The sequence below is a fragment of the Proteus sp. PR00224 genome, from assembly GCF_016238105.1.
Classification (GTDB): Bacteria; Pseudomonadota; Gammaproteobacteria; order Enterobacterales; family Enterobacteriaceae; genus Proteus.
This window is the reverse complement of record NZ_JAEHQU010000012.1, coordinates 1-57,671: the sequence shown is the minus strand read 5'-3', so window position 1 is coordinate 57,671 and position 57,671 is coordinate 1. Positions and strand designations below refer to the sequence as shown.

Sequence of the window (57,671 nt, the reverse complement as noted above, 5' to 3'; positions counted from 1 at the left end):
ACGACAAACTAACAACTCAGATCCTCGATAAATACACGCCAAAGTTTAAGCCTCTAAATCACACAAAGTACAATACCAAAGATGTTATGTGCCAATACATCAGAAATCTGCAAAAGGAAGAGAAGAATGGAAGATGACTGCATGACATTGAAAGAGTTTGCAGGGAAGCTAAAACTCTCACCATCAACTATCTATAAAAACCCACCAAAATATTACATGTTTAAGGTGGGCGGTTCATGGCGAGCTAACAAGGAAAGCCTGAAAAAGTTTGAACAGGCGCAGTTTAATGACAATAATGTTTACCGGCTGGCTATGGTCGGTGGCAGGAGAAATTCAAAATGCCGATCTACAAAAGAGGGAATACGTTCTGGATTGATGTCACATCTCCAAGTGGAGAAAGAATTAGGAGATCTACTGGCACCACGAACAAGGTGAAAGCTCAGGAGTATCACGATAAATTAAAGTACGACCTATGGCAGATAGATAAACTAGATAAATCGCCAGAACGAACATTCGATGAGATGATGATTTTGGCGCTAAGAAATGCTGAGGGTCATCGAAGTTTTGCAAATGCACAAACCAATGCAAGGTATTTCCTAGCTATTTTCAAAGGCAGAAAACTATCCACTATTACCAGTGATGAGATCACGAACTCACTGCCTGTGTATAGCACGAAAACAAAGAGAAAACTCTCTAACGCATCCAAAAACAGGTATCGTTCATTTATTATGAGGGCATTTTCATTAGCCCACAAAAGCGGATGGATAAAAGAAAAACCGCATGTTCCATCGTTTAGAGAACCGGTTGTCAGGGTTAGATGGATCGAAAAGGAAGTGGCAATTGAGCTTATTGATAATCTAAAGCTAAAGTGGATGAAAGACTTAGTTAGCTTGGCGTTATTAACTGGAGCAAGACGAGGTGAGTTGCTATCCCTTACTTGGAGCAATGTTGACTTAGATAGAGGGGTTGCAATAGTAACACCTGAAAACTCAAAATCTAACCGAGGTCGCCCTCTTCCCTTAAATGAAGATGCTGTAAATATTTTACGCAATATTCCAAAAGACTTTGAGTATGTATTTACGAGAACTGGGAAAAGAAAACGATCTATCGGTATTGAAGATTTTGAACGGGCAGTTAGATTGACTGGGTTAACAGATTTTAGATTTCATGACCTGCGCCACACATGGGCCAGTTGGCATGTGCAGAGCGGAACACCATTAATGGTGTTAAAAGAAATGGGAGGATGGGAAACATTAGAAATGGTTAAGAGGTATGCCCACTTAAGTGGTGAACATTTAACCAAATATAGTGAGCGCGTCACAATTTCGACACAATCGAAGAATGAAGCCAGCAAAAAGCCACATCTAACACTTTTAACTGGCTGATTAATATAGATTAATATTACCCATCATCTAGTGCAAAACACAATCCTGAATAGATTTAATATCAGAATCTGAATTAGAACCGTTTTTAGCTTGAACAGTTAACTCACGAATACGCTGTAAGTTATTATTAATTTCATTTAATGCCCCTTCTGTGGTTTGGGCAATTGAAATACCGTCGTTCGCATTACGAGAAGCTTGAGTCAAACCATTAATATTTGAGGTAAAACGGTTAGCAATCGCTTGACCCGCAGCATCATCCTTGGCGCTATTAATACGTAAACCTGAAGAGAGACGTTGGATTGCAGTATTTAATACACTTTGAGAGCGATTTAAATTATTTTGAGCAATCAGTGATGTTGGATTAGTCATAATAACTTGTGGCATATAATATTCCTTCAACTTGATTTTAAAACATTTAATGAATAGGTGGGTTATTACGTCACTGTAATAACGTTGCCTAAACACTATCGTCATCAATTTTGAAGGATTTACGATTTTTGGCGTCGCGAAAATAGTAATAAAAGCCAGTCAGTTAATTTGCAAGGAATAATTTATTGTAGAAAAAAGCGAAATAGATCGGAAGAAAAAATAAAACTAAAAAAAGTAGGGCTAAATATAAAATACTGGGAGCCTGTATTCTAAATCTCGTGCAATAATTTCGCCTGAATGTGAAATTTTAAATTGTCTCATTAATGATAATCCTCATAGTGTAGAATATAGGCATCGCCGTTAATAAATTGAAAAGCAATACACCAATTAGCTCTTACTGTAATCGACCAATATCCTTCTCGATCACCTTTTAATTTATGAAGTTTATATATTTGCCGATTTAATTCGCCAATATCTTTAGCTATATCAATAAATTGTAGTCTATCATTAATTCTTTCTACATCATTAGCAAGAACTTCTGATGTAACGCCTTTTTCAAAAAGTTGCTTCAATCCTTTATATTTAAATGATTTTATCATCTTTAAATCCGTATTATACGAGATGTAACACACACTAATGTGTCGTTATAATCACCACAACATAAAATGATTTTTATCGTTTTCTTTAGGAAAAATGCTATATGGACATAATTTTTAAAAATAGATGAAGGAAAAATATAAATACTTTTCAACACAAATGACAAAAAAAGGCCCTCTTACGAGGACCTTTTGAATATAGAAAGGTATCTTTTGTGTCAGAGTACGAATTAACGTAACAGAGACAGAACAGTTTGTGGTACTTGGTTTGCTTGAGCAAGTACAGAAGTACCAGCTTGTTGCAGGATTTGACCACGGCTCATGTTAGAAACTTCTGTTGCATAGTCAGCATCTAAGATACGGCTACGTGAAGCAGATAAGTTGTTAACAGTGTTATTCAGGTTGTTGATAGTAGATTCAAAACGGTTTTGAATCGCACCTAATTTAGAACGGCTTTCATCAATTTTGTTGATAGCTGAGTCTAAAGTTGCTAAAGCGTCATCTTTAACGTCTAAAGTTTTAACGTCTTTACCTGCAACTGCAGTAAATTCATTACCAACAACAGCTGAACCTGCTTTTAAGTTAATTTGAGTAGCAGTAGTACCATCAGCTTCAAAATCTGAAGCAGAAACTAAATAGTTTTTACCGCCTTCACTTGCAACGAATTTACCAGCAACAACTTTGCCATCTTCTTCGTATTTTTTAACTGTCAAGCCACCTTTTAATGTAGTACCACCAGCAACACCTAAATCAGCAATAACAGCATCATCAGCACTTGCTTTCTTCGCGCCTTTAGTAACTGTAGCTTCAGTGAACAGTTTGTCAGTTGCAACGCCTAAAGTATCATTATCAACTTTATCTAAGTTGAATTTGATAGTTTCGTTATCGTTAGTACCAACTTGGATAACCATCTCAGCTTTTTCGCCGCTCAGTACTTTAACACCGTTAAACTGAGTTTGTTCAGAAATACGGTTAATTTCACCAAGACGCTCTTTAACTTCTTCTTGGATTGAAGTGATGTCTGAGTTAGAGTTAGTACCGTTTTTAGCTTGAACTGTTAACTCACGGATACGTTGTAAGTTGTTGTTAATTTCGTTCAGAGCGCCTTCAGTAGTTTGAGCGATAGAGATACCATCGTTCGCATTACGTGAAGCTTGAGTTAAACCATTTACGTTAGAAGTGAAACGGTTAGCAATCGCTTGACCTGCTGCATCGTCTTTAGCGCTGTTGATACGTAAACCAGAAGACAGACGCTCGATTGCACTTCCTAAAGCTCCCTGAGATTTATTCAGGTTGTTTTGAGTTACCAGAGACAGATAGTTGGTATTAATGACTTGTGCCATAGCTAGATTCCTTTAAAATCAAGTCGATAAAATAAAAGTTTGCCTATTCATTTTCGGTGTTAATCACCGGCAACAAGTTTATCGGCACTCCACATACAACCTTTAACTTTTCCTACAAAAATTTCTGCGATTTTTTATAGAATCCATATCAAGTCAATGATAAATAAAGAAATTAAATTATCATTTTTTTATTTATTTTTTATCAATTTTCGTCTCAACGTTTTTTTAACCCATCTAAATTCGACTTTGGTCATCAATGGCAATAAAAGGCTTCTATATGGCAGCCTGTTTCACTCATCAAAAATACTAAATAGACGTAAACTTTTCGCCGATTCTACCGATAACGGTTTTTGAGGATTATTTTACGAACACAGAAAGGAGACCGGTATGGCTGGTATTGCTTCACTAGGCGTGGGCTCAGGGATGCCTCTTAGCCAAACATTGGCACAATTAGAGGCGGCGGAAAATAAACGCCTTGAACCCCTTGATAAACAGATGAAAAGCTACGAAGCCCAAATTACCGCTTACGGTAAGATCCGTAGCCAACTTGATAAGTTACAAAAAGCGTCAGAAAATTTAAAGAAATTTGACGAAATTGTTGCAACAAAAGTAGACGATGAGTTTGATGCCTTTAAAGTGACTACAGATGGTAAAGCCAGCATTGGTAACTATACCGTCTCGATAGATAAACTTGCTCACGCACAAACACTGAAATCAAAAGCGGTAAGCGATGTAAAAGTACCTATTGGAAAAACATTAGGTGATGGTAATAAACGTACCTTAGTGATTACCCAGCCTGGTGAAGAAAAACCATTACGTATTGAGTTAACTGACGATCAAACCTCTATGATTGAATTGCGTGATGCAATCAATAAAAAAGAGGGTAATGTTTCTGCCACTATCGTTAAAGCAAAAGATGGTGTTAACCACTTAGTACTAACTTCACGTAAAGAAGGTACTGATTCACAAATGGAAATCACTGTTGAGGGTGATGATGAACTAAATAATTTTATTAGTTATTCATCTAAATCTAACAGTGGGGCAATGCAAGAAATCGTTAAAGCAAACAATGCTAAATTAACGATTAATGGTATTGAAATTGAACGTCAAACGAATGAAATTAAAGATGCACCAGAAGGGATCACTTTAAATCTTAAGAAAACAACGTTTGATAATAAAGACAAAACAGATAAGCCTGAAATAGTCACTGTTGCTCGTGATATTGAGCCAATGAAAAAAGCGATTCAAGCTTGGACGGATGCTTATAACGAGTTAAACAGTACCTACAAATCTCTCACTAAATACACTCAAGTAGAGAAAGGCGAAGCTTCATCGAAAGATAATGGTGTATTACTCGGTGATACCACCAGCCGTATGATTATGTCTGAACTAAAGAGTTTTGTTACAAGCTCACAAAATACATCAGATATGGATACCCTAAATAAAATGGGTATTAAATTTAAGGTTGATGGCTCTTTAGATATTGATAGCAAAAAACTTGATGAGGCGTTAAAAGAAAAGCCAGCTAACGTCAAAGAGTTTTTTATGGGTGATGGTAAAGAGACAGGATTTGGTACTCAAACTTATAATTTCCTGAAGAAAACACTGCAATCTACAGATGGCACCTTAGATATTGCCACTGATGGTGTAAAAAAACGGAAAAAAACGTTAGATAACCAAATTAAAAATACGGAACGTAATATTGCTGCCACGATGGAACGTTATAAAAACCAGTTCCAACAGTTAGATAAAATGGTGAACTCCATGACTAACTCTAGTGCATCAATCGGCCGTTTATTAATGTAATTTTTAAAAGTAGGATAATATGTATCAACAATCAGCCAGTAAAATGTATGCTCAAATCGACGTTGAAAGCGAGATTTTAAATGCCACGCCTTACCAGCTGATCCAGATCCTATTTAATGGGGCGCTTAGCGCCCTTCGCCGTGCCTTAATATTAATGGAGCAAGGAAATATCGCAGGTAAAGGCGAAAACATTTCTAAAGCCATTAATATTATTGGTAACGGGTTAAAGCAAGGTTTGGATAAAGAAAAAGGTGGCGAGCTTGCAGAAAATCTGGAGCTCCTTTATGACTATATGGTTAATCAGCTACTCGATGCTAACTTAAAAAATAATCCAGAAAAAATTCATGAAGTCATCAAGCTCTTAACTGAAATTTCTGATGCTTGGCAACAAATCGGCACACAGATTAATTCTTATTAAATTAGAGTGGATAACAATATGGATATTATGGCGGCTTACGAGCATGTTTTAAAATCAAGTGAGCAAATGTTAACGCTTGCCAAAGATCAGCAATGGGATAAGCTGATAGAAATGGAAATGGATTATTTAAAAAGCGTAGAAAGTATCACTAAGATGATAAAACCTGCTGACGGTGAGCTGAGACTACAACAACGCCTCACAGATATGCTAAAGAAAATCTTAGAAAACGAAAATGAGACGCGAAATTTATTACGGGCTCGTCTAGATGAGCTTGGCATATTAATAAGACAGACTGAACAAGAGCAGAGGGTACAAAATAGCTATGGTCAGTTTACAGAACATAGTTATTATCCTGATCTCAACCTGAAATAACTCTCCTCTGCGCCAAAAGCGGTTTTATTAGCTAATGGCGTCTTTTTATCTAAGCAATTAGAGACTTTTATTCAGCTAAATTTGTTATCGGTAACGTACTCTTTTCTGGTTTATCTGTAAGTTATTTTATTTATTAGACTGCATGAATACCATATCGATATGAGGAATATTATCTTCAAGATAACTTTCTGAGTCGATAACAAAACCATGAGATTGATAAAAATCGACTAAATAAGTTTGAGCCATTATTTTTACACTATTGGTTTTAAACTGTTTAAAAGATACTGAAATAGCTTCTTTTAATAATAGATGAGCAACGCCACCACCACGATACTCTTTAGCAACAATCACCCGCCCTATTGATGCCTGTGGAAATACCATACCCTGAGGTAATAAACGCGCATAAGCGATTAACTGCGAAGTTATTTTATCATTAGCAAATAGATGTAATGATTGTTGATCAATACCATCCAAATCTTGATAAGCACATTGCTGTTCACAAATAAAAACCTGATTTCTTAAGGCTAAAATAGCGTAAAGCTCATCGGTAGTGAGTTGTGAAAATGATTTTAAAACCCAATTCATGCACTTTATCCCATGGTTTAAAAGTGATAACAAAACAATCAATGATAATGCAATATCATCGACAAAATTTGTGTTTACTATAAATAATGAAATGATAATGTTGATGGTGCGTTTTGCTAGTGAAAAATGCAGAAGAATAAATACTCAATGCAGAAAGATAGGCGATAAAACCGTTAATCTCAATACGTTCAGACTCCCCCACGAGCCTTGATGACTTTTATTACTTTGCTTATCTATTTATAAAGATAATCTCAAAGTCGCTCTAGCCCTTTCCACGCTCTATTTTTTACTTCTGTCACTAAAATGGCAGGATTTAAGGTTATTTTTTCTGCAATTGAAAAAGCCAACTCGATAACTTCTTTGTGATCTTTAGTTTCAGTATGATAATTAAACTCTGCATGAGGCAGAACATATTTACCTTTCAAACCATTAATCTCTTTTTTAAACCCTTCTTTTACCATCTTCTGTGTTAATAACACATAGTCTGCATTTTCGGGATCGGATAACTCTACTCTAACAGTAAACTCAGGCATAGAAACCTCCTACAGTCTATCTATGTCTATTGAAATTCTGTTAGCTCTCAAAAGGCAGTATATTAAATCAACAATCATTTTCCTAGTCAAAAACTGTGATAAATAATGTGATAATGATTGAAATTAGAATCGCCCACTTCACTATGGGCGATTTATTAGCTCATAATAATCTGATAAATAATAATTTATTTAATCACATCATAGAGTTGTTGATTAGATAAGTAATCTGCGGTTAAACCTACTGATGGATTATATTGTCCACCGTGGATCTCAGAGAATGCTTTACCCTCTTTACCTAATGAGACTTTACGTTCATCTTTACCCGTACTTTCATGGATAGAATAGGTTTTACGACGCATTGCTACATATTTATCTGCATCATTAGCAATATCACTGTGATAGCCTGTAATTTGTGCATCCGTTAAGGCTAATTTATTTGCTAAATCACAGCCCCAGCGCGTTAAACAGACCTCTGCAAAATGACGGACTAATAAACCTGGAGCATATAAGCCATTTTCACCATTAGCGCCATCTAAAGAAGCATTACCCACTAATGTGGCATGACGTCCAGAAATAGGGAAAATATGCATTTTAGTTTCAGATTCAATTGTTGGAATAACACAAGTAAATCCTTTAGAGCGTTCATCTCTTGCATAAAATCCGACATATTCTTTGACGTTTTTACCAAGCGTGACTTTTTCAGGTTGGAAATTCAGTGGACCTGGGACAGGATCAATAGCAAAAATATTCACGGGAATATCTTTTAATTGAGGATCTGCCAACATCGCATTCGCTAACATATGGCAAGTAATACCACCACGACTCCAACCCACTAAGTTAACTTGTGTTGGAATAATGCCATCTTTACGGAAGATTCGAATAATTTGCTGTTGAAGTTGTTGCTGAGTGACTTGACGATCGCCATAGTCATATTTACGCCATAAAAAAGAGCCTGTTACTTTGACATCTTCAATGGGAATGCCCGCTTTTTTCAGTTGGTTATACTGCTCTTCGGTTAACTTTTCACGTTGCCAATCAAAGTTACCTTTCATTAAGCAAAGTGCATGCTTCACGTTTTCTTCCCAACCACTACCAAATAGCGAACCCTTGATATCAGAGTAATTAGGACTTTCAACCCATAAATCATCTTCTTGCAGATTACCACTACCCGGGCCATCAACAATAAACCACTGTGCAAACTCTCTTCCTTGGTTATTTTGCGCTAAAGTGGAGACTAATTCGCCTTGCCAGAAGGTCGGATTATTATTATCAAATGAGTTAGACCCAGTACCACATAAATAAACGGTTAATACTGTCATAATTAAATTTCCTTTTATTAATAACTAAAAAATCAAAATAATGATTTTTATTTCCTTGTATTGAGCTATTCCTTAGCCCACCAGCACATTAACCATAAGCCTTTTTTTATTCAATGCGTAAAAGTAAATTAGTAGAGCTGAGATCACATAATTGAATTTTAATTAAGTAAAACAAATAAAAAATCGCTATCAGATCAATGTAATTAAATTATATTAATGAACACCTTATTTTTTTATTATTTCTATTAGTAAATCGATCTATACATAAAGCGCATTAAATAACCAATCCTTAAATTTAGATAAAAAAAATCCCACATTAATAAATGTAGGATTTTCTATTAGGTAGAATGTCTTATAAACGATTAAAAGCAACTACTCTCACCGCAGGAATATCGGCTTGTGCTCCTTCAGCAACTTCCTGACATGCTTTTTCTAACGCAATATGGGGTGTGATCCCACTCTCTGTTTCTACAATTTTATGTCCGGCGTAGGTATCACCATTTCTGGAACGCACTTTATACGCAATAAACCAATATTCCATATCATCACCGTTTACGTTATTAATCATGTAATTACCATAGCCGTTTATGACCTGCTTTAATGTGATAATAATCAATAATTTTTAGTTTAATAAAATCGTTTTATAAAAAGATGAACTTTATCGTAGGAAAATTAAGCGTGATTTTCCATTTCTGATTGTATTATTTTTTTATTTTTACTGCTTTTTCAAAGTGATCAAATTTATGTGTCATTATCCACCACGTTGCAACTTCCATAAGTAATTCAGGATTGTTATTTTTTGTTGTAGTGATTTTCTCATATTCTCTCTATCTTTATTTTTTAGCGTGAGAATAAATAGGTAAGAGTAAATACTCTATCCATGAAATTTATTCCATAACAGAATAAGCAACCAAGCCGCGATAATCCAGCAAATAACCGCCGTAGCCAATGCTGTAAATAATTTTACATAGTTGATCATCACATAGAGTGAAATTAGGTAAATTATATAAGGAATAACAGCCCATAAACTAAAAATAATTGTGGTTCGTAACGCTTCAATAGAACGTTCAGAGCCAACAATATAATGTGCAATAAGTGCAAAAGTTGGAAATAACGGAACCAATCCCGCAATATAGTAATGACGAGATTTCGATAAAACGGCAATTAATACCACTACAAACGCACCTATCAGTGCTTTAATCAGTAATCCCATTATTTTTTCATCAAGTTATAAAAACCTTACTACTATCATACTTATTCATATTGATATGTGAGCTGGTTTTATTTTTAGTTATTTAAAATATAATTAAATATTTAGAAAATAAAATAGAAAAAATTGAGAAGAAAGATGATAACTATGCTTTATACAAAACTAATCCAACATAGGTTAATTAACTTATTTAACAATTACTTTTGATCTTTTTTGAAAGATAAGAAGAGATAAAAAAATGAGTTGCTTTGATATAGATGTGCAAAAGCGCACATCAATAAAATGATGTGTCTATCCCATCTGCAAAAATCGGGGCGCTCATTATCATAAATAACAAACAATAGTATAAGTATTCGAATGTTTAATCACATTCGAAAGCTTATATCATCTATTCAATGACATTGAGCAAGATGCCCCATCTCTATTTTGATTAGGTGTTTTTTATCTCGTTATAGAAAAGAAAAGTCACCTTTATCAAATAAATAAGGTACTACACCTGCATGCTCATAATTTCTTGATAAGCAGCGACTAACTTATTACGCACTTGTACGCCCATTTGTAATGAAATACTGGATTTTTGCATATCCACCATCACATCGTTTAATTCAACACCTGGAGTACCTAAGGTAAACGCTTGAACTTTGTTGGTTGCATTCACTCGAGTTTCATTAATTTTACCCACGGCTTGAACAAGCTGAGTTGCAAATCCTGCTTGTACTGGCTGGGGTTTCGCAATATTGGATGCTTGCAAAGTCTGGATTTGCATTTTATCCAGAACACTTTCAATAGCTGGAATTGACATATAAACCTCTGCGTTAATCATCTAATTCAATTACTGAATCAATGTCATAGTAAGGAAGTGAACCAACACGCTTACCGAGTTATACCCTAACACAGGGGCTTCATTCCAAAGCGAGTAATTAACGCAAAAGTTAAGGGCTAATTACGCCATTAAATGAAACGCAAAAGGCCAATAATGAGACACCTGAGAGTAGGTTTATTTATTTGCGTAAGGGGAGTCTGTTTTGTTACGCCACGCTTTTAGTATTCATCCCGAACTACAAGGCAAGGATTGTCTATGAATGCCGAAAAAACCGACGTTGTGAACCAGAATAAGGGTTTTAACGCCATTATTAACCGGATAAAAGCCGATCCGAAAATTCCGCTCATTATTGCGGGTTCGGCGGCTATTGCCATTTTTGTTGCTGCATTTTTATGGTTACAAAGCCCTGATTATAAGGTGCTTTATAGTAATCTTAGCGATAAAGACGGTGGCGAAATTGTCACACAGTTAACACAGATGAATGTACCTTATCGCTTGTCACAAAATGGCGCAGCGATTATGGTGCCTGACAATCAGGTTCATGAATTACGCCTGAAACTCGCGCAAGCGGGGCTTCCAAAAGGCGGTGCTGCCGGTTTTGAACTGTTAGATAAAGAAAAGTTCGGGATCAGCCAATTTAGTGAACAGATTAACTATCAACGTGCACTTGAAGGTGAGCTTGCTCGCACTATCGAGACATTAGGTCCTGTACAAAATGCCCGAGTTCATTTAGCACTACCAAAACCATCTCTTTTTGTTCGTGAACAGAAATCCCCTTCTGCATCCGTTACGGTGGGTCTTTTACAGGGTAGAGCGCTGGATGAAGGTCAAATTAATGCCATCGTGCATATCGTTGCGAGCAGTGTTGCAGGTATGCCTGATAGCAGTGTGACCATCGTCGACCAAAGCGGCAAATTATTGACACAACCTGATGCATTAGGTCGTGATCTTAATTCTATCCAACTGAAATATGTTCAAGAGCTAGAAAGCCGTTATCAGCAACGTATTGAAACGTTATTAGGCCCAATTGTGGGTCGTGGAAACGTTCATGCACAGGTGACTGCTCAAGTTGATTTCTCTCATACAGAAGAGACTGCTGAAGAGTACAAACCAAACCAGCCACCAAATCAAGCCGCAGTGCGTTCAAAACAATTGAGCCAAAGTGAGCAGAATGGTGGCATGTTAGCTGGCGGCGTTCCTGGTGCATTATCTAATCAACCTGTTGCTCCACCACAAGCACCTATTGAAGCGCCAAAAGCGCAAGAAGGTGAGAAAGCAGATGACGCCAATGCAACGGGTACAAATCGCACATTAACGCGTAATCCAAACAGTAATAGCCGTTTAGATGAAACAACCAACTATGAAGTTGATCGCCGAATTCGCCATATCAAGCGTCCAGTAGGTAATGTCGAGCGTCTTTCTGTCGCTGTTATTGTGAACTACAAAACAGTTGAAGATAAGAAAGAAGCCGCTGAAGGCGAAGAGCCTGTTGTTGAAACTAAACTTGTTCCGCTAACTGATGAGCAAATTCAGCAAATTGAAGGACTTGTTCGTGAAGCGATGGGCTATTCCCAAGAGCGTGGTGACTCTTTAAGTGTCGTGAACTCCCAGTTTAACGATATTGAAGAGAAAGTGATCACCGTTCCTGTATGGGAAAACCCAGATATTCTTGCGAAAGCATTAGATTTAGGTCGCTGGTTATTACTTGTCATCATCGCATGGATCTTATGGCGCAAACTGGTGAAACCACAGCTTGAAAAACGCCGTGAAGCTGAAATTGCTGCACAGAAAGCCGTGCTGAAAACCAAGCTACAAGTTAAAGATGATGTTGATGAAGCAGAATTAGATGACGAAGCAAGACGTAAACAAGCACGTAAACGTGTGAGTGCCGAATTGCAGAGCCAACGTATCCGTGAAATGGCAGAGAAAGATCCTCGTGTCGTCGCAATGGTAATTCGTCAATGGATGAGTAAAGAGCAATGAGTAATAACTTAACTGGAACCGAAAAAAGCGCCGTTATGTTACTAACTCTCGGTGAAGACCGAGCGGCGGAAGTATTTAAACATCTAAGTACACGAGAAGTTCAGCAACTCAGTATTGCAATGTCATCAATGCGCCATATCTCAAATCAGCAATTAATTGATGTTATGGCAAGCTTTGAAGAAGATGCGGTTCAATATGCCGCATTGAACGTGAATGCAAATGACTACTTGCGCTCTGTTCTTGTTAAAGCCTTGGGTGAAGAACGCGCTAATAACCTGTTAGATGAGATCTCTGAAACACGAGAAACTTCAACAGGGATTGAAACGCTTAACTTTATGGAACCACAAATGGCTGCCGATATTATCCGCGACGAACATCCGCAGATTATCGCAACCATCTTGGTTCACCTTAAACGAGGTCAAGCGGCAGATATTCTGGCACTGTTCGATGAGAAACTGCGTAATGACGTAATGCTTCGTATCGCGACATTTGGGGGTGTTCAGCCGTCAGCATTAGCAGAGTTAACTGAAGTACTGAATAACCTGCTTGATGGTCAAAACCTCAAACGCAGTAAAATGGGTGGTGTTCGTACTGCTGCTGAAATCATCAACTTGATGAAGAGCCAGCAAGAAGAGAATGTCATTACTGCAGTTCGCGATTACGACGGTGAATTGGCACAAAAAATTATCGACGAAATGTTCCTGTTCGAAAACCTTATCGATATCGACAACCGTTCAATTCAGCGCATTCTACAGGAAGTGGAATCCGACTCCTTGGTTGTGGCATTGAAAGGGTGCGATCAAGAGCTGCGCGATCACTTCCTTGCCAATATGTCGCAACGTGCTGCTGAGATCATGCGTGATGACTTGAGTTCTCGCGGCCCTGTTCGTATGTCTCAAGTGGAAGCAGAGCAGAAAGCAATTCTGCTTGTGGTACGCAAATTAGCAGAGACTGGTGAGGTTGTTCTTCATGGAGGAGACGATACCTATGTCTGATAAACATACTGATACTAACTGGAAGCCTTGGGTTCCCAAAGAACTCACTGATTGGGCATTAAATGTCGAGGACACGACAGAAGACGAAAAGGAAGTCGAAAAACAGGAAAAAGAAGTCGTTCAGCAACAGAAAGTCCTTGAGCAAATTAATATGCTTGATGACATGAAAGAAAAGGCTCAAAAATTGGGCCACGCTGAAGGCTTTGAGGCAGGGAAAAACCAGGGTTATCAGGAAGGCTATCAGGCTGGATTACAATCAGGTATTGAAGAAGGTATTCGCCAAGGCATTGCTCAACAATCGCCATTAATTAATGAATGGCAAGGATTGTTGGCTGAATTTAGGCACTCTTTAAATGGGTTAGACAGTGTTATTGCTTCACGTTTAATGCAAATCGCCCTCACAGCGGCAAAAGAAGTTCTGGGTCAGCCTGCTGTTTGTGATGGGTCTGCATTACTGGCGCAAATAACCTTAATGTTGCAACAAGAACAAATGTTCTCAAACAACCCACAGTTAAGAGTTAACCCAAAACATATTCCACAAATTGAAAAAGAGCTGGGTGATTCACTTTCTGCTCATGGTTGGAAAGTAGTTGCCGATAACAGTATTCATGTTGGTGGATGCCGTGTTGTGACAAATGATGGCGATCTTGATGCCACGATTGCAACTCGTTGGCATGAGCTTTGTCGTCTTGCTGCTCCGGAGGCGTTGTAATGACAGCAAGATTGGGGCGTTGGTTAGAAAAACTCAGTGATGCAGAAGCACGTTTAAATAAAATTCCGCGTGTACGTCAATATGGTCGTTTAACCAGAGCAACAGGTTTAGTCATGGAAGCTAAGGGGCTTGTTATGCCCCTTGGCTCTACGTGTTTAATAGAACGTACCATTGGTAAAACTGTTGAAGAAGTTGAAAGTGAAGTCGTTGGGTTCAATGGTAGCCAAATGTTGTTAATGCCTTTACAGGAAGTCGAGGGATTAACACCGGGTGCTCGTGTTTATGCACAGGCCACTCCGAGTGGTGAAAATGAAGGTCGCCAATTGCCTCTTGGCGATGCGCTGTTAGGGCGTGTTTTAGATGGCTCTGGTTATCCTTTAGATGGTTTACCACCACCCGATACAGGTTATCGTGCGCCACTGATCACTCCACCTATCAATCCACTACAACGTACCCCTATTACTGATGTACTGGATGTAGGCGTGCGTGCAATCAACTCACTGTTAACCGTGGGTCGTGGTCAGCGTATGGGGCTTTTTGCAGGTTCTGGTGTAGGTAAAAGTGTGCTATTAGGCATGATGGCGCGTTTTACCCAAGCTGATGTCATTGTTGTTGGATTAATTGGTGAACGTGGACGTGAAGTTAAAGACTTTATCGAAAATATTCTCGGTACTGAAGGTTTAGCACGCTCAGTGGTTGTAGCAGCACCTGCTGACGTATCACCACTTCTTCGTATGCAAGGTGCTTCTTATGCAACGCGTATTGCAGAAGATTTTCGTGATCGCGGAAAACATGTCTTACTGATTATGGACTCACTCACACGTTACAGTATGGCGCAACGTGAAATCGCTCTTGCTGTAGGCGAACCGCCTGCAACCAAAGGGTATCCACCTTCTGTCTTCGCTAAATTACCTGCACTCGTCGAACGTGCAGGAAATGGCGTTGATGGTGGTGGTTCTATCACGGCTTTCTATACTGTTTTAACTGAAGGTGATGATCAGCAAGATCCAATTGCAGACTCTGCTCGTGCGATTTTAGATGGTCATATCGTGCTTTCGCGTTCTCTGGCAGAATCTGGGCACTACCCTGCTATTGATATCGAAGCCTCTATTAGCCGTGCAATGACATCACTGATTGATAAAACACATTATCGTCGCGTACAAGTATTTAAACAGCTTTTGTCTAGCTATCAACGTAACCGCGATTTAATTAACGTAGGTGCTTATGCTGCGGGTAGTGATCCTATGCTTGATAAAGCCATTGCACTTTATCCGTCCCTCGCGAAGTTCTTACAACAAGATATCCAAGAGCAATGCAGTTATCAAAGTGCATGTGAGCAACTTAATCAACTGATCACAGTAAACTAATTCTGAACATAATCAGAGAAAGTAAAGAGGGTTCCAATGCGGGAGCAGTCACCTTTAGTGACACTGAGAGAACTGGCACAGACAGCGGCTGAACAAGCCGCTATTCAACTGGCTCAGGTCCGGCAGAGTCATCAACAAATGGAACAGCAACTCAATATGTTGATTGGGTATCAGGATGAATACCGTGTACGTCTAAATGAAACGTTGAATTTGGGGGGGATGTCGTCAGCATCGTGGCAAAACTACCAACAATTTCTCAAAACGCTCGAATTGACTATCGAACAACATAAACAACAACTTCAACATTGGCAGGCGCAGCTCGATCTTGCAACTGAACAATGGAGAGAAAAACAGCAACGACTCAATGCATTTGAGACTTTGGAGCAACGTGCTGAAGATAGCCGTAAGCGACATCTTGATCGTATTGAACAGAAACAAATGGACGAGTACGCACAGCGTAGTACTTTACGGAGAACAACTTGATGGAGATAACGCTTCTGACCATGGATGTCGCTGCAGCCTCTTCGGGAACGACATCCGCTTCAAATAGTCAGCCCGGTGATAATGCCCCGACATTTGCTCAGCTTTTGGGCTCTCAACCCCAAAATACACAGAGTGATAAAAAGACAGCCAATATCACAAACCATTCAACGAAAGAAAACAAAGCACATTCACACTCTGATGAAGACAAAACAAAAGAAGACGGTAGTCATCTTGCGTCTGTCACCACAGAACCCAATGTGATAGAAGAGCCATCTTTTGAGAAATCTCAATTGACTCTGACTTTGCCAGATAATGAACAATTTGCGGCTATTGTTGAAAATAAAACCCCTTCTTTATTAATGTCAGCAGAAGAACTTGCTGCTGAACTTCCCGTTCAGTTAGCAGGACTACCTGGATTAAAACGGCTTACCCTTCCCTCAGAGCAACTGACTCAAGCATTACAACAGCCTCAATCAGTTAAACGTGGTGAAGATTTAGCCTCGTTAGCACGCACTATTTCAAAAGATGGTGATATGTCGGACTTCAACCTTACCGACAAGCTTAATCTATCAAAATCAGATGAAAAGTCCTTGTTAACCCAGCTACGTCCAGAGACGGCGACATTAGCAACAGAAAGTACGCTTGTCGCTGCTAATCAAACAGAAAAGCCTTCTGCGAAAAAAGTAGATAGCATCGCGACACTTTTAACGCCAACAGCAGAAAAAGTGAATGCATTGCTAAACGGCGATAAGCAAGTTGCAAATGCAAAATTAGCGGACAATGTTGCTCAGCAAATGGTGACAGGTAATCGTGTTGTAGAAAGCGATCTTCACAACACCCTTTCTACCTCTTCTTCTTTGGCTTCGCAAAGCATTACGGCTCATGCTCACTCTTCAACACAACCACAAATGCAATTTTCACCGATGGCAACACAGGTATTAAATGCACAAGTGGGAACACAAGAGTGGCAACAGCAACTAAATCAACAAATTGTGATGTTTAGCCGTAATGGCTTACAAAAGGCAGAGCTACGTTTACACCCTGAAGAGCTAGGTTCATTGCATATCCGCATGAAAATAGAAGATGGGCAAGCGCAGTTGCACCTTGCTTCACAAAATGGACAAGTTCGTTCTGTATTAGAAAATGCCATGCATCAATTGCGTCAAGCTCTCTCTGAAAATGGGATCCAGCTCACGCAGAGTCAGGTGTCTAGCGACACTCATGACAGTTGGCAACAACAAAATATGTCAGATTCCTCTCAATTTAGTGGAGATGGTGCCGATAATCATCAAGGAAGCGAGGGTAATTCTCTGCAATTAGCCTCTGAAACGGCACTACAAAAGATAACCCTTACGCCTCAAGAATTAGCATCTGCTCGTGGTGGTGTTGATATTTTTGCCTAATACAAATGTATTGGGAGGACACCCTATGTCAATAAACGTAAGAGTTAATGGTTTTTTCCCTATCTGTTTCTGCAATTAAAAAACAGAAATAGCGGGATAATTAAGGTTGATTTAGATGGATATGGAAGTCCACAACAGTGAACACGTATCCACTACAAAACAGGAATTTAACTGTCCATGTCTAATTACAGCAATGAACGTAAAAGCTATAGCTTAATTCTGATCATCGTATTATTGGTGATCGCCATTATTGCAGCGGCATTCGGTGGATATAGTTGGTGGGCATTGAAGCATGCTAAATCAGGTTCAGCGGGCACAAATCAGGAAAAAGTTATACCAGCACCCGTTTTTATGTCATTAGAACCCTTTACGGTAAATTTAATTGATGACGAAGAACACTTAGACAGAGTGCTCTACATAGGGATCACATTAAGATTACATAATGAAGAAACTCGTAAACGTCTACATGATTATTTACCTGAGGTTCGTAGCCGCTTGTTATTACTGCTTTCTCGTCAACAGGCTAATAAGCTTGCGACAGACAATGGAAAACTCCAGCTAATGACGGATGTAAAAGAAACGCTGAGACCGACTCTCGTACCGGGAGAATCTGAACAGATCCTCTCCGATGTACTGTTTACCACGTTTATTCTGCGATAATCATTATGAGCGATAATATCCTTTCACAGGCAGAGATTGATGCTCTGCTGAATGATGACACATCAGGTGACGACGCCAAAAAAAGCGCGAACAGGGAACCTGCGATAGCGAAGGATCCGAATGAACCGGATATTCAGCCTTATGACCCCAACACGCAACGTCGTGTGGTTCGAGAACGTTTACAGTCGTTAGAAATTATTAACGAACGCTTTGCACGTCAATTCCGTATGGGGCTGTTTAACATGCTCCGTCGGAGTCCTGACATTACTGTTGGTGGCGTTAAAATTCACCCTTATCACGACTTTGCTCGTAACTTACCTGTGCCAACAAACCTTAACTTGGTGCATTTAAAGCCTTTACGAGGAACAGCATTATTTACCTTTGAACCCAATCTGGTTTATATCGCGGTAGATAACCTGTTCGGTGGTGATGGCCGTTTTCCAATCCCTGTGGAAGGACGTGAATTTACCAACACAGAGCAGCGGATCATCAACAAAATGTTGAAACTGGCACTTGATGCCTACCGTGATGCTTGGGATTCCATATTCAAAATTCAGGTGGAATATGTTCGTTCTGAAATGCAGGTGAAATTTACCAATATCACCTCATCACCGAATGACATTGTTGTTACAACACCTTTTCAGGTGGAAATTGGTTCAATGGTTGGGGAATTTAGTATTTGTATTCCATTTGCCATGATTGAACCATTACGTGAACGACTGATTAATCCACCAATTGAAAATGTTCGTCAAGAAGATGGGGTTTGGTTAGATAGTTTAGTCAACCAAGTTCAGCATTCAGAGCTAGAACTGGTCGCAAACTTTGCTGACATCCCACTGCGTTTATCAAAAGTGCTAACACTTAAAGCTGGGGATGTTATCCCAATTGATAGACCAGAAAGATTGATTGCACATGTTGATGGTGTGCCCGTATTAACAAGCCAATACGGTACAGTAAATGGGCAATATGCCCTTCGTGTTGAACACCTAATTAACCCTGTTTTAAACGCTCTGGATGAGGAACAAACCAATGAGTGATGCAAATCGCCCAACTGATAATTCACAATCGGCTGAGGATATGTGGGCTGATGCAATGGAACAGCAAACTGGGAAAAGCCAGGATAATAGTTCCGATCTATTTGAACATCTTTTACCTGAAGACGATACGCTGAACCATCTATCTGATATCAATTTGATTATGGATATTCCAGTCAAATTAACAGTAGAGTTAGGCCGTACCAAAATGACCATTAAAAAATTACTGAGCCTGTCACAAGGTTCTGTCGTTTCACTGGATGGTTTAGCTGGTGAGCCTCTTGATATTCTTATCAATGGCTATTTAATCGCTCAAGGTGAAGTTGTTGTTGTTTCTGATAAATACGGTATTCGCATTACCGATATCATTACGCCATCAGAACGTATGCGTCGTCTGAGCCGTTAATCTATGGAACAGCTTCCTTCCTTTTCCAGCCAAGGTGCGGTAAATACTACCGCACCCGCTACAACACAAACTGTTCAAACACCTACACAGCCGTTGCCTGTAGGTCAAAGTCTTGCTCAAGTTAGCTCGGCACTTGCAGGCATTATCGTTCTTATTATTGTTGCTATGTGGTTATTTCGCCGTTTTGGCTTTACCCGTGGTTCATTTAAAGGAACGACAGCACAACTTAGCGTTAAAGCAAGTTGTTCATTAGGTGCAAAAGAACGTGTGGTGGTGGTTGAAGTAGAACAGGAATGGCTCGTATTAGGTGTAACTGCATCGCAGGTAAATCTGCTGCATAAATTACCCGTCCCTGATAAAGCCTCGCAGGAAGCGAACTCATCACCAACATCGCCATTGTTTACTCAAATATTACAAAAAACGCTAAAGCGAGATAAAGGCAACTCATAATGCATCAGTGTGTCACTTTTTTTAACGCATTAAAGCGTTGGCGTCTCTTCGCTAGTGTGCTGGTTTTAATCTTGTTACCTACCAGTGCGTTTGCCCAATTTCCGAGTGTTATTACACAGCCTTTACCGGGTGGTGGTCAAAGTTGGTCATTACCAGTACAAACATTAATCTTCATTACAGCGTTGGGGTTTATTCCTGCTATTTTGCTGATGATGACAAGTTTTACCCGCATTATTATTGTCCTTGGATTACTACGTAATGCTTTAGGTACACCTTCTGCACCACCAAACCAAGTGGTTCTTGGTTTGGCGTTATTTATGACCTTTTTCATTATGGCACCGGTTTTTGATAAAATTTATCAAGATGCCTATATGCCATTTACTGAAGATCAAATTACCTTCGAGCAAGCCTTAGAGAATGGCTCTAAACCTTTGCGTCAGTTTATGATGCAACAAACGCGTGAAACTGACTTAGCTCTGTTTGCTCGTCTTGCCGATGCGCCTGCGTTTGAAACTCGCGAAAGTGTACCAATGCGTATTTTGGTGCCTGCTTATATTACGAGTGAGTTAAAAACCGCCTTCCAAATCGGTTTTATGATTTTTATTCCTTTTCTTATTATCGACTTAGTTGTTGCCAGTGTATTAATGGCGCTAGGTATGATGATGGTGCCACCTGCCACAGTCTCATTGCCATTTAAACTCATGCTTTTTGTTTTAGTAGATGGTTGGCAATTAATACTAGGCTCGCTTGCACAAAGCTTTTTCAATTAGCGCAGAGGTAACCCCATGACACCAGAATCCGTCTTAGCACTAGGTACTGAAGCGATGAAAATCGCTTTATCACTAGCTGGCCCTCTTTTATTGTCCGCTCTAGTGACGGGTCTTGTGATCAGTATGCTTCAAGCTGCAACGCAGATAAACGAAATGACATTGTCGTTTATTCCAAAAATTCTTGCTGTATTAGCTGCTATTTTAGTTGCGGGTCCTTGGATGTTAAGTTTACTTGTCGATTATATGCATAACTTATTTACTGGCATTCCTGGGATGATTGGTTAATAGCAATGATAACCCTGACCAGTGAAATGCTTAACGGCTACATTAGTGATTTTTTCTGGCCATTTGTGCGTATACTCGCCCTTTTTAGCACTGCACCGCTATTTAGTGAAAAGCAGACACCTAAAAAATTTCGCATTGCGCTCGCCTTTTTAATTACTGCATTAGTTGCACCAGGCTTACCGCAAAGTAATGTACCTTTATTCTCGCTTATTGCCTTTTGGGTACTGTTGCAACAAATTCTAATTGGCACAATTTTAGGGTTATCAATGCAGTTGGCGTTCGCTTCTGTTCGTCATGCAGGTGAAGTGATTGGCTTACAGATGGGGCTTTCATTCGCCACCTTCGTCGATCCATCAGGCGGCCCTAATATGCCTATTCTGGCACGTATTTTTAATATGCTAACAATGCTATTATTTATGGTATTTGATGGACATTTATGGCTATTGTCTATATTAGTTGATACGTTCTATGTTGTTCCTATTGGAAATCAGACGTTTAACTCATTAGGTATTCTCACTTTAGTTCAAAGTGGTGGCACAATCTTTATTAACGGTATGATGTTAGCCATGCCATTAATCACTCTACTTTTAGTACTCAACCTTTCATTAGGTATTCTAAACCGAATGACACCACAACTTTCAGTCTTTGTGGTTGGCTTCCCTCTTACGCTGACTATCGGTATGTTAGCATTATCCATGATTATGCCTGCATTACCTGTGTTTACAGAGCGTGTCTTTAGCGATACGTTTAATCGTATTACATTGATATTGCAACAGTTGGTTTCTTGAGATTTCGGATTATTAACTTTTAATTAGTTATTTTTCATCTCACTCATTAAAATTAATCTGTTTTCACTCTAGCCATCAATGGTCATTTATTCCACAATCCTTGTATATCATTATACCTGTCATCATTTTAGCGAAAAACGCCGTAAACCCTCGGTCAATGCGGGCGTTCAAACGATTATGGTTCATGCTCTTACAGAAAATGCAAAACAGTTTTATCTTCATAATGGTTTTAAAGCCTCTTCAATACAAAAAGACACTTTATTTCTAGCATTAAAGAAATGAACTCATCTGTTGTATTCAATAAAAAAAAACCCCTGATAAATAAATACCAGGGGTGATATCAAAATGTCTTAGAACCGAACTAAATAATTAGCGATACATTTTGAACATCGACATATCTTTCATGTCGTTAAAGACTTTATAAGAAGCTTGTAATACAGACTCTTCTTGGTAATAATCTGAAATTGCTTGTGTCCAGTCTAAATCACGCAATTCGCTTAAACGTTTTGCATTTCTTAAAGACGTATCCGCACCTAAATCATCTAAATTATCAAGCTCTTGAAGTTGTAAGCCTAATTTAGCTTCAACACTAGAAATATTATTTAGCGTTGCACGGTTAATACGGTTTGCCGCATCAATTTTATCTAATGCAGCATCACGCTCAGCTTGTGATTTACCTGTTAAAGGGTCACGCAATGCTGTAATCACATCATCAAGGGCATTAAAAATGTCTGGCTCTGTCCCTTTACTACCTGAAGATTGTAATGTTTCGATCCCTGTAAAGTTAGTGACCATTTCAATATTACTATCTACTTTTTGGGTAATTTGCTTATCACCGCCTTGATAGGTGATTTTGCCTGTTGCATCAGCGACAAAAGGAGGTTTGTCTGATTGGAAGCCTGCAAAAATATAACGCCCCACACCATCTTTTGTATTACCAATACCCACTAGCTGGTCTTTTAAACCAGCTAATTGTTCAGCTAAAGACGAACGGTCTTCATCACTTAATGTTGCATCATTACCTGCTGCAACCAGTGTTTCTTGAATTTTGGTTGTAATATTCACCATTTGGCTTGCTAAGCTCATCTGCAAAGACATACTGTTTTTTGCAAATCCACGAGCTGTCGCATACTGCTGATTACGCGATTCAGATTGTTTAACCATCACCGCTTGAGAAGCCGCCATTGGATCATCTGATGGTTTTTCAACGCGACGACCACTGGAGATTTTATTTCCTTCAGTCATCCATTTGCTTTGCGAACTGGTGATATTGTCCACTCGCTGACTAAAAATTTGATTTGAACTTAAACGCACCGTGTTATTCCTTATTCTGATGAAGGCTTAGAGAACTTGCATAATCGCATCAAACATACTGTTTGCTGTTTGAATAACTTTCGCATTTGCCATGTAATATTCTTGAATGCGATACATCTCGCCATACTCTTCATCCAAGTTCACGCCAGAAACAGACTGTTGTTGTTCTACAATACTTTTAGTGATAGAAACCTGAGCATCAAAGTCAACTTGAGCGGTATTCACTTTATTACCGACCATACTGATCAATGAGCCATAACCACCAGCAATTGTTGTTTTACCATCAATAATTTTTTCATCGGGTAACTCAAACAGTTTTTTCATGTTTTCGTTATCGCTTGGGCCAGTATCTTTAGAACCTGCTGCCGCAATTTTGCTAGGATCAGTCAAAGCAACTTTCATACCAGCAATCACGTTACCCACAGATTGAACGACAATGGAATCGTCTTTTTGTGGTGTACCATTGACTTTGATACTCATCCCTTCGAATTCTAATTCGCCCGTTGCACCAACTTTAGATGCAACTTTACGACCACCCGGCTCTACCGTCACATTCCAATTGCTGCCGTCATATTTAACCGTATAATCAGCCGCTTTTACTTCTTTAGTGTCAGTATATTTCACATCAAAGGTGGCATTACCTTTGTTTTTGCCGTTTGGCATAACATGAGCGCCACCAAGGTCAAAGAATTTTCCACCTTTGTCGCCATTTAAATCAAAACCTTGCTCATGCTGTTTATTAAATTGATCGCCCAACACTAACGCTAATTGGTTTAATTGATTACGGCTTGGATCTAACACTTCTTCACGGCTACGATAAGTACCGCCGAGTTCGCCACCTTTAATACGTTTTGCATCCACTTCACGAACTTCATCAATACCGTTGCTATAACCAATAACAAGGCGTTCGCTGTTTTTATTAGATGGAATAGCAGAAACTTCATAAGCACGAGTACCAGACACTAATGGCAAACCATTAGCAAATGTGACGTTAACAAAACCACCGTCTTGTTGAGTCACTTGTACATCAACCAGTGTGTTTAGCTCTTGAACTAAACGGTCACGTTGGTCTAATAAATCATTAGGTTCAGCGCCATTAAAGCCTTTAGCACGACTGATTTCATTATTTAATTTTGCGATCTGTTTTGTATATTCATTGATATTTTTAGAGGTGTTAGTGACCTGACTATTAATATCTTTTTCTAGATCGCGCAATGATTGGTCTGCTTTAGCAAACATATTAACCATCGCTTCCGCTTTACCAATAACGGTTGTACGCGCAGGATTATCTTCTGCGTTATTGGTAACGTTAGGTAAGCTTGTAAAAAATTCGTCAATTGCGCTCGAAACGTCATTCCCTTTATCTGCTAACAAATCATTAATTTGTGAGATATTTTTGGTATAACTGTTTAAAGCACTTTGTTTTGCCATTGCACGGTTCATTTGGCCAGCAAGGAATTCGTTATATTCTCGATGAATACGGCTAACATTAACACCATTACCGATATAACCATTACCGGTCATTGTGCCACTGTTTTCATTAAAAACAGTCATTTGACGGTTGTACCATTTCACATTTTGGTTAGCGATATTATTACTCACAGTGCTCATCGCAGCTTGTGCCGCATTAAGTCCGCTCATCGCTGTATTAATTAAACTGTTGGACATTTGTCTATCCTTTTACGTTTAGTCATCACCCGTATGCACGGAGCATAGCTGGCAAGTTAAATGGATGCTCTGGTCTTTATTATCGGTTCTTCCCCTCTAAACTTGAGGGGAAAATGATTAAAATAGGTCGCTTAAATCGTGAGTATAAGTTTTAGCAACTTGCTCACCACTTCCTTTTAATTGACCAATAATTGAAACCAGTTTTTTGGCATAACCCGGATCGGTAGCATAGCCTGCTTCTTGGATACGGTAAGCCGCTTGTTCAGGAGTTTGAGCTTGAGGTACTTTAGCGTAGCGAGGACTTTCAGTGATCAATCTAAGGTAATCTTGAATAGCTTCAACATATGAGCCATAAACACGGAAATTGTCACGCATTTTAATCGAGTTACCATCGATCACTTCAGTTGTCATGATATTCGTAACAGGCCCTTTCCAGCTACTTCCTGCTTTAATACCAAACAGGTTATAACTCGGTTTACCGTCACCTGTTAGAATTTCACGCTTACCCCAACCTGATTCAAGTGCAGCCTGAGCAACAACTAAAAGATGGTGTACACCAGTACCTTCTGTGGCTTGTTTTGCAGGCCCTAACAGTTTTGAAGCAAAAGAAGCACTGCTTTCAGATAAGCCCTTAAGCTTGCCAATCGTACTTTCAACTGCATTTTGATAGGGCTGCATCGCACGATAAATTTGCCCCAATGCTTGCGTTGGCATGGATTGAAATATATCACTACCATCTAATGGCATAGGTGTTTTGCCCGCCATTTCACTTGGGTCTAGCGTGACTTTGGCAGAAAGTTGTTTTTCTATCATGTCAGCAAAGCCCAAGCCTTTTTGTGATAAGTCTTGAGCGATTTGTTGATCATAAAGAGAGGTGTACATCTTGGTACTTTCTGAGTTGAACATGCTTTCTTGAGGAATAGCATCACGCATGCTCTTTAACATCATTTGAACAAAAACACCTTCAAGTTGCTGCGCCACTTGGCGCAGCCCTTGCTGATCAGCATTTTGCCCAACCTGATATTTAAGTTTATTCAATGCATTACTGTCATATGCCGGCGCAGACATCGTCGGCATTGAAGAAAGCAGAGATAAATCTTTCATCAGATAATCTCCAGTCTCGCACGTAAGCAACCCGCGCTTTCCATTGCTTGCAAAATTGACATTAAATCTGTTGGTGTTGCACCAAGTGCATTTAATGTGCGGATCACTTCGTTTAAGCTTGCGCTTGCATTCACTTGTTGTAATGAACCACCTTGTTCACTCATATTTACGCTAGTATTACGCGTTACAACAGTGCTACCCCCTGCAAACGGAGTATTAGGTTGGCTTACATTAACTTGGCTATCAACCGTAACGGAAAGGTTGCCTTGAGCAATAGCACAGCTTCCTAATGTCACATCACGATTCATAACAACAGAACCTGTTCTTGCATTAATGATCACTTTCGCATCTGCAACAACACGTTTAATTTCAAGGTTTTGAACTTCAGCCAGAAAACGTACTTGTTCACTTTTACCAATAGGAACACGCAATTGAACTGTACGAGCATCTAAAGGAATAGCTGTACCTACACCGCGCAATTTATTAACGGTATCAGAGATGTGTTGTGCCAAAGTGAAGTTTTCTTCATTCAGTTGTAGGTTCAGCAGACCTGTTTGACCAAATTGCGAAGGCAGTTCACGTTCAATGATAGCTCCGCTGCTAATGCGTCCACCCGCCAACTGGTTCACTTTAACGCTATTACCACCCGCAGATGCACCTGCTCCTCCGACAACAATATTGCCTTGTGCTAAAGCATAAATCTGATTATCGACACCTTTTAATGGTGTCATCAGCAACGTACCACCACGTAAGCTTTTGGCATTACCTAAGGATGAAACAACGACGTCGATTGATTGCCCTGTACGACCAAAAGGCGGTAATTTTGCAGTTACCATTACCGCTGCAACGTTTTTCAATTGCATATTGGTGCCAGGTGGTACTGTGATCCCCAATTGTGAGAGCATGTTATTCAGACTTTGCGTGGTAAACGGAGTTTGCATTGTTTGGTCACCCGTTCCATCTAATCCCACAACCAAACCATAACCAATCAGCGCATTTTCTCTTACCCCTTCAACAGAGGTGAGATCTCTGATCCGTTCGGCATGAGCGGAAAAACCGACACATGTCATCACGATAAAGAAAAGGCTCATCGCTATTTTTTTCATCTGGACCCTACTCATTAAAAAGGTGATACATTTAAGAAGAAGCGTTGTAGCCATCCCATAGACTGTGCTTCATTGATATAACCGTCTCCGATATATTCAATACGAGCATCAGCAACTTGGGTTGAATTTACGGTATTAGCACCACTGATTGTTCTTGGGTTCACAACACCTGAAAAACGGATAAATTCAGTACCTTGATTGATAGCAATTTGCTTTTCACCGATAACGTGCAGGTTTCCATTGGCAAGAAGCTGATCGACGGTAACAGTGATGGTGCCTTTAAAGGTATTGTTTGCATTTGCGCCACCTTTACCGCCAAAGTCACTGTTTCCCTCCATTCCCATATCAGCACGGCTATTACCAAACAATCCTTCCAAAAATCTTGGCGTGATCGAAGCAAGGAATCCTGCTTTGCCATTACGGCTCGCATTTGCGGATGAGTTTTTGCTTGCACTCACGTTTTCTTGCAATGTAATCGTTAGCGTATCGCCAATATTTCGAGGACGTCTGTCTTCAAATAGAGGTTGATAGCCAAAATAAACAGGCTGAGCTGACTGAAAAATAGAGCCATTAGGTGCAGGTGCTGTTGGTGCCGTTGGAACCGCAGTTGTGTTACCTTCTACTAACGGTTTTTTGGGTATATGTGCGCATCCCGCCAGTGTCAGTACCAACAGGGCGGTACCTAAACGTTGATGACGACGCCATCTGACACTAAGCTTTCTTGCCCCAGAATTGTCAGTAATGACCTTTGTATCCATCTTCGATACTCTTTTAGTAATACGCCTGACAGGAACCCCTGCCAGGCTAATAAACAAACGAAATTAGAGTTGCGTTAGTTTCTGTAACATCTGATCAGATGTTGAAATCGCTTTACTGTTAATTTCATAAGCACGTTGAGTCTGGATCATATTGACCAGCTCTTCAGCTACGTTAACGTTAGAGGTTTCAACATATCCCTGATACAACAAGCCTGCGCCGTTGATACCTGGGGCATTCTCAGTAGGTGCGCCAGAACTTGCGGTTTCTAAGTACAAGTTTTCACCAACACTTTCTAATCCGCTGTCATTAATGAAGGTTGTTAGCGTCAATTGACCCACTTGTTGTGGTGCAGGTGAGCCTTCAATTTCAACACTGACAGTACCATCACGACCAATCATCACTTTTTTGGCGGTATCAGGTAAAATAATGGCTGGAACAACTTGGAAACCGCTAGTTGTCACTAATTGCCCATTTTGATCCATTTGAAAAGAACCATCACGAGTATAAGCATCTGTACCATCAGGTAACTGAACATGGAAAAAACCTTGTCCTTTAATCGCCACATCACGAGTACCGTTTGTTTGAGCCAAGTTACCCTGACTATGTAAACGCTCAGTAGCAACAGGACGAACACCTGTACCAATTTGTAAACCTGACGGTGCATTCGTCTGTTCTGATGTCATTGCACCCGGCTGGCGGATCGTTTGATACAGTAAATCTTCGAAAACCGCACGTTGGCGTTTAAAGCCATTGGTGCTGACGTTTGCGAGGTTGTTGGAAATCACATCCATGTTAGTTTGTTGTGCATCCAACCCAGTTTTAGCAATCCATAAAGAACGGATCATGGTTTTCCCCTTACACTATTTAACTCAGTGATAGCAATTGGTTAGCCTTTTGCGCATTTTCATCAGCGCTATGGATAACCTTCATTTGCATTTCGAAACGTCTTGCGTTTGCTATCATATCGACCATGGCTTCTGCTGGATTAACATTACTGCCTTCTAAAACACCAGCTAACACCTTCACGCTATCATCCGCAGGTAATTCCTCACCGGCACGCGCTGCCCCTTTAGGGGATAAATGGAATAAACCATCATCGCCACGAACTAAGTCGTTTTGCTCTGGTTTTACCATTTTCAAACGACCAATTTGACCCAACATTTTCGGTGGATCAGTCGGTACATGCGCAGTCACAATACCGTTATTGGCAATACTGACGTTTGCTTGAGCAGGCACTTCAATCGCACCGTTATCGCCCATTAACAAACGCCCTTGTACCATTAACATGCCATCAGCGTTGCGTTGGATATTCCCGTTTCGGGTATACGCTTCTGTGCCATCTTCAAGTTGAACGGCCAAAAAGCCGTTATCACTTAAAGCAACGTCCATTGATCTGCCGGTATAGTTCATCGTTCCTTGACTCTGATCGCTACCTGGCGTTGAGGCTACCGTTAATGTACGAGTTGGTAAGGTATCGCCATTGACAGGTACGGCTCGCATTGCACTAAGCTGCGCTTTGAATCCCGGCGTTGATGCGTTTGCTAAGTTGTTCGCCACGACAGCTTGGTTTTCCATCGAATGTCTGGCGCCGCCCATCGCGGTATAAATCACATGATCCATAACAGATTATTTCCTGCGTTATTAGCGCAAGCTAACCAGAGTCTGCAGGATCTGATCCTGAGTCTTGATGGTTTGTGCGTTTGATTGATAGTTACGTTGAGCAACGATCATGTTGACTAACTCTTGGCTCATATCCACGTTAGACGCTTCTAATGCGTTATTGGTTAATTTGCCGAATACGCCAGCGCCTGCAACACCCACGATTGGTGAACCTGAACCGTTAGTTTCAGACCACATGTTGTCGCCTTGTGAGCTTAAGCCGCCTGGGTTTGCAAAGTTAGCGAGTGCGATTTGACCAACAACTTGGCTTTGTTGGTTTGAGTAGGTCGCCATAATGGAGCCATCTTGCTCAATACGGAAATTGGTGAATTCACCCGCTTGGTAACCGTTTTGCGCTAATTTAGAAACGCTTGATTCAGCAACTTTTTGTTGGGTACTACCGGTGAAATCAAGTTCAATTTTGCCTACAGCAGAACCATTTAAAGAATCAATAGACATACTTGGTAATGCTGGTGGTGTTACACCCGCTGCGGTATAACTCTCTAATACACCTGACTTAGTATATTTTAAAGTCCCTAAATCTTGGTGAAGAGTTGGAGTACCACCAGCAGTCTTAGTTGATGTATCTTGTCCATAAACTTTCCATTCATTGTCATTCGTTTTTACAAAGAATAAGTTCAGATTATGTTCATTACCTAAGCTATCGTAAGTGGTAACGTTAGTACTAAAGTTATATGTATCACCATCTTTAGCATCAAATGGAGCTTTAGCGGGTTTATCTTCACCAGAGTTCAGGTTAACCGCCATATCAATTTTGTTGGTTGCGCTGGCATTCATCATATCGGTAGGAATAACGATAGGTGTTGGTGTTGCCCCTTTTTGAACAACGTTTTTACCATCAACAACTTGTACTGGATAACCTGTAATACGCATACCTTGCATATTAGTCAGGAAACCATTTTTATCTTTACCGAATTCGCCATTACGTGAATAGAAAACGCCACCGTTTTGGTCTTCAATGCGGAAAAAACCACCGCCAGAAATCGCTACGTCTGTTGGGCGGTTAGTGGTTGTGATACTACCGTCTTTAAAGTTTTGGCTAATGCCTGCCACTTTAACACCTAGACCTGCACCAGAGCCGGCGAAAACGTCAGCAAAAGAGACAGTTGCACCTTTGAAGCCATAGGTTGCGGAGTTAGAAATATTATTACCGATAGAATCTAAGTTAGCGGCTGCTGCGTTTAAACCACTTACTGCTTGTGAAAAGGACATGCGCCCTCCAAGTTGAATATGTGTTAGTTAAAGAACCTGACGAATTTCATCCAATGAAACGGTATTACCTAAGCCAACATCAAGGCGGGCACCACCATCCACCATGGACACACTATTCACCAGCGCATAATTCAGTGTCTTAACAGGGACCTGAGCATCATTAAGCGTGGCGTTAACGGTAAATTTATAACTGCCAGTTGGAACAGGATTGTCATCTTCATCAGTACAATCCCAAGAGAAGTTATAAACATCCGGTAGCATCTTTTTGTCCATTTGGATTGTACGAACGGTAGCACCACTGGCATTAGTGATGTTTATCGTAAGAGAATCGGTTGGACTGAGTAATTCAAAACCAAAAGGTGTTGAAAATAGGTGTTCATCGCTAGGCGCAGTTGGGTCAGTATCACCTGATTTATATATTCCCATTTGCTGGCGCGTTTTTTCATTTTGAGTATCAGGTGTTGGAATTGTGTCATCCCCATCACTGGGCTTTTCAGTTTCACCTTTACCGTCGGTTGGCTGAAAGACAACAATTTTATTCCCAGAGACCATAACACCACGGCCTACTAGAGAAGAAGCGCGCAACGCCTGACTTTGATCAATCTGTCCAACAATGTTATTCACTGTTTTATTCAGTGTTTCAATGCCTTCAACGGTTGAAATTTGAGCCAACTGGGAGGTTAACTCATTATTTTGCATTGGGTTTGTTGGATCTTGATTTTTCATCTGAGTGATGAGAAGTGTCAGGAAATTCCCTTTAATATCCTCACTACCACTTTTTTTCGTATGGTATGAAGAAGGTGTATCCCCGATAATGGTATTATCATAAGGTTCATTCATTGAGGAGGAAATACCCACAATTTATTCTCCCTATTGACCTATCATCAGTGTTTTTTGCATCAGCGATTTTGCCGTGTTCATCACTTCGACGTTAGCTTGGTAGCTTCTTGAAGCAGAAATGGTATTAATCATTTCACCCACAACATCAACATTCGGCATACGTACATACCCTTTTTCATCGGCAAAAGGATGTCCCGGCTGATATTCCATGCGAAATGGAGCAGGATCATCCACCACTTCAGTGACACGAACACCACCAACTTCTTGACCAGCAGGTGCGTTTACCTGAAAAACAACCTGTTTTGCACGATAAGGTTCACCATCTGGGCCCGCAACACTGTCGGCATTTGCCATATTGCTAGCACTTACGTTTAAACGTTGAGATTGCGCGGAAAGTGCTGAACCTGAAATATCAAAAATACTAAATAAAGACATGCTCTTTACCCTACTGTTGCAATACAGACATCATGCTTTTAACTTGTGAATTAATAAATGTCACATCAGCCTGATACTTAAGGCTATTGTCAGCAAAATTACTACGTTCCATGTCCATATCCACGGTATTACCATCCATCGCAGTCTGATGAGGCACGCGATAGAGTAAGTCCGCTTCTAAGCGATAACCGGGTTTGATCGGGATATGGCGCTCTGATGTCATCGCCAATTGCATGCCATGACTACCAGTACGTCCGTTTTCAATGGTTTTCTTCAATTCAGAAGCAAAATCAATATCACGAGCCTGAAAGCCTGGGGTATCTGCGTTTGCGATATTCGCAGCGAGAATTTCTTGGCGTTTATTGCGTATTGAGAGCGCTTCTTGTTGAAAATGAAACGTATTTTCTAATTTATCGAGCATCTTCTATCCTTGGTGGCTAAGCCACTTACCTCAGCTGATAAAACAATTTCAGTTGACAGAATAAACGCTCAAAAAAAAGATGATTGGAGGAATAGGCGTAAATTGGATTGCTATTTATGCGTTTAAGGCGTGCAAAGTCGATGTACACTGTTATTGCTAAATAATGACAAACGCACAATTAGCATCAACTCTGTAAGGTGATACAAATTATGTTAGTTAGAACTCTTATCGGTCTATTTTCTTTTTTCTTTATGGTGAATGTGAGTATCGCGAAATCACTGCCTGAAGAACTGCAAGATTTCTTTGTCGCACTTCACCAACAAGACGATAAAGTGACTGTGACAGTTTTAACGCCAGAAGAGAAATGGCCTGTCTGCCAAACACAAGAGATCCAACGTCATGCTGGCTCTCGTAATTGGGGACGTCTTTCAATCCCAATTCAGTGCGATAAGCAACGTCGTTTTATTCAAATTGATGTTAGCGTTAATGGTGAATACTTAATCGCGAAAAAAGACATCAATCGTGATGATATTATTGAAACGTCTGCTATTAGTACGGCAACGGGCGAATTAGAAAAATTACCTTATGATGTATTACGTGATCCCGCATTAATTAAAAATGCGATCGCAATGCGACAAATATCCGCAGGAAAACCTTTAACCTCCACAATGGTTCGTCGCCCTTGGGCTATTTTGGCAGGACAAACCGTCACCGTATTTGCACAAGGCCCTCACTTTCAGATCCGTTATGAAGGCAAAGCTGTAAACAACGCGGTTGCCAACGAAACCATTCGAGTGAGAGTTAAATCAGGCCAAATTGTCACTGGCGAAGCACTTGAAAATGGCTCTGTACGCATCCCTCTTTAATGGATAAAAAAGCTGATAAGCAGAATAAGCCTATATTGAATTGCTTGTTACCCGTTTCAGTTATGGCAAGCCAAGGTAAACTCTCTTACGTTACATTTTTACTCTAAATAATTGCGATAATTTAAAGCATCAATATAGATAAATGTTTATAGATAAATGTTGATAGATAAATGTTGATACTCTAAATAATTTAAGTTGTAGCTAGGCGACAAATGAACGAATCGCTAGGAGCATACATAAGTATGTGACTAGTGTGAGTGAATGCGATCAATACCGCTACGGCTTGAAGTATGACAAGTATGACGACTAAGATTAAAGTTTTTGATTTGATAGCCGATATAAAGAAACAAGATGATAGGCGAAAACACATAGGTTGTTTTACAATGGCTTCATCTGACTATTAATTGATGCCTAACAAAGGATTTTCCTATGAGTATTGAACGCGCAAATCCACTGCTTCCGATTAACGCAATTGCACAACGCAACCCGAGTGAAATCACTCAGGGCTCTCGTAAATCGGGAACAACTGAACAAAAAACTGCAACAGGCGACACTTCTGTAAAACTTAGTGAAGCGCAGAAAAAACTTGTTCAACCTGGAAATAAAGACATTAACGTTGAGAAAGTTGCTCACTTGAAAGAAGCAATTGCCAACGGAACATTAACCATGGACAGTGGTAAAATTGCGGATGCTCTTTTCCGTGAAGCTGCTGAAAGCATAACTCAATAATATTTTAATGATTATGATGGAAGAACTCCGCCAGACTTTAGATCTTCAATTATCACAGCTTAATACCATTGCAGGTATTTTACGTGCTGAACAACAGTTATTATGCGCAGGTAATATTGATATCAATGCCCTGCACGAAGTGACTGAACAGAAGAATTTTGTCTTGTCTGCTTTAGGTCATACAGACCAACAGCGTCATACGCTAAGCCAACAAGCCGGTGTAGAAAAACCTTATACAGGGTTGCCGTTCTTATCTGATTTATGGACACAGATAATAGACATCACGGCGGAGTTAAGATATCTAAATCAACATAACGGATTACTACTCGATCAACACATCTCTCGTAATAGTGATGCTATCCGTTTTTTGCAGAAGAACCACAGCCCAACCCTTTATGGTTCTGATGGGCAAGCACAGCGTTCAACACTGGCTGGGCGTAAAATTCAGGTTTAGGTTTTTTCAATAATTATCAGAATTCACACGAAACGCTATCAATATTGATAGCGTTTTGCTTTTCCAATAAAACACCTCTCACTTTAAGCCACCAGCAGATCACACTAGCACTGTTATCTATCATCTTTTCGTGGCACATCATTTTCTTCTCTAAACATTGGCTTTTATTTGAGCCTTTATTACCGCACCTTTCCTAACACACTAACCCATCGCACTCTTCAGTTTTATCAACCATTACAAACACAAAAAAGACCACTTAATAAAGTGGCCTTAAATTTAGATAATGACATATTAGCGAGAATGATTAATGAGGTTGTCCACCAATCATTGATGTCATACGAATATGGCGACCTTCACTGACTTCCATATTCGACAATACAGCTAATTGTGGCAGGCTACGGCGTAAGAAACGTGACAATAATGAACGTAACGCATGATTGACTAATAATACAGGAGCTCCACCTGACATCTCTTGGTGACGTACCGCATCCGCTGCTTGTTGTTCAATATTTTCAGCCAGTCCTGGCTCTAAACCGCCGCCACTTTGCATTGCTTGAACAAGAATACGCTCTAAGCTTGCATCTAACCCAATGACTTGGATTTCATCTTGATCGCCAAACCAGTGTTGTGTAATCGCACGACGAAGTGCAACACGAACAACCGCCGTTAATTCAGCCGGATCTTTTTGATCTGGTGCATGCTCTGCTAAGGCTTCTAATATGGTTCTCATATCACGAATAGGCACTTGTTCAGACAGCAGGTTTTGCAATACTTTGTGCAATACAGTGAGTGAAAGCATATCTGGGATCATATTTTCTGTCATTTTAGGGAGCTCTTTACTCACCCTATCAAACAGCATTTGTGCTTCTTGACGACCAAATAATTCCGATGCATATTTCGCTAATACATGGTTAAAATGTGTTGCAATAACGGTACTTGCAGCAACAACGGTATAGCCCTGAACCTGAGCTTGCTCTCTTAAGCTGTCATCAATCCAAACAGCAGGTAAACCAAATGCAGGCTCTTGAGTAATATCGCCCTCTAAAGAGCCAACGGCATTACCCGGATTGATTGCTAACCAACGACCTGGATGCGCTTCACCATGACCAATTTCAACCCCTTTCATTAGAATGCGATAAGAAGAAGGTCTTAATTCCATATTGTCTCGGATATGAACAACAGGAGGAAGATACCCCGTTTCCTGAGCAAACTTTTTACGGATACCACTAATTCGGCCTAACAACTCACCATTTTGGCGACTATCTACCATTGGAATTAAGCGATACCCTACTTCCATCGCTAATGGATCTTCAAGTTGTACATCTTCCCATGAAGCTTCAACAACACGATTTTGTTTTTCAACTTCTTCCATCTCTTTTTGTTGATGCACTTCAGGGTTAGCGTTGCGACGTAAGATATACCAACCTAATCCACCTAATGCTGCGGTGAAGAAAAGGAAAACAAAGTTAGGCATTCCTGGTACTAAACCTAACAGACCTAGCACACCTGCGGTTAACAGTAGAACACGAGGGTTATCAAACAGTTGGGTAACCATCTGTTGCCCAACATCTTCATCTGTTGCAACACGAGTAACGATAACACCCGCTGCTGTTGAGATAATCAATGCAGGAATTTGAGCAACCAGACCATCACCGATGGTTAAAAGAGTATAAGTCGTTGCAGCATCGTTTAATGCCATCCCGTGTTGAGCGACACCGACAATAAGACCACCCACCACGTTAATCACAAGGATCATTAAGCCTGCGATGGCGTCACCACGAACGAACTTACTCGCACCATCCATTGAACCGTAAAAGTCGGATTCCAATGAAACTTCTTTACGGCGTTTTTTTGCTTCGTCTTCGTTGATAATGCCTGCATTCAGGTCAGCATCGATTGCCATCTGTTTACCCGGCATTCCATCTAACACAAAACGCGCACCTACTTCAGCAATACGTCCCGCACCCTTAGTGATAACCATAAAGTTAATCAAAATAAGGATGATAAAGACCACAATACCGATAGCAAAGTTACCGCCAACAAGGAAATGGCCAAAGGCTTCAACAACGCGTCCCGCAGCATCTGGCCCTGTATGTCCTTCCATTAAGATGATACGTGTTGAAGCCACGTTTAATGATAAACGTAACAACGTAGTAAACAGCAAAATAGTAGGGAAAGCAGCAAAGTCCAAAGTACGTCGAGTGAACATTGCGACCAACAGCACCATGATGGAGAGTGCGATGTTAAAGGTAAATAATAAATCCAATAGAAAAGGTGGCAATGGCAATACCATCATTGACAGTATCAACAAGATAAGCACTGGCCCTGCCAGTATCTGCCACTGAGAACTTTTCCAATTTCCCGGCAAGCGGAGTAATGAGGCCAAATTAGCCATGACGATTATCTTCTCCAGCAAAGTCCAGTGCGGGAGGCACTGGCAAGTTCATAGGTTGTTTAGGTTTTAAACCACCTTCGGTTTTCCATCGTTTCAGTTGATAAACCCATGCAAGCACCTCGGCAACCGCAGCATAAAGGGTTGAAGGTATTGCATGACCTATTTCACTGTGACGATATAACGCCCTAGCAAGCGGTGGCGCTTCTAGAAGCGGAATTCGATTTTCTGCACCAATCTCTTTAATTTTTAACGCAATAGCCCCTGCACCTTTTGCTAAAACTTTAGGTGCGGTCATTTTGTCGTTGTATTGCAGTGCAACAGCATAATGTGTTGGGTTCGTAACAATAACGTCTGCTTTCGGTACATCCGCCATCATTCGGCGACGAGACATCGCATGCTGTTGCTGACGGATACGCGCTTTAAGTTGCGGATCACCCTCTTGCTGTTTAAATTCATCTTTAATTTCTTGGCGCGTCATACGTAGCTTTTTCAAATGACTACGAATTTGAAAAATAATGTCGAATGCCACCATCGGTATCAGCATAAAAACCGTAATGTAGACGGCAAAAATCAGCAGTTGCATTGCATTGGCTAACGCACTAAGCGGTGGCAGTGTGATCAGATGGAGAATATCGTTCCAGTTGTGCCATAAAAAAACGGTTGCGGCGATCCCCACAAAAGTTGATTTCAGTATCGCTTTAAATAATTCAGCCAACGCATTCATTGAAAATATGCGTTTTAACCCAGAAATAGGGTTCCATTTTTTTGGATCAAACTTAATGGATTTACTGCTAAAGTTAATCCCGCCTAATAAGGCAGAGCCACCAATTGCCACGATCACTAACCCCAAAAACACGGGAGATAGCGCAAAAACAGCTTGTTTAATCAAGCTACCAAATCGAGGGATCAACAAATTCTCATTACCAATAAGGTGATGATTAAACGTAAATCCTTCTGTTAACATGGCATGTAGCCCACGGGTGATAAATCCACCACTCATCCACAGCAAACTCACGCCCCCCAAGATCATTAATACGGACGATAGCTCTTTAGAACGGACAATTTGTCCATCCTTTTTGGCTTTTTCCCGTTTATGGGGTGTGGGTTCCTCTGTTTTTTCGAGATCGCTATCTTCAGCCACAGTCTGTCCGATTTAGATATTGAGATTAAAAGCATGAATGAAATGACTCTAAGCATGACAAATTCAGAGGAAATTGATGGGCTGAACAATCGCAAATTTACGGGGCTTTTTGGGCTATGACGGTATGCACTGGAAAAACAACTCAATGATAAAAATGGAGATATAAGCAATATTGACGCTGATTATAAGGAAATCAGCAAAATTCACAGTAAAATTGAGTAATTTTGCTTTTGATGATTATTTCGACAACATCAAAAGCCGCTTAAAAAAAGCGGCTTACATTTTCTTCAATAGCGTGGGCTATTAAAGCATTATTACGTACTTTTTTATCCATAAAATACATCATCCTAAAAGAGCTGAGCATAGAGCGAATGCGTCCTGCATATCTCAACGTCCTTATCGCCCTAAAACTCATTAGAAGGTTAGAAACCTAAACTTTCCAGTAAATCATCAACTTGATCTTGATTTTTGATCACACCAGCGTTGTTTTTATTAACCTGTGGACCATTTAATAAAGAGTCAGTCTCTTTCTTCACATTAGACTTTTCAAGTTGCTCTGGTGGCAGGTTTTCCATTAGGACCATCACAAGTTGTTTTTCAATTTCTTGAACGACACTCATCATGCGCTTAATTACCTGGCCGGTCAGATCTTGGAAATCCTGTGCCATCATAATTTCCAATAACTGACTGTTAGTAAAAGCCGTACTCTCAGGGATATCCCGCAAATAATTGCGGGTATCTGTTACAAGAGAGCGTACATCTTTCAGCTCTTCTGGCTGTTCAAACCATTGGTCCCAACGTTCAGTAAGCTTAGTCGCATCGGCACTTAACGCATCCTGTTTAGGCTGCGCAGCTTCGACACAGTTCAATGTACGCTCAGCTGCCTGAGCGGTCATTTGAGCAACATAGTCCAGTCGTTCCCTAGCGTCAGGGATGGCTTCTGCTGCTTCGGCTATTGCTTTATCCAATCCTAATTCTCGCAAACTGTCGCGTAACATCCGCGTCAATTGTCCGATCCGGCTGATAATATCAGATGTCATTTCAATATTATCTTTCGGCATAATTGGATTCCCACTCATTGCGACTCCTTAGATGCCCAGTTTTTCAAAAATTTTATTTAGTTTTTCTTCAAGAATTGCTGCTGTAAAAGGTTTAACAACATATCCACTTGCACCAGCTTGCGCTGCTGCAATGATATTTTCTTTTTTAGCTTCAGCGGTCACCATGAGTACTGGTGTTGCTGCAAGTCCCGCATCACTACGAATATTTTTAAGAAGCTCTAGACCATCCATGTTTGGCATGTTCCAGTCTGTGATCACAAAATCGATTGCCGAATTGCGTAATTTAGCTAACGCGTCAGCACCATCTTCTGCTTCTTCTACATTCGTAAATCCTAATTCCTTTAGCAAATTACGAACTATGCGGCGCATTGTTGAAAAATCATCAACCACTAAAAATTTCAGATCCTTACTTGCCATTGAAAACTCCTTCAAAATATATCGGCAAATTACTGTGTTGCTTTTTAAACTGAACTTAATCAGATACGCAATGATTGTGTGCTACTGATTTTCATCAGAACAGCTTTACTCATTGCGCTTATGCTTTTCACCTCGTCTACTGCGCCTAATTCAACCGCAGCACGAGGCATACCAAAGACGACACAACTCGCTTCATCTTGTGCAAAGGTATAACTACCAGCGCGACGCATCTCTAATAAACCAGCAGCACCATCACTTCCCATTCCGGTTAAAATCACACCGATGGCATTACGTCCCGCATATTTTGCGACAGACCTAAATAGCACATCGACGGAAGGACGATGACGATTGACCGCAGGCTCTTTATTAATGTGGATCTGGTAGTTAGCACCATTACGACGAAGCTCCATGTGATAATCACCTGGCGCAATATAAGCATGCCCAGGTAATACACGTTCGCCATCTTCTGCTTCTTTTACACTAATTTGGCATAAACGATTTAATCGTTCTGCAAATGAGTGTGTAAACCCTGCGGGCATATGTTGCGTAATTAATATCGCAGGGCTGGTAATAGGTAATGGTTCTAGAAAATTACGAATAGCCTCTGTGCCACCAGTTGATGCGCCTACTGCAATCAACTTTTCACTCGAAATCATCGGTGTAAATGACAATGATTTAGAAGGAGGTGCTTGTACTTCTCGGCGATTAATTCGTGCCTGTGCAGCAGCACGAATTTTCTCGGCAATCAGTTCACTATAAGCCATCATACCTTCACGCAAACCAAGCTGTGGTTTAGTCACAAAATCAACTGCGCCCAGTTCTAACGCTTTTAACGTCACTTCTGAGCCTTTTGCTGTTAATGATGAGACCATAACGACAGGCATTGGTCTTAATCGCATCAGTTTTTCCAAGAAATCAATACCATCCATGCGTGGCATTTCAACGTCTAACGTTAATACCTGTGGGTTGTACTTTTTTATTAAGTCACGAGCCACTATAGGATCTGGTGCACAATCAACAACTTCCATATCGCTATGACTGTTGATGATTTCTCGCATGATTTGACGCATTAGCGCCGAATCATCAACACAGAGTACCGTTATTTTATTCATAACCTCTCCTTGCTGGTGTCAGCCCGTAAACGGTATGCCCATGCAAGTAGAAATCCTTGCTAAGCTGGCTTACATTTTCAGAATGTCCAACAAACAGCATTCCGTCTGGCTTAAGTAATGAGGTAAAGCGGTTAAGTAAGGTTTGTTGTGTCGCTTTGTCAAAATAGATCATGACATTACGACAAAAAATCGCATCAAAACTGCCTTCTAAATCCCATTGCTTATCGAGTAAATTCAAATACTGAAAAGAGACCATCTCGCTAATTTGCTGTCTAATTTTCACGTATCCTTCAAAATCGCCGACACCTTTGAGAAAATATTTTTTCAAATATTCATTATTTAATGTTTTAAGCTCTTCCTGTCGGTAAACACCTTTTCGTGCTTTATCCAACACATTAGTATCGATATCGCTGGCAATAATTTTGGTTTTATAAGGGTTATTTCCAAAAACATCGCGTAAAGTCATCGCAATTGAATAAGGTTCTTCTCCAGTAGATGCAGCTGCACACCATACTCGGTAGACGCCTCCTGCTCTTTTTCTGGCATGTTTTGCCAAAATAGGAAAATGATGCGCTTCCCTGAAAAATGCGGTGAGATTGGTTGTTAATGCATTTACAAACTCTTGCCATTCAGGGTTGCGTACATCACTTTTAAGAAACGCAAGATAGTCACCAAAGTTATTCATCCGTAATTCACGTAACCTCCTAGTGAGACGGTTATAAACCATCTCCCTTTTGTTGTTAGTCAGCACAATACCTGCCTTTTGATAAATCAATTGGCATATAGATTGGAACTGATCATCGGACAACATAAACCGTTGGGTAAAAATATCCAACGGTTGAGCAGCGATATCTGATAAGACTTCAGTAACATTACGTTTCATTGTTTTTTAATGGGTCTTTTTAAAAAATGATTTTTTATCTGCTTTTTTCAACCCATTACCTTCTAGGGATGAAGAGTTATTATCCTCATCCGTGTCAGGCAACTCGAATGCCGATACAGCATTAACAAGGTTATTAGCCTGATCTTCTAATGCTGCGGCAGCAGATGCTGATTGCTCCACCAAAGCAGCGTTTTGCTGTGTCACCTGATCCATCTGACTGACTGCATCAGCGACTTGGTGAATACCTCGGCTTTGTTCATCAGAAGCTGAGGCAATTTCTGCCATTAACTCAGTGACTTTATTTACTGATGTGACGAGTTCCTCCATTGTCTGCCCTGCATTATTAACGAGTTGAGAACCTTGAGAGACACGTAAAACAGATTCATCAATCAACAATTTAATTTCTTTTGCAGCATCAGCACTACGTTGAGCAAGGTTACGAACTTCTCCAGCAACAACAGAGAATCCACGTCCTTGTTCACCCGCGCGAGCAGCTTCAACCGCCGCGTTAAGTGCTAATATATTGGTTTGGAACGCAATACCATCAATCACACTGATAATAGCCCCTATCTTTTGAGAACTTTGTGTAATCGCATCCATGGTTTCAACAACACTATTCGTGATTTGGCCACCACGAATGGCTGTTTCAGAAGCAGACTCTGCGAGCTTGCTCGCTTGCAGGGCGTTATCAGCATTTTGTTTTACCGTTGCTGTTAACTCTTCCATGCTTGCCGCAGTTTCTTCTAACGAAGCAGCTTGTTGTTCAGTTCTTGAGGATAAATCCGTATTTCCTTTGGAAATTTCTTGAATACCAGAATACATAGCATGGCTGTTGTCTCGAACGATACGAATAGAACGCGCGAGCTCACCACGCATATCTCGTAGTCGTCTAAACACATCCCCTATTTCATCATCGGTGAAGACAAGAATTTCACGATTTAATTTACCGGTAGCAACATCATTAAAATAACGGCTTAAACTTGCGAAAGGCTTAATGATATTAAAACTTAGCCAGCGATGAGCGGCGAGTGATACAACAATAACCATCGCTATTGCACCGATAAACATCAAGATAGCAATAGTATAAGAGCGATGTCCCTGCTCTATAGATTCAGTAATTTCGCTCTGAACATAATTCATATAGGTATTAAATGAATTTTCCATCGCTGTTTGATAACGTTCCGTTGGTTGATCTAAAAAACCTTGGAAGTTATTGTTTTTTAACATGCTATGTAATTCAGTTAATGCACCATATAAAACGTGATAATCGTTTTTTACAGCTTCAACGATTTCTTTTTCTTCTGTTGGGATTGCCTCTTTATTTATCTCAGCAAGGAAATTTTGAAAATGAGTATTCGCCGTTTCCAAACGTGAAAGTGCAATTGATTCAATAGATTGAATATAATCCGTTGACTGTTCAGTTTTCACTGCAATAGCTACACGATTAATCGCATTACGTGTTTGTATTAAAGATGCCCAACTTAATCCTAATTCATCTCGCTTAGATGTATCTATATCTACTTTGGTGAGTTGTTCGTTATTCAAATGAACGATCCCTAGCGAAATACCACTAGAAATCACCTGCATAACGCAAAACATCATCAGTAATAAATAGAGACTGGTGGATATCTTTAATTTGCGAAACCTAAACATGCCTTCACCTCGTTTAAAGCGGTGGTTAAAAGCCACCGCTTGTCAGCCACTTGTTGTTGTTAGAAAGTTTCCCAGTTAGCGGGATCTTCAACACTGCTGCTCTTTTTCTTTTCTGAGGTTCCTGGTTTTATAAGTGGAGCAGCGGCTTTAACTACAGGGGTTGCATCCGATTCCTTTCTTTCTAGCGTTTTTTCTTCCTGACCCGGTAATTTGAAGATTGAAACTAAGCGGGTTAATGCAACTGCTTGATCTTCAAGACCAGCAGCAGCGGCTGCAGATTGTTCTACTAAAGAGGCGTTTTGCTGAGTGACACGATCCATTTCAGAAACCGCAAGGCCAACTTGTGAAATACCTCGGCTTTGCTCATCTGATGCAGAAGCGATTTCGCCCATGATGTCAGTAACACGCGTTACTGAATCCACGATACGCGTCATCGTCTCACCCGCACTTTCAACGAGTACAGAACCCGTTTCAGTACGATTTACAGAATCTTCAATCAGTGTTTTTATTTCTTTAGCAGCTTCTGCACTTCTCTGTGCAAGGTTACGAACTTCACCGGCAACTACCGCAAATCCGCGACCATGCTCACCGGCTCTTGCAGCTTCAACAGCTGCATTCAGTGCCAAAATATTGGTCTGGAATGCAATGCCATCGATAACAGCTGTGATATCGGTGATTTTCTGAGAACTTCCGGCTATGTCGTGCATCGTTTGCACCACATTAGCAACAACTTTTCCGCCTTGGCGGGCAATATCTGAGGCGTCATTAGCAAGGTTACTTGCTTGGCGAGCATTGTCCGCGTTCTGTTTCACGGTCGCCGTTAACTGTTCCATACTTGCAGCAGTTTCTTCTAACGATGCCACTTGCTCTTCTGTACGAGCAGATAAGTCATTATTTCCAGCAGCAATTTCACTTGTACTGTTATAAATGTTTTCCGTACTTTGATAGACACCACGAACAGTTTGAATAAGCTCTTGTTGCATATGTTTTAAACCATTTGCTAACAAGCTCATTTCATTGCGACCATTCACTTCGATATTTGGACGTAAATCACCTTCAGAGAAGGTTTTAATACTTAATAGAAGTGAATTTAATGGTCTAATTAAGGCATTACGTAATGCAAACCAGCATAGAATTAATGCCGAGATAACGATAATAGCTAACACAACCATAGTAATGACAGTACGTTGATGAGAGGCTTCTAGTGCCACATTTAACTCTTCGTTAAATTTTTCATTGCGCATGACATATGCAAGATATTCTTTATAAAAAGCGTCTTGATAACCCGTGGTTGGTTGCTCAAAAAAGTCTTTTAAGTTTCTATCTTGAAGTAAAATTTCTAGTTGGTTTAATGCAGAGAAATATTCGATAAAACGCCCTTTTAAGCTACGAACATCATCTTCTGAGTGAACTTGATAAGCGGTAATATTCTTTTCAAATTCTTTAAATTTCTCGTCTGCACGAGACATATTTTTACGAGCAAGCCCCGTCAAATAGTCAACAGACAGAGAATCATCTACATTAAGATTTTTATCTTGTAATAAAAAACTAATCGCTGCACGATTAATATTATTACGCGCTTGTAGTAAGTTAGCCCAGCTTTCATCTAGACGCTCACGTTGATCCTGTATTGTTAGTGTTTTATTCAGGTCATTTCTTGTCTCAACAATATTTGAGTAAAAAACACCCCCAGATACAAACTGCAAAACACCAAACAACAGAAGAATGGATAATAATCCAGTCACTATTTTCATTCGGCTAAACATAGTTTCCCTTTTTATAATAAATGGTAATGAGCAAGTTATCGGCAGACTTAAGAGAAACTTTATAGGATTCATTTCGCCTTAGTCGCATTTTTGCTCCATTAGAAAGCGGTGGTAATACTGTTTTTAATTAAAATTATAAGTATAAAAAACTTTAAAGTTATTTCCGTCAGTAGAAAAATATTATAGCTAGGTGATAGCTACTTATAAGTTGATAAATAATAAAATAGAACTTAACTAAAATTATTAGTTCTTTTTTATCTTTTAATTTTACTTAAAGTTAATTTAATGCTTTAGCACTCGCTAATAAAATAAAAAAAGATAGAAATAGCTATTCCGGCAAAATTACCGGAACAGTATTTAGATTATTTTTAAAAAAACAAAACTTATTTAGCTTGAATTGTTGCGCTATCGACTAATTCCATTTCTTCACTATTGAGTAATTTTTCAATATCCACAAGAATAAGCATTCTTTCATCTAAAGTACCTAAACCTGTTAAATACTCAGTAGACATTGTGACCGCAAACTCTGGCGCGGGGCAGATCTGCTCTGGTTTTAGCGTAAGAACATCAGAAACGCCATCAACAACAATTCCTACAATTCGATTTAATAAGTTAACCACAATAACAACAGTATTGTCATTATAAGTTACACTTTCTTGTGAAAATTTAATACGCAGATCAACTATCGGAACAATAACGCCCCGTAAATTAGTTACGCCTTTAATAAAGCTAGGTGAATTAGCAATACGTGTAACTTGGTCATATCCGCGAATTTCTTGAACCTTTAAAATATCAATTCCATATTCTTCATCGCCCAGCGTAAAAATTAGAAATCCTTGTCCAACAGTTTCACCGGATAATTTCTCGAAATGTTCCGAAGCCATAATCTTATTTTATCCTCACTATTAAATGACTGCGCTTGCAGTTGTATTCTTTTTCTTATTCGTCATTTGTGTATGACTTAAACGTTGCAATTCTGGTACATCAAGAATTAAAGCCACACTACCGTCGCCCATAATTGTTGCAGCAGATATACCAGGAACTTTTCGGTAATTGCTTTCTATATTTTTAACAACAACTTGATGCTGGCCAACTAATTGATCTACCAATAAAGCATAACGACGTCCGGCACTCTGAACAATAACCGCAATTGCTTGGGTAATATCAGTTTGAGCGCCTTCAATATTAAAAGTACGATGCAGTTCAATCAGTGGTAAATATTCCCCTCTGACCTGCAATAATTTCTCATCGCCAGCCAATGGATAAATATCGTCTTCTTCCGGTTGTAAAGAACTGACTACCGTTCCTAATGGTAAAATAAAGACTTCGTCATGAACTTTGACGGACATACCATCTAAAATTGCTAATGTCAGTGGAAGTAAAATACGAATGCGCGTTCCTTTACCCACTTCAAAACTGATTTGAATTTGACCACCCATCTCTTGGATATTTCGTTTTACAACATCCATACCCACACCGCGACCAGAAACATCTGTTACTACTTCTGCGGTAGAGAAACCGGGTGCAAAAATCAGCATAGCAATTTCTTCATTGCTCATATTTTCAGAAACAGCAAGCCCAGAGGAAATCGCTTTTTTCAAAATACGTTCGCGGTTTAATCCAGCACCATCATCAGTCACTTCAATACAAATATTACCGCCTTGATGTTCCGCAGACAGGGTTAATTGCCCCGCTTCCGGTTTACCCGCCGCAACACGATCAGCGGGCATTTCAATACCGTGATCAAGACTGTTACGCACTAAGTGAGTTAAAGGATCGATAATTTTTTCAATTAAGCTTTTATCAAGTTCTGTTGAGCTACCAATCATGTTTAGCTCAACTTTCTTATTCATTTTACCTGCAACATCACGCACAACTCGAGGGAAGCGACTGAAAACATACTCCATCGGCATCATACGAATTGACATAACAGATTCTTGTAAATCACGAGAATTACGCTGTAGCTGAGCAATACAACTTAGTAAATCACTATATATTGCTGGATCAAGACTACCACTGTGCTGTGCCAACATTGACTGAGTGATAACCAGCTCACCCACTAAGTTGATTAATTGGTCAACTTTTTCAACGGCAACACGAATACTGCTTGATTCTGTTTTCGGTGCAGCAGCGGCAACAGGTCTTTTCGTTGGTGCTGCCGATGCTGCTGGTGCTTTAGCAGGTTCTGCCGATGGCGTCACTTTTTCAGCAACGGTTTTTTGTACAGGCGCTGGTTGCTCAACTTGGATTTCAACATGAGCATCATCAACAGATGTTGTACTTTCTTCTGTAACTGTGTTTTTTTCTGCAACAGCCACTTTTTTAAACGAGATTTGTTCAGGTTCAATCACAAAACAAAGTACAGCGCTGATATCTTCTTCTGTTGCAGTGGTTTTCAATATTGCTTCAAGACCATGATGCTGTTTTTCAACTTGGCTAACTTCACCAAGATGTTTTAATTCATCAAGCATTAAATCAATATCTGTCTCTTTAAGATCAGACAAAATAATATGATGATAATAATGTCCATCAGCCGCCATCGTCGATGCGACTTCGACCATGGTTTCTACGGCTTCACTTTGCACATTTTCAGCGTCAGATGACAAAACAGGAGTTTCAGTCATTGTGGCCTGTGAGTCTGAAGCTTCAGATCCAGCAACAGCCTCAACGTGAGGAGCGGATTGTTCTTCTTTTACATCGAGAGCCAGCTGACGCAACTTCTCACAAATATAGTTAAATGTTTCCTCATCAGGTTCTTGTGAGTTTTTATGTGCATCCAATTGCTGTTGCATAATATCTTTCGCTTCCAGAAACAGGTTAATAATGTCGTCGGTGAGCGCCATCTCATGACGTCTTGCACTATCGAGCAAGTTTTCAAGCACATGAGTGGTCTGTTGAAGTTTAACGAAGCCAAATGTTGCAGCTCCTCCTTTTATGGAGTGTGCACTACGGAAAATCGCATTCATCTGTTCTTGATCTGGATTTGCAGGATCAAGTAACAGTAAATGCTGTTCCATATCAGCTAACAACTCATCTGCTTCATCAAAAAATGTTTGATAAAACTCAGTAATATCCATCGTTACTCATTCACCTTTACGCGATTACTAACAAATTAGGGTGCTGTTCCCTGCTTTGTAGTAATATTTGTCGATTGTGATGGCAAACTTTCCCCAGAAACTCCTGTTTCAACATTTTCCTTTTTTGATTCGGGAAGCTCAGATGCAGAAGACACAGACGAACCCGTCTGTGTGTTTCCTGCTTTTTCTTGTGGGGTTTCTTGCCCTGAAAGTAGAGGTTCAATTTCTGAAGTCTCTGTTACTGTCGGTGCAACCCGCTCATTTTCTTGTACAATTTTTTGTTCTGCTTGCTTCGTTAAGACCAAAATACTGATCCGTCGGTTAGCAGGCGCAAAACCATCCTCTTTAACTAAATGAACTGTTGATGCCATACCTACAACACGCAACACTTTCCATTCACTCAATCCTGCACCAATTAATTCTCGACGAGAGGCATTCGCACGATCTGTTGATAGTTCCCAGTTACTATATTTTAAAGCGCCACTTGCATAAGGAATATCATCGGTATGACCTGATAAACTGATTTTGTATGGCGTGTCATTTAAAATAGGTGCTATTGCCGTCAAAATATCCTTCATATAAGGTTCAACGGTGGCACTACCGACTCTAAACATAGGTCGGCTTTCTTTATCTATAATCTGAATTCGTAACCCTTCATCCATCATGTCTATTAATAAATGAGGCTTCAGATCTTTTAACCGAGGATCATTTAAAATGACTTGCTCTAAACTGTCTTTTAAACGACGGAATTGTTGCTTTTCATTGAGCTGTTTATCTTCCTGGCCTTTTGGCAAAATATCACCTTCGTTATAGACAGGATCACGCCCTCCTCCAGGAATAGGATTGGTTGCATCCCCACTAAATCGCCCTTTCTCAATAGCAACTTTTAATGGCGTACGAAAATATTCGGCTACACGAGTTAATTCTTGAGGGCTAGCGATTGAAAGTAACCACATCACCAGAAAGAAAGCCATCATTGCAGTCATAAAGTCAGCATAAGCTATCTTCCATGCACCACCATGAGCGTTATGTTGTTTTCTCCCTCGCTTTTTAACTCGAATGATTTGTGAATTACTCTTCATGATTACTCTTCTTTCATTGCATCAGGATTTGCCTGCATCGGTGTCCGTACCTGACGTACATGTTCTTCCAATTCAACAAAAGAAGGTCTGTCTGCCAGAAAGAGGGTTTTACGTCCAAATTCAACTGCTATCTGTGGCGCATATCCATTCATGCTAGATAACAATGTTGTTTTGATACACTCCATCATTTTCATTTGTTGACTAGAGCGTTGTCTAATTCGAGAAGCTAATGGTGAAATAAAACCATAAGCTAATAAAATACCTAAGAAAGTACCAACCATTGCGTGTCCAATTAAAGCCCCCATTTCACCAGCAGGCCTATCCGCAGCACCTAACGCATTTACAACCCCCATAACGGCGGCAACGATACCAAATGCTGGTAATGAGTCACCCATAGTTGACAAACCTAAAGCGGGTACTTCACTTTCCTCTTCAAAGGTTGCGATCTCTTCATCCATCAGAGATTCAATCTCATAAGGGTTCATATTCCCTGTCACCATCAGGCGCATATAGTCCGTAATAAAGCTAAGCATATAAGCATCTTTCATAATGCGGGGATACTGAGAAAAAATATCACTTTGCTGTGGGTTTTCGATATCTCTCTCTAATGCCAACATCCCGTTTTGACGCGCTTTTGACAATAAACGAAACATCAGTGCCATTAAATCCATGTACATCGCTTTATTGTAATTTGTGCTACGAAGTAATTTTGGTAGGATCTTCATTGTTGATACAATTGCTCTACCATTATTACCTACAATAAAAGCACCGATGCCGGCACCAAAGATGATTAAAAACTCGGCTGGTTGATATAATGCGCCTAAACTACCTCCGACGAGGGTATACCCTCCGAGGACAGCACAAATCACCACGATATATCCTAAGAGTACTAACACGCGATATCCCTTTAGCTAATTTCGTTATAGAGAGAATGGCGAACATAGCAGCAAGAGATAGGAGGGGGAGAGGAAACGGCTCAGGTTATAGATAACTAAACTCTATAACCTGATATTTAACTTTCAATCTCGAATCACATTGCAAACTGTTCAAGACCATCCAACAGTTGTAAGTTAATATCGGCAGGATTGGCGGAAAGTTTACGTTTTTTTATTGCGCGAGAAGGTGGCTGGCAAAGACTACAAACATAATTGCTAGCTGGTTGGTGTGCGTGTGTAATAAATGAACCATTACATTTGGTACAAACAGAAAGTTGCAACATGCCACTTTCAACAAAGCGTACTAATGTCCATGCTCTTGTTAGTGCTAAAATAGGTTCTTGATCTTTAACAGGCGGACATTGTTCTAAGTATAAACGATAAGCTTTAACAACAGCCTCAACACCAACACAACCGCCATTTTTTAATAAAAAGCGATAAGCGTTATAAAACATTGAGGAATGGATATTTTGTTCCCATGTCATAAACCAATCCGTTGAAAATGGTAGCATTCCTTTTGGAGGGGGGCTCCCTCTTAATTCTTTGTATAATTTAATTAAACGCCCCCGACTTAATTGAGTTTCACTTTCAAGCATTTGCAAGCGGGCACCCAAGGTGATTAATTCCATTGCTAAGCGAATATCTTTCGCTTCTCGGACGATACTTTTCTCACTCATTGTTATGCCCGCTTCTTTGTCGCAGTAGTATCTTGTTCCGATAACTGACGAAACAAGTTAGAAGAAAGAAGAATACCAGTATGAATTTGTTGTAAATCATCCACTCTAGATTCTTTAGTGAGTTGTTCTATTGTTTCGCTGTCTTCAAACCGGAAATTACAGATTAGTTGGTTTGTTTCAGCCAACTTAACCAATTGAGGCAATGTAAGCTCTGCCAGCGCATCCGCCATCGCGTCACTAATCCCAAGCCGAAACATTGCGGAAGCCTTTTCTTGGTTAATTAACCTTTGCGCTAAAAGCAAATACGATAAATTTATGTCATAAATATGCTTAAGCAATTCAACCGTACTCATCTCTTTACATCCCGTCCGATTATATTGAACAAAGAGGATCTCTCTAATGAAAGATCCCGAGGAAATTAATATAAATGTAATATTAAATTTCCAGGCCCCATTTTATGAACATGACACGTAGTAACACTACCTTGTATTACTTAGTTACGGTCATTTTCAAAAGTAGCGAAAAAAACATTTAAATTAAAAGTAAACTTTAAATGCTCGCCAATATAGCTCGTTAAGAATAATCCTAACGCAACAACTTTACTCCTTAACGATTAAGTTATTCAACGGATAAAGTAGTCTAATTTAAATACTCTGTGAGTCACATCACAAAAAGATAATCATTATTATGGAATTAGTTCATTAACTATTCAAGTGATAAAAGTAATAAAACATGGTGTAAATTAATAAGCTAATCTACCCAAATTAAAATATTAATGATAATTTTTTATTTTATACGATCTATTAAACTTATAAATCTAAAAATACAGCATAAAAATTTGACAAATCCTAAATTGTAGATTTTTTTGATCACAGTAACATATATTGATATATCTCCTCCTCATCTTTATCTAAACAAGCCCCCCAAATTTAATAAATATTTCTATAGATATTATTTTTTTCATCATTTACGTAAACCTTCAGAAATGATCACTTTTTATTTACAATTTGTTTGAAAAACAACCCATTCTAATTATTTATAGTTATCCTAAATTTTTTTATTATTTCACGATAAAAATTATCCTTTAAAATCAATGTTATAACTTGATGTATTTATTAAGCAGAACGATAAGTCATATAAAATTAAATTCTTAGTTATGCATCTTCACCCTTAAATCATTGAATATTTATTTCCACATCATTAAAGTTTCAACTGTAATAATAAAATTTAATTAATGATTATTAAGCGCTATTTAACACTTAAATTACAGAACTCTTAATAAGAGTTTTATTGGCTGTAAATTAGTCACAAAGAAATAATATCCACATATAAGTAAGTTTTACTTATGAATCACAGTATATTTTATGAACAATATAAATTTAAAATTGCCACAATTTTAATATAAAAACAAAAGAATACTTTTTATTTAATTAAATAAAAAAACTGTTATTTAATTATCGATTCAAAATGGAATATAAAAATAATATAGCATTTAACTTAAGTTAAATTAAAAAAAACAATCATTTTTTTATAAAATAAAGTCACAATTTATTAGTATAAAAAATCAAATTAAAATCCGCTTATTTTTCTCTTTATATAGATATATATTAATAAAATAATCGACGATTAATTAAAAACATAATATCCAGTAAAAAATATAAATAAAAAAGCAGATTTATAATTTATATCTTATATAAATACACATCTTTTTTTATAAAAAAAGACATTTTATGAAATATAAATTTCGATTTCATAAAAAAAGATCCCAAGATCTCCAATATAAAGTGATTAATTCATAAAATAATAAGGCAAAATATAAATTCTGTTTTTCCTGTTATCAGCATTATCTCAACACAATAAACGGCTGTAATGACAAATATGACAACCTGAAGTTAACACTTGTACACATCAACTTTTTCAATGTAAAGACAGAAAAACAAATATGATCAAAATAACATCTCATTGACTATTCTATTAGCATTAGTGCGAACTAAAAAATATCAAATGTTACCTTTTAGCCCCAAAATAGTCCCTATCAGTAATTAGTTTTACTCTTACCAATGATGAGCATTGTTTCACGTTTCCTCTTATTATGTGGTTAGCCTCTTTTTTTTAACCTAGCTAGCACAAGTATCAAGACATTACAGAGCCAAAAGTGCTGACTTAGTAACAACACCATTACTTAACAAAAGTTGATGTTGATGGGCTTAGGAGAGTATAAAGATTTATATATCGGTATATCTTTACTTAAAGCGCTAAAATATATCTCTAAATATTCTTCTATTCTAACCACTAATTTTACTCATTTTATTACCTTTTTTATGAGTAATTTTGCGTTTAAAAAGACTTTTCCTCTCGATCAAAACCTAATAAAAATATTGGTGTATCTAAATAATCAAGACTTATATCTCATTTATTAGATTAGTCTTAAAAACCAATAACAGACCTTAGTATTCTATACACCTAAACTGTTCTAAATTTTTGGAAAAGAAAGGTTTTGAAAATATTGTAACTGTATTTTTCAAAAGTAATAATTGAGATCATTCATGCGGTGAATGCAAATACTTTATGCATTGCTTTCAGTTCTATTGAAATGAGTTACATCGTTTTTAGTAAGTAAACATGAAATGATTGTTCACCCTTTTATACCAGCAATTTTTTAAATTAATGTACCTCTTATCGTTGTTTTTATCTTTTTTGGTAAATCGAAAAAGGTCAGTACCACAATTATCTTTTATATATATTTTTACAGCGAATACTAATGACACATCTATTTCATACTAAGATAATTCTCCTTCTGTAATAAGTAAGATTTACGTCCTTGACAAATTTATAAACAATATAATTTTGAAATTATTATTTTATTGGATGGAAAGAGTGGTGTGATTTTTCTACTCTTATTATAAGATTACTTATTGGTATCAATTTTTCTACATGACTTTTACAAAAAATCCTACAATTTTTCAAAAGGTTTTCATTCATAATTGATTAGTGATTACAAACAACATACCACAGCAATTCATCAGCTTTACTGTAGCGGTCTAAACTCACCATTTTCCTGAATTCTTCCTCATTTTTTGAAAGTCTAATTTGATTAAATTAAAAATATTACTCAAAAAGTCACACTTAAATTAAATACAATAGAAAATATTGATAAAATTTTCGCCAAATACATTGAAATAATTTGAGAGTATAATTTAGGTATTAAAAAAAAATCCAATATAATCAATGGAAAACACCGCTTTTTTCCCAAAATTCTATACTGCACTAAGCCCCTTAATAACGATTTTTTGTCCTACAATACTCCTAATTACCTCATTTAATAAGCAAACTATGGGGAGCAATCGCTTACTTGATTTTAGTTTTTCCTGTTTATTAAAAACAAAATAAACAGAGATAAATCAAATCAGTCTAAAAAGGGCGATTAATAAAGATGAGAAATAACGTCAAATACATCCAAACTCTGTTCAACATTTTTCATTCATAACTCATTATATACGGGTTAACCACAATACAAATAATTGTACATTAATCAATTTAGGTAAAAATGTTTGTTTTTATTAAAACGAAAATGAATATATTCCACCCTATTGCGTATTTTAATTAGTTTTTTTGAGCACATTTTTCTATTTTTTATTCCATAAAGTAATAGTTACAAAAATAATAATTACATAAACAAAATACTTTATTTCTATATATCAGTAATAATACGTAACTCATGACTAAGATCTCATTATTCTCATCAGAGAAATGAGTTTTTAAATTAAGTATTATGCTAAGGCTCTTAATAACTTGAGGTTTAGATAGGCAAAAGTGAATGGTTTACTAAGAACAAACAAAAATATGTGACTGGTATGAATAAACATAATCGACGACACAACAGCTTGAAATATGACAGTTCTATTACTTACAAGTTACAAAGTTATATTCTTTATAACTTTTATCAATATTCATATTCCCTTTTGAAATAACTTTGTAATTTGATATCTATCTCGTCTTTATACGACAAAAAAAGCGCCCTATATTTAATATAGGGCGCCTCAAGTAGAAAGATATTATCTTGAAAAGATCCATCAAGCAGGATGCTCTGCCGCTATCTTCCAATTAATTGCGCTGACACTCTTTTCTAAACTTACTCTGCAAACAATCGCTTCTATCTCTTTTTGCTCGACAGGTGTTGCCAGCAATTCAGCACACACTTCTAGCTGACTAGGCATCAATGTATCAGCACTGCTTAAAGACTGTAATCGAACATGTAATCCATTTATTGCTTGTAAAATGAGTGTTCTAACCAAAACTTCATCTTCTTCATGACAAATAATTCGTATTGAGTAGCGTTGTTCTATATCTATTGCTTGATGTTGTGGCTGAGCGTTTATCCGCTGAGCTGCTTCTCGTAGTAAGATATTCGCACAAAGAATAAGAAGTGTTGCTATAGTTGCCAATTGATATAAACCTAAACCACATAACACGCCAATTCCTGCTGAACACCAAAGCGTTGCGGCAGTATTAAGTCCACGTATATTCATTCCTTCACGCATGATCACACCAGCACCAAGAAATCCAATACCTGAAACAACTTGAGCTGCGATCCGACCGGGACTATCTGGCGAAGTTTCTATTGAACTTAAAATAAAAACAGCGGCACCGGTTGCAACTAAAGCATTTGTTCTTAAACCGGCCATTCTTTGTCGCCATTGACGTTCGGCACCAATCAAAGCACCAAGACACATTGCAATCACGAGATTTAAAATATAAGGCGTCATCGTCATGTTTATTTCCTCTACATGATGATTAAAATCGATATGAAAATTTTGCTCTGATAGTTCAGAGTGTTGAAATTAATTCATCGCCTTAGGTGGAGGAAATAAAGAGAAAAAAATGTAGCACATGAAGTTACCCTTCTTATGTTAGCGACATAAGGGAAATTATTTGGGTAAGTGCATAATAGGAATATATAAGAAAGGAATATTACAATGCACTGCCCACCAAAATGGTAAGCAGTTTTAGTGAAGAAAACAGCTTACCTATTATTTTGAATAAAATTATTCTCAGTTAATGGAGTTATCATTAACCTACAACTTTCTGTCTCCACTATGTTTTCTCCTAACTAAAATTTGGCAAAAGTATAAGTAGCTGATTTGAAAATGTAAATGAACCGTACCTAAACGTCAGTCACTTTTGCTGTATTGGTCTAACAAATGTTCCTTCACCGCCCTCTTTTTCATTAAAAAACCAAATTCCTTTTGGATATTCAGGGAGTGATACTAAATACATTATGCCTTCATTAAATTCTTCGATAAGTAGGATAGTTCCTTCACGATCGTCAATACCATCAGTTTTCACAACAACGTTATCATTAACCTGCATTTTCTCTCCTGATAAATATTATCATTCTCTTTTTCTTTATTTTACCCATAAAGAAAAAGCCTGCCACCATAAGGTGACAGGCTTGAAGAAAATTTTTAAAAGGCTTTAAATTACAGAGCTGTTACGTTAGCAGCTGCTGGACCTTTTGCACCGTTTTCAATTGTGAATTCTACGTTCTGACCTTCAGCCAGAGTTTTGAAACCGTTACCTTGAATGGCAGAAAAGTGAACGAATACGTCTTTGCTTCCGTCTGCTGGAGTAATAAAACCAAAGCCTTTAGACTCGTTGAACCACTTAACTTGACCTTTCATTTTGTCAGACATGTGACTTTCCTATATATCAATAAAACGTTGCCTTCTCGGCATCTACTGGCCTGAACTACCTATAACTTATGGGCACACATGAAGAAAACGGTCAAAAAGCGATGCTGTTTAAAACTCATTAACTTAGAATGTCAATCATAAATCAGGTCTGTATTGAGGCCTTACTCATTAACGCATGAGACAAGTTTAATAGCAATAGTTTTATGCGTCTAAAGATTAAAAAAATGCGAATTGCACATTAAAAATACAATTCTTCCTCTATTTTTATCACTGTGCATAAAATTTATTTGATATTTTATCTCTATTATTAACAATGACTAAGAATATTCTTAATGGTCTAACAATAACAGTTAATACCAGAATTTAAAAAAACTGTTCTACCCGCTTATCTTGTCCCCGTGATAATCTAGTAATAAGAAACAAGTTTGCAACATTCATCTCTTAAGGTGTTTACAATGAATGTATTAAAAGAAATCTTAGAGCGTGATTTAGACCGGATCAATACAGCAGAAAAAAGAGACGGGAAACCACATTTTAATAGTCAGTTTTTAAAAAACCATATCTGGTTATGTATCAGCATGGTTCTCTCTTATATATTGCTCGCTGCGTTATTAATTTATTCACCTTACTTTGGTGTTATCTCGCTCGTTCTCTTTACTGTCATGTTCTTAGTTATGGCAGGTATCTTGTTATTTGATATAAAACCTATCTATAAATTTGAAGATATTGGTGTTCTCGATTTGAGAGTTTGCTATAACGGTGAATGGTATACCTTTGAAAAACTCTCTGATGAAGCCATAAATGAAATTCACCAGCACCCTGCAATATCTAAACAAATAAAAGAAGATATTCGCGAGATTATTAATAAAAAACAAGAAATTCATTTTTACGATGTGTACCTGATGGCATTTGATCCCGTACAACAATCAATTTCAGCATCACAATTATCCCCTCAAACTTAATTGATTCTCCGTGTTACACACAAAAACACGGAGAATAACTTCTATTATTTAGCCACTTTGTTGATAAACCAACCAAACAGATATTTAATCCACTTTTAACGTTGACACTCTGATATATCATCGTTATTATGCGC

58 protein-coding genes and 3 pseudogenes are annotated in these 57,671 nt (G+C 38.9%); 23 read left to right on the top strand and 38 right to left on the bottom strand.

Annotation, left to right across the window (positions count from 1 at the left end):
* Positions 1 to 126 precede the first annotated feature (126 nt).
* Positions 127 to 435 carry a hypothetical protein gene (locus tag JEP71_RS16440; RefSeq protein ID WP_198626609.1) on the top strand — a complete coding sequence of 103 codons (309 nt, stop codon included), beginning with the start codon at positions 127 to 129 and terminating at the stop codon, positions 433 to 435.
* A complete protein-coding gene (locus JEP71_RS16435) occupies positions 339 to 1,385 on the top strand; it encodes a tyrosine-type recombinase/integrase (protein ID WP_198626608.1) in 1,047 nt (348 codons plus the stop codon). Before JEP71_RS16440 ends, JEP71_RS16435 begins: the two co-directional genes overlap by 97 nt.
* 42 nt (positions 1,386 to 1,427) lie before the next feature.
* Here JEP71_RS16435 and JEP71_RS16430 read toward each other — a convergent pair.
* The 3 genes and pseudogenes from JEP71_RS16430 to JEP71_RS16420 all read right to left on the bottom strand — a co-directional run.
* Positions 1,428 to 1,769: pseudogene (locus tag JEP71_RS16430) on the bottom strand (flagellin N-terminal helical domain-containing protein); the annotation flags it as partial.
* 305 nt (positions 1,770 to 2,074) lie between these two features.
* A complete protein-coding gene (locus JEP71_RS16425) occupies positions 2,075 to 2,353 on the bottom strand; it encodes a type II toxin-antitoxin system RelE/ParE family toxin (RefSeq protein ID WP_198626607.1) in 279 nt (92 codons plus the stop codon).
* A 227-nt stretch (positions 2,354 to 2,580) separates the two neighbouring features.
* The gene (locus tag JEP71_RS16420) at positions 2,581 to 3,693 is read right to left on the bottom strand and encodes a FliC/FljB family flagellin (protein WP_198626606.1); all 1,113 of its coding nucleotides are present in this window, start codon (positions 3,691 to 3,693) and stop codon (positions 2,581 to 2,583) included.
* Positions 3,694 to 4,080: 387 nt separating this feature from the next.
* Here JEP71_RS16420 and fliD point away from each other — a divergent pair, with 387 nt between their 5' ends.
* The 3 genes from fliD to fliT are packed head-to-tail and all read left to right on the top strand — an operon-like array spanning position 4,081 to position 6,289.
* Entirely contained in the window at positions 4,081 to 5,499 is a 1,419-nt protein-coding gene (gene fliD, locus JEP71_RS16415) for a flagellar filament capping protein FliD (RefSeq protein WP_198626605.1), read from the top strand.
* Positions 5,500 to 5,518: 19 nt separating this feature from the next.
* A complete protein-coding gene (gene fliS / locus JEP71_RS16410; RefSeq protein ID WP_023581844.1) occupies positions 5,519 to 5,917 on the top strand; it encodes a flagellar export chaperone FliS in 399 nt (132 codons plus the stop codon).
* Positions 5,918 to 5,935: 18 nt separating this feature from the next.
* The gene (fliT, locus tag JEP71_RS16405) at positions 5,936 to 6,289 is read left to right on the top strand and encodes a flagellar protein FliT (protein WP_023581843.1); all 354 of its coding nucleotides are present in this window, start codon (positions 5,936 to 5,938) and stop codon (positions 6,287 to 6,289) included.
* A 126-nt stretch (positions 6,290 to 6,415) separates the two neighbouring features.
* Here the strand turns inward: fliT and JEP71_RS16400 are convergent, their stop codons facing one another.
* From JEP71_RS16400 to fliE, 7 genes and pseudogenes are all read right to left on the bottom strand, one after another.
* Positions 6,416 to 6,874 carry a GNAT family N-acetyltransferase gene (locus JEP71_RS16400; RefSeq protein WP_198619839.1) on the bottom strand — a complete coding sequence of 153 codons (459 nt, stop codon included), beginning with the start codon at positions 6,872 to 6,874 and terminating at the stop codon, positions 6,416 to 6,418.
* A 251-nt stretch (positions 6,875 to 7,125) separates the two neighbouring features.
* Positions 7,126 to 7,407, bottom strand: a complete 282-nt coding sequence (locus tag JEP71_RS16395; protein ID WP_198619838.1) for a DUF2622 domain-containing protein — start codon at positions 7,405 to 7,407, stop codon at positions 7,126 to 7,128.
* Positions 7,408 to 7,592: 185 nt separating this feature from the next.
* Entirely contained in the window at positions 7,593 to 8,726 is a 1,134-nt protein-coding gene (locus JEP71_RS16390) for a hypothetical protein (protein ID WP_198626604.1), read from the bottom strand.
* A 352-nt stretch (positions 8,727 to 9,078) separates the two neighbouring features.
* Complete coding sequence (locus JEP71_RS16385) at positions 9,079 to 9,294, bottom strand: hypothetical protein (protein ID WP_023581839.1); 216 nt, start codon at positions 9,292 to 9,294, stop codon at positions 9,079 to 9,081.
* A gap of 104 nt (positions 9,295 to 9,398) precedes the next feature.
* A pseudogene (locus JEP71_RS17615) lies at positions 9,399 to 9,526 on the bottom strand (DUF6500 family protein); the annotation flags it as partial.
* A gap of 74 nt (positions 9,527 to 9,600) precedes the next feature.
* Positions 9,601 to 9,939, bottom strand: coding sequence for a GlpM family protein (locus tag JEP71_RS16380; protein WP_198626603.1), 339 nt, complete (start codon positions 9,937 to 9,939; stop codon positions 9,601 to 9,603).
* A 487-nt stretch (positions 9,940 to 10,426) separates the two neighbouring features.
* Complete coding sequence (gene fliE / locus JEP71_RS16375; RefSeq protein ID WP_004248328.1) at positions 10,427 to 10,738, bottom strand: flagellar hook-basal body complex protein FliE; 312 nt, start codon at positions 10,736 to 10,738, stop codon at positions 10,427 to 10,429.
* Between the two features lie 276 nt (positions 10,739 to 11,014).
* Here fliE and fliF point away from each other — a divergent pair, with 276 nt between their 5' ends.
* The 14 genes and pseudogenes from fliF to JEP71_RS17610 all read left to right on the top strand — a co-directional run.
* The gene (gene fliF / locus JEP71_RS16370) at positions 11,015 to 12,742 is read left to right on the top strand and encodes a flagellar basal-body MS-ring/collar protein FliF (RefSeq protein WP_198619836.1); all 1,728 of its coding nucleotides are present in this window, start codon (positions 11,015 to 11,017) and stop codon (positions 12,740 to 12,742) included.
* On the top strand, positions 12,739 to 13,737 hold the full coding sequence (gene fliG / locus JEP71_RS16365; protein ID WP_109373784.1) for a flagellar motor switch protein FliG: 999 nt from the start codon (positions 12,739 to 12,741) through the stop codon (positions 13,735 to 13,737). Before fliF ends, fliG begins: the two co-directional genes overlap by 4 nt.
* Positions 13,730 to 14,449, top strand: coding sequence for a flagellar assembly protein FliH (gene fliH, locus JEP71_RS16360; protein ID WP_109373785.1), 720 nt, complete (start codon positions 13,730 to 13,732; stop codon positions 14,447 to 14,449). The genes fliG and fliH overlap by 8 nt, the downstream gene beginning before the upstream one ends.
* Complete coding sequence (gene fliI / locus JEP71_RS16355; RefSeq protein WP_198619835.1) at positions 14,449 to 15,816, top strand: flagellar protein export ATPase FliI; 1,368 nt, start codon at positions 14,449 to 14,451, stop codon at positions 15,814 to 15,816. Before fliH ends, fliI begins: the two co-directional genes overlap by 1 nt.
* A 36-nt stretch (positions 15,817 to 15,852) precedes the next feature.
* Positions 15,853 to 16,299 (top strand): flagellar export protein FliJ, encoded by a 447-nt coding sequence (gene fliJ, locus JEP71_RS16350; RefSeq protein ID WP_006533149.1) that lies wholly within the window; start codon positions 15,853 to 15,855, stop codon positions 16,297 to 16,299.
* Positions 16,299 to 17,702, top strand: a complete 1,404-nt coding sequence (locus tag JEP71_RS16345; protein WP_198626602.1) for a flagellar hook-length control protein FliK — start codon at positions 16,299 to 16,301, stop codon at positions 17,700 to 17,702. Before fliJ ends, JEP71_RS16345 begins: the two co-directional genes overlap by 1 nt.
* A 177-nt stretch (positions 17,703 to 17,879) precedes the next feature.
* Positions 17,880 to 18,362: a flagellar basal body-associated protein FliL gene (gene fliL, locus JEP71_RS16340; protein ID WP_109373788.1), complete on the top strand. Its 483-nt coding sequence runs from the start codon at positions 17,880 to 17,882 to the stop codon at positions 18,360 to 18,362.
* A gap of 5 nt (positions 18,363 to 18,367) precedes the next feature.
* Entirely contained in the window at positions 18,368 to 19,399 is a 1,032-nt protein-coding gene (fliM, locus tag JEP71_RS16335) for a flagellar motor switch protein FliM (protein WP_109373789.1), read from the top strand.
* Positions 19,392 to 19,802, top strand: a complete 411-nt coding sequence (gene fliN, locus JEP71_RS16330; RefSeq protein WP_006533153.1) for a flagellar motor switch protein FliN — start codon at positions 19,392 to 19,394, stop codon at positions 19,800 to 19,802. Before fliM ends, fliN begins: the two co-directional genes overlap by 8 nt.
* 3 nt (positions 19,803 to 19,805) lie before the next feature.
* Positions 19,806 to 20,252: a flagellar biosynthetic protein FliO gene (gene fliO / locus JEP71_RS16325; protein ID WP_198626601.1), complete on the top strand. Its 447-nt coding sequence runs from the start codon at positions 19,806 to 19,808 to the stop codon at positions 20,250 to 20,252.
* On the top strand, positions 20,252 to 21,022 hold the full coding sequence (gene fliP, locus JEP71_RS16320) for a flagellar type III secretion system pore protein FliP (protein WP_232797659.1): 771 nt from the start codon (positions 20,252 to 20,254) through the stop codon (positions 21,020 to 21,022). Before fliO ends, fliP begins: the two co-directional genes overlap by 1 nt.
* A gap of 15 nt (positions 21,023 to 21,037) precedes the next feature.
* Positions 21,038 to 21,307: a flagellar biosynthesis protein FliQ gene (fliQ, locus tag JEP71_RS16315; protein ID WP_069367481.1), complete on the top strand. Its 270-nt coding sequence runs from the start codon at positions 21,038 to 21,040 to the stop codon at positions 21,305 to 21,307.
* 5 nt (positions 21,308 to 21,312) lie between these two features.
* Positions 21,313 to 22,095: a flagellar biosynthetic protein FliR gene (gene fliR / locus JEP71_RS16310; protein WP_098942426.1), complete on the top strand. Its 783-nt coding sequence runs from the start codon at positions 21,313 to 21,315 to the stop codon at positions 22,093 to 22,095.
* Positions 22,096 to 22,251: 156 nt separating this feature from the next.
* A pseudogene (locus JEP71_RS17610) lies at positions 22,252 to 22,377 on the top strand (GNAT family N-acetyltransferase); the annotation flags it as partial.
* A gap of 87 nt (positions 22,378 to 22,464) precedes the next feature.
* Here JEP71_RS17610 and flgL read toward each other — a convergent pair.
* The 11 genes from flgL to flgB form a co-directional block, all read right to left on the bottom strand.
* Positions 22,465 to 23,409: a flagellar hook-associated protein FlgL gene (gene flgL / locus JEP71_RS16305; RefSeq protein ID WP_198626600.1), complete on the bottom strand. Its 945-nt coding sequence runs from the start codon at positions 23,407 to 23,409 to the stop codon at positions 22,465 to 22,467.
* Between the two features lie 27 nt (positions 23,410 to 23,436).
* Positions 23,437 to 25,077, bottom strand: coding sequence for a flagellar hook-associated protein FlgK (flgK, locus tag JEP71_RS16300; protein WP_198626599.1), 1,641 nt, complete (start codon positions 25,075 to 25,077; stop codon positions 23,437 to 23,439).
* A 117-nt stretch (positions 25,078 to 25,194) separates the two neighbouring features.
* Positions 25,195 to 26,181 (bottom strand): flagellar assembly peptidoglycan hydrolase FlgJ, encoded by a 987-nt coding sequence (gene flgJ, locus JEP71_RS16295; RefSeq protein WP_109373795.1) that lies wholly within the window; start codon positions 26,179 to 26,181, stop codon positions 25,195 to 25,197.
* Entirely contained in the window at positions 26,181 to 27,287 is a 1,107-nt protein-coding gene (locus JEP71_RS16290) for a flagellar basal body P-ring protein FlgI (protein WP_099075765.1), read from the bottom strand. Before JEP71_RS16290 ends, flgJ begins: the two co-directional genes overlap by 1 nt.
* Positions 27,288 to 27,301: 14 nt before the next feature.
* On the bottom strand, positions 27,302 to 28,045 hold the full coding sequence (locus JEP71_RS16285) for a flagellar basal body L-ring protein FlgH (RefSeq protein WP_023581820.1): 744 nt from the start codon (positions 28,043 to 28,045) through the stop codon (positions 27,302 to 27,304).
* Positions 28,046 to 28,108: 63 nt separating this feature from the next.
* Entirely contained in the window at positions 28,109 to 28,891 is a 783-nt protein-coding gene (flgG, locus tag JEP71_RS16280) for a flagellar basal-body rod protein FlgG (protein WP_109373796.1), read from the bottom strand.
* Between the two features lie 19 nt (positions 28,892 to 28,910).
* Positions 28,911 to 29,666 (bottom strand): flagellar basal body rod protein FlgF, encoded by a 756-nt coding sequence (locus JEP71_RS16275; protein WP_198626598.1) that lies wholly within the window; start codon positions 29,664 to 29,666, stop codon positions 28,911 to 28,913.
* Positions 29,667 to 29,687: 21 nt separating this feature from the next.
* Positions 29,688 to 30,938 (bottom strand): flagellar hook protein FlgE, encoded by a 1,251-nt coding sequence (gene flgE / locus JEP71_RS16270; protein WP_198619829.1) that lies wholly within the window; start codon positions 30,936 to 30,938, stop codon positions 29,688 to 29,690.
* 27 nt (positions 30,939 to 30,965) lie between these two features.
* On the bottom strand, positions 30,966 to 31,796 hold the full coding sequence (locus tag JEP71_RS16265) for a flagellar hook assembly protein FlgD (RefSeq protein ID WP_196534223.1): 831 nt from the start codon (positions 31,794 to 31,796) through the stop codon (positions 30,966 to 30,968).
* 12 nt (positions 31,797 to 31,808) lie between these two features.
* The gene (gene flgC / locus JEP71_RS16260) at positions 31,809 to 32,213 is read right to left on the bottom strand and encodes a flagellar basal body rod protein FlgC (RefSeq protein WP_006533173.1); all 405 of its coding nucleotides are present in this window, start codon (positions 32,211 to 32,213) and stop codon (positions 31,809 to 31,811) included.
* Positions 32,214 to 32,223: 10 nt separating this feature from the next.
* Complete coding sequence (flgB, locus tag JEP71_RS16255; RefSeq protein WP_072068529.1) at positions 32,224 to 32,634, bottom strand: flagellar basal body rod protein FlgB; 411 nt, start codon at positions 32,632 to 32,634, stop codon at positions 32,224 to 32,226.
* 209 nt (positions 32,635 to 32,843) lie between these two features.
* On the opposite strand from flgB, the gene flgA reads away from it, so the two are divergent.
* The 3 genes from flgA (at position 32,844) to JEP71_RS16240 (ending at position 34,683) form a co-directional block, all read left to right on the top strand.
* Positions 32,844 to 33,500: a flagellar basal body P-ring formation chaperone FlgA gene (gene flgA / locus JEP71_RS16250; RefSeq protein ID WP_198619827.1), complete on the top strand. Its 657-nt coding sequence runs from the start codon at positions 32,844 to 32,846 to the stop codon at positions 33,498 to 33,500.
* A 429-nt stretch (positions 33,501 to 33,929) separates the two neighbouring features.
* Positions 33,930 to 34,229: a flagellar biosynthesis anti-sigma factor FlgM gene (gene flgM / locus JEP71_RS16245; RefSeq protein ID WP_109396479.1), complete on the top strand. Its 300-nt coding sequence runs from the start codon at positions 33,930 to 33,932 to the stop codon at positions 34,227 to 34,229.
* Positions 34,230 to 34,242: 13 nt separating this feature from the next.
* On the top strand, positions 34,243 to 34,683 hold the full coding sequence (locus JEP71_RS16240; RefSeq protein WP_109373857.1) for a flagella synthesis protein FlgN: 441 nt from the start codon (positions 34,243 to 34,245) through the stop codon (positions 34,681 to 34,683).
* 304 nt (positions 34,684 to 34,987) lie between these two features.
* Here the strand turns inward: JEP71_RS16240 and flhA are convergent, their stop codons facing one another.
* From flhA to cspE, 17 genes are all read right to left on the bottom strand, one after another.
* On the bottom strand, positions 34,988 to 37,078 hold the full coding sequence (gene flhA, locus JEP71_RS16235; RefSeq protein ID WP_198619826.1) for a flagellar biosynthesis protein FlhA: 2,091 nt from the start codon (positions 37,076 to 37,078) through the stop codon (positions 34,988 to 34,990).
* Positions 37,071 to 38,219, bottom strand: a complete 1,149-nt coding sequence (gene flhB, locus JEP71_RS16230) for a flagellar biosynthesis protein FlhB (protein WP_198619825.1) — start codon at positions 38,217 to 38,219, stop codon at positions 37,071 to 37,073. The genes flhA and flhB overlap by 8 nt, the downstream gene beginning before the upstream one ends.
* A gap of 422 nt (positions 38,220 to 38,641) precedes the next feature.
* Entirely contained in the window at positions 38,642 to 39,298 is a 657-nt protein-coding gene (gene cheZ / locus JEP71_RS16225) for a protein phosphatase CheZ (RefSeq protein WP_023581808.1), read from the bottom strand.
* Positions 39,299 to 39,307: 9 nt separating this feature from the next.
* Complete coding sequence (cheY, locus tag JEP71_RS16220; protein WP_023581807.1) at positions 39,308 to 39,697, bottom strand: chemotaxis response regulator CheY; 390 nt, start codon at positions 39,695 to 39,697, stop codon at positions 39,308 to 39,310.
* A 59-nt stretch (positions 39,698 to 39,756) separates the two neighbouring features.
* On the bottom strand, positions 39,757 to 40,809 hold the full coding sequence (locus JEP71_RS16215; protein WP_109373805.1) for a protein-glutamate methylesterase/protein-glutamine glutaminase: 1,053 nt from the start codon (positions 40,807 to 40,809) through the stop codon (positions 39,757 to 39,759).
* Positions 40,802 to 41,692, bottom strand: a complete 891-nt coding sequence (gene cheR / locus JEP71_RS16210; protein WP_109373806.1) for a protein-glutamate O-methyltransferase CheR — start codon at positions 41,690 to 41,692, stop codon at positions 40,802 to 40,804. The genes JEP71_RS16215 and cheR overlap by 8 nt, the downstream gene beginning before the upstream one ends.
* A gap of 6 nt (positions 41,693 to 41,698) precedes the next feature.
* Positions 41,699 to 43,345 carry a methyl-accepting chemotaxis protein gene (locus tag JEP71_RS16205; RefSeq protein ID WP_198619824.1) on the bottom strand — a complete coding sequence of 549 codons (1,647 nt, stop codon included), beginning with the start codon at positions 43,343 to 43,345 and terminating at the stop codon, positions 41,699 to 41,701.
* Positions 43,346 to 43,404: 59 nt separating this feature from the next.
* Positions 43,405 to 45,111: a methyl-accepting chemotaxis protein gene (locus JEP71_RS16200; RefSeq protein ID WP_160230501.1), complete on the bottom strand. Its 1,707-nt coding sequence runs from the start codon at positions 45,109 to 45,111 to the stop codon at positions 43,405 to 43,407.
* A gap of 383 nt (positions 45,112 to 45,494) precedes the next feature.
* Complete coding sequence (cheW, locus tag JEP71_RS16195) at positions 45,495 to 45,995, bottom strand: chemotaxis protein CheW (RefSeq protein WP_023581802.1); 501 nt, start codon at positions 45,993 to 45,995, stop codon at positions 45,495 to 45,497.
* A 21-nt stretch (positions 45,996 to 46,016) separates the two neighbouring features.
* Positions 46,017 to 48,128 carry a chemotaxis protein CheA gene (cheA, locus tag JEP71_RS16190; RefSeq protein WP_409281710.1) on the bottom strand — a complete coding sequence of 704 codons (2,112 nt, stop codon included), beginning with the start codon at positions 48,126 to 48,128 and terminating at the stop codon, positions 46,017 to 46,019.
* A 95-nt stretch (positions 48,129 to 48,223) separates the two neighbouring features.
* Entirely contained in the window at positions 48,224 to 49,270 is a 1,047-nt protein-coding gene (gene motB, locus JEP71_RS16185; RefSeq protein WP_198619822.1) for a flagellar motor protein MotB, read from the bottom strand.
* Between the two features lie 2 nt (positions 49,271 to 49,272).
* Positions 49,273 to 50,166 carry a flagellar motor stator protein MotA gene (gene motA, locus JEP71_RS16180; RefSeq protein ID WP_196571556.1) on the bottom strand — a complete coding sequence of 298 codons (894 nt, stop codon included), beginning with the start codon at positions 50,164 to 50,166 and terminating at the stop codon, positions 49,273 to 49,275.
* A 134-nt stretch (positions 50,167 to 50,300) separates the two neighbouring features.
* The gene (gene flhC / locus JEP71_RS16175; RefSeq protein WP_006533207.1) at positions 50,301 to 50,882 is read right to left on the bottom strand and encodes a flagellar transcriptional regulator FlhC; all 582 of its coding nucleotides are present in this window, start codon (positions 50,880 to 50,882) and stop codon (positions 50,301 to 50,303) included.
* Positions 50,883 to 50,884: 2 nt separating this feature from the next.
* Positions 50,885 to 51,235 carry a flagellar transcriptional regulator FlhD gene (gene flhD, locus JEP71_RS16170; protein WP_072063484.1) on the bottom strand — a complete coding sequence of 117 codons (351 nt, stop codon included), beginning with the start codon at positions 51,233 to 51,235 and terminating at the stop codon, positions 50,885 to 50,887.
* 3,720 nt (positions 51,236 to 54,955) lie between these two features.
* Positions 54,956 to 55,654, bottom strand: a complete 699-nt coding sequence (locus JEP71_RS16165; protein ID WP_072068540.1) for an MgtC family protein — start codon at positions 55,652 to 55,654, stop codon at positions 54,956 to 54,958.
* A 403-nt stretch (positions 55,655 to 56,057) separates the two neighbouring features.
* The gene (gene dsrB, locus JEP71_RS16160) at positions 56,058 to 56,252 is read right to left on the bottom strand and encodes a protein DsrB (RefSeq protein ID WP_099075784.1); all 195 of its coding nucleotides are present in this window, start codon (positions 56,250 to 56,252) and stop codon (positions 56,058 to 56,060) included.
* Between the two features lie 110 nt (positions 56,253 to 56,362).
* Positions 56,363 to 56,575, bottom strand: coding sequence for a transcription antiterminator/RNA stability regulator CspE (cspE, locus tag JEP71_RS16155; RefSeq protein ID WP_004243573.1), 213 nt, complete (start codon positions 56,573 to 56,575; stop codon positions 56,363 to 56,365).
* Positions 56,576 to 57,030: 455 nt separating this feature from the next.
* Between cspE and JEP71_RS16150 the strand changes: the two genes are divergently transcribed.
* Entirely contained in the window at positions 57,031 to 57,537 is a 507-nt protein-coding gene (locus JEP71_RS16150) for a YlaC family protein (RefSeq protein WP_198619821.1), read from the top strand.
* The last annotated feature ends 134 nt before the right edge of the window (positions 57,538 to 57,671 follow it).

What these genes read in the sequence shown, in the direction of transcription:
- flgM (WP_109396479.1), top strand. Translation starts at nt 33,930, where the DNA reads ATGAGTATTGAACGCGCAAATCCACTGCTTCCGATTAACGCAATTGCA.
- motB (WP_198619822.1), bottom strand. Translation starts at nt 49,270, where the DNA reads ATGAAGAGTAATTCACAAATCATTCGAGTTAAAAAGCGAGGGAGAAAA.
- JEP71_RS16395 (WP_198619838.1), bottom strand. Translation starts at nt 7,407, where the DNA reads ATGCCTGAGTTTACTGTTAGAGTAGAGTTATCCGATCCCGAAAATGCA.
- JEP71_RS16345 (WP_198626602.1), top strand. Translation starts at nt 16,299, where the DNA reads ATGGAGATAACGCTTCTGACCATGGATGTCGCTGCAGCCTCTTCGGGA.
- fliL (WP_109373788.1), top strand. Translation starts at nt 17,880, where the DNA reads ATGTCTAATTACAGCAATGAACGTAAAAGCTATAGCTTAATTCTGATC.
- JEP71_RS16165 (WP_072068540.1), bottom strand. Translation starts at nt 55,654, where the DNA reads ATGACGATGACGCCTTATATTTTAAATCTCGTGATTGCAATGTGTCTT.
- JEP71_RS16435 (WP_198626608.1), top strand. Translation starts at nt 339, where the DNA reads ATGCCGATCTACAAAAGAGGGAATACGTTCTGGATTGATGTCACATCT.
- JEP71_RS16440 (WP_198626609.1), top strand. Translation starts at nt 127, where the DNA reads ATGGAAGATGACTGCATGACATTGAAAGAGTTTGCAGGGAAGCTAAAA.
- JEP71_RS16200 (WP_160230501.1), bottom strand. Translation starts at nt 45,111, where the DNA reads ATGTTTAGCCGAATGAAAATAGTGACTGGATTATTATCCATTCTTCTG.
- flgC (WP_006533173.1), bottom strand. Translation starts at nt 32,213, where the DNA reads ATGTCTTTATTTAGTATTTTTGATATTTCAGGTTCAGCACTTTCCGCG.
- JEP71_RS16285 (WP_023581820.1), bottom strand. Translation starts at nt 28,045, where the DNA reads ATGGATACAAAGGTCATTACTGACAATTCTGGGGCAAGAAAGCTTAGT.
- flgJ (WP_109373795.1), bottom strand. Translation starts at nt 26,181, where the DNA reads ATGAAAGATTTATCTCTGCTTTCTTCAATGCCGACGATGTCTGCGCCG.
- cheA (WP_409281710.1), bottom strand. Translation starts at nt 48,128, where the DNA reads ATGGAACAGCATTTACTGTTACTTGATCCTGCAAATCCAGATCAAGAA.
- fliN (WP_006533153.1), top strand. Translation starts at nt 19,392, where the DNA reads ATGAGTGATGCAAATCGCCCAACTGATAATTCACAATCGGCTGAGGAT.
- fliF (WP_198619836.1), top strand. Translation starts at nt 11,015, where the DNA reads ATGAATGCCGAAAAAACCGACGTTGTGAACCAGAATAAGGGTTTTAAC.
- JEP71_RS16390 (WP_198626604.1), bottom strand. Translation starts at nt 8,726, where the DNA reads ATGACAGTATTAACCGTTTATTTATGTGGTACTGGGTCTAACTCATTT.
- cheY (WP_023581807.1), bottom strand. Translation starts at nt 39,697, where the DNA reads ATGGCAAGTAAGGATCTGAAATTTTTAGTGGTTGATGATTTTTCAACA.
- fliE (WP_004248328.1), bottom strand. Translation starts at nt 10,738, where the DNA reads ATGTCAATTCCAGCTATTGAAAGTGTTCTGGATAAAATGCAAATCCAG.
- JEP71_RS16215 (WP_109373805.1), bottom strand. Translation starts at nt 40,809, where the DNA reads ATGAATAAAATAACGGTACTCTGTGTTGATGATTCGGCGCTAATGCGT.
- cheZ (WP_023581808.1), bottom strand. Translation starts at nt 39,298, where the DNA reads ATGAGTGGGAATCCAATTATGCCGAAAGATAATATTGAAATGACATCT.
- fliJ (WP_006533149.1), top strand. Translation starts at nt 15,853, where the DNA reads ATGCGGGAGCAGTCACCTTTAGTGACACTGAGAGAACTGGCACAGACA.
- flgA (WP_198619827.1), top strand. Translation starts at nt 32,844, where the DNA reads ATGTTAGTTAGAACTCTTATCGGTCTATTTTCTTTTTTCTTTATGGTG.
- fliO (WP_198626601.1), top strand. Translation starts at nt 19,806, where the DNA reads ATGGAACAGCTTCCTTCCTTTTCCAGCCAAGGTGCGGTAAATACTACC.
- flgG (WP_109373796.1), bottom strand. Translation starts at nt 28,891, where the DNA reads ATGATCCGTTCTTTATGGATTGCTAAAACTGGGTTGGATGCACAACAA.
- flgB (WP_072068529.1), bottom strand. Translation starts at nt 32,634, where the DNA reads ATGCTCGATAAATTAGAAAATACGTTTCATTTTCAACAAGAAGCGCTC.
- JEP71_RS16150 (WP_198619821.1), top strand. Translation starts at nt 57,031, where the DNA reads ATGAATGTATTAAAAGAAATCTTAGAGCGTGATTTAGACCGGATCAAT.
- JEP71_RS16400 (WP_198619839.1), bottom strand. Translation starts at nt 6,874, where the DNA reads ATGAATTGGGTTTTAAAATCATTTTCACAACTCACTACCGATGAGCTT.
- fliG (WP_109373784.1), top strand. Translation starts at nt 12,739, where the DNA reads ATGAGTAATAACTTAACTGGAACCGAAAAAAGCGCCGTTATGTTACTA.
- fliH (WP_109373785.1), top strand. Translation starts at nt 13,730, where the DNA reads ATGTCTGATAAACATACTGATACTAACTGGAAGCCTTGGGTTCCCAAA.
- cspE (WP_004243573.1), bottom strand. Translation starts at nt 56,575, where the DNA reads ATGTCTGACAAAATGAAAGGTCAAGTTAAGTGGTTCAACGAGTCTAAA.
- fliP (WP_232797659.1), top strand. Translation starts at nt 20,252, where the DNA reads ATGCATCAGTGTGTCACTTTTTTTAACGCATTAAAGCGTTGGCGTCTC.
- flgE (WP_198619829.1), bottom strand. Translation starts at nt 30,938, where the DNA reads ATGTCCTTTTCACAAGCAGTAAGTGGTTTAAACGCAGCAGCCGCTAAC.
- flhA (WP_198619826.1), bottom strand. Translation starts at nt 37,078, where the DNA reads ATGGCTAATTTGGCCTCATTACTCCGCTTGCCGGGAAATTGGAAAAGT.
- JEP71_RS16240 (WP_109373857.1), top strand. Translation starts at nt 34,243, where the DNA reads ATGATGGAAGAACTCCGCCAGACTTTAGATCTTCAATTATCACAGCTT.
- JEP71_RS16425 (WP_198626607.1), bottom strand. Translation starts at nt 2,353, where the DNA reads ATGATAAAATCATTTAAATATAAAGGATTGAAGCAACTTTTTGAAAAA.
- fliI (WP_198619835.1), top strand. Translation starts at nt 14,449, where the DNA reads ATGACAGCAAGATTGGGGCGTTGGTTAGAAAAACTCAGTGATGCAGAA.
- cheR (WP_109373806.1), bottom strand. Translation starts at nt 41,692, where the DNA reads ATGAAACGTAATGTTACTGAAGTCTTATCAGATATCGCTGCTCAACCG.
- flgK (WP_198626599.1), bottom strand. Translation starts at nt 25,077, where the DNA reads ATGTCCAACAGTTTAATTAATACAGCGATGAGCGGACTTAATGCGGCA.
- cheW (WP_023581802.1), bottom strand. Translation starts at nt 45,995, where the DNA reads ATGGCTTCGGAACATTTCGAGAAATTATCCGGTGAAACTGTTGGACAA.
- JEP71_RS16290 (WP_099075765.1), bottom strand. Translation starts at nt 27,287, where the DNA reads ATGAAAAAAATAGCGATGAGCCTTTTCTTTATCGTGATGACATGTGTC.
- JEP71_RS16380 (WP_198626603.1), bottom strand. Translation starts at nt 9,939, where the DNA reads ATGGGATTACTGATTAAAGCACTGATAGGTGCGTTTGTAGTGGTATTA.
- fliQ (WP_069367481.1), top strand. Translation starts at nt 21,038, where the DNA reads ATGACACCAGAATCCGTCTTAGCACTAGGTACTGAAGCGATGAAAATC.
- JEP71_RS16275 (WP_198626598.1), bottom strand. Translation starts at nt 29,666, where the DNA reads ATGGATCATGTGATTTATACCGCGATGGGCGGCGCCAGACATTCGATG.
- fliR (WP_098942426.1), top strand. Translation starts at nt 21,313, where the DNA reads ATGATAACCCTGACCAGTGAAATGCTTAACGGCTACATTAGTGATTTT.
- fliT (WP_023581843.1), top strand. Translation starts at nt 5,936, where the DNA reads ATGGATATTATGGCGGCTTACGAGCATGTTTTAAAATCAAGTGAGCAA.
- JEP71_RS16385 (WP_023581839.1), bottom strand. Translation starts at nt 9,294, where the DNA reads ATGATTAATAACGTAAACGGTGATGATATGGAATATTGGTTTATTGCG.
- dsrB (WP_099075784.1), bottom strand. Translation starts at nt 56,252, where the DNA reads ATGCAGGTTAATGATAACGTTGTTGTGAAAACTGATGGTATTGACGAT.
- fliS (WP_023581844.1), top strand. Translation starts at nt 5,519, where the DNA reads ATGTATCAACAATCAGCCAGTAAAATGTATGCTCAAATCGACGTTGAA.
- fliM (WP_109373789.1), top strand. Translation starts at nt 18,368, where the DNA reads ATGAGCGATAATATCCTTTCACAGGCAGAGATTGATGCTCTGCTGAAT.
- flhC (WP_006533207.1), bottom strand. Translation starts at nt 50,882, where the DNA reads ATGAGTGAGAAAAGTATCGTCCGAGAAGCGAAAGATATTCGCTTAGCA.
- flhD (WP_072063484.1), bottom strand. Translation starts at nt 51,235, where the DNA reads ATGAGTACGGTTGAATTGCTTAAGCATATTTATGACATAAATTTATCG.
- JEP71_RS16420 (WP_198626606.1), bottom strand. Translation starts at nt 3,693, where the DNA reads ATGGCACAAGTCATTAATACCAACTATCTGTCTCTGGTAACTCAAAAC.
- fliD (WP_198626605.1), top strand. Translation starts at nt 4,081, where the DNA reads ATGGCTGGTATTGCTTCACTAGGCGTGGGCTCAGGGATGCCTCTTAGC.
- JEP71_RS16205 (WP_198619824.1), bottom strand. Translation starts at nt 43,345, where the DNA reads ATGTTTAGGTTTCGCAAATTAAAGATATCCACCAGTCTCTATTTATTA.